The sequence below is a fragment of the Tumebacillus lacus genome (assembly GCF_026410385.1).
GTDB lineage: Bacteria > Bacillota > Bacilli > Tumebacillales > Tumebacillaceae > Tumebacillus > Tumebacillus lacus.
Window position 1 is genome coordinate 1 of record NZ_JAPMLT010000017.1, and the last position, 55,265, is coordinate 55,265.

Annotated in this window: 62 protein-coding genes, 12 tRNA genes and 2 rRNA genes (1 of these 76 running past the window's edge); 61 read left to right on the forward strand and 15 right to left on the reverse strand. The window is 55.8% G+C overall.

All coding sequences use genetic code 11. The annotated features are described in order from the left end of the window. The 4 genes from OS242_RS19855 to rrf all read left to right on the forward strand — a co-directional run. Positions 1-166, forward strand: a 23S ribosomal RNA gene (locus OS242_RS19855); the annotation flags it as partial. 213 nt (positions 167-379) lie between these two features. Continuing rightward, positions 380-454, forward strand: a tRNA-Gly gene (locus tag OS242_RS19860). Between the two features lie 9 nt (positions 455-463). Continuing rightward, positions 464-550, forward strand: a tRNA-Leu gene (locus OS242_RS19865). A 16-nt stretch (positions 551-566) separates the two neighbouring features. Then, positions 567-683 (forward strand): 5S ribosomal RNA (gene rrf, locus OS242_RS19870). 207 nt (positions 684-890) lie between these two features. Here rrf and OS242_RS19875 read toward each other — a convergent pair. Further along, positions 891-1,079, reverse strand: coding sequence for a hypothetical protein (locus OS242_RS19875; protein ID WP_267153430.1), 189 nt, complete (start codon positions 1,077-1,079; stop codon positions 891-893). Between the two features lie 34 nt (positions 1,080-1,113). Here OS242_RS19875 and OS242_RS19880 point away from each other — a divergent pair, with 34 nt between their 5' ends. Next, the gene (locus tag OS242_RS19880) at positions 1,114-1,254 is read left to right on the forward strand and encodes a hypothetical protein (protein WP_267153431.1); all 141 of its coding nucleotides are present in this window, start codon (positions 1,114-1,116) and stop codon (positions 1,252-1,254) included. Positions 1,255-1,442: 188 nt separating this feature from the next. Here the strand turns inward: OS242_RS19880 and OS242_RS19885 are convergent, their stop codons facing one another. Beyond that, positions 1,443-1,769: a hypothetical protein gene (locus tag OS242_RS19885; protein ID WP_267153432.1), complete on the reverse strand. Its 327-nt coding sequence runs from the start codon at positions 1,767-1,769 to the stop codon at positions 1,443-1,445. A gap of 713 nt (positions 1,770-2,482) precedes the next feature. On the opposite strand from OS242_RS19885, the gene OS242_RS19890 reads away from it, so the two are divergent. The 12 genes from OS242_RS19890 to OS242_RS19945 all read left to right on the forward strand — a co-directional run bounded on the left by OS242_RS19890 (position 2,483) and on the right by OS242_RS19945 (position 5,837). Continuing rightward, positions 2,483-2,566 (forward strand) — tRNA-Tyr (locus tag OS242_RS19890). A 5-nt stretch (positions 2,567-2,571) separates the two neighbouring features. Beyond that, a tRNA-Lys gene (locus tag OS242_RS19895) sits at positions 2,572-2,647 on the forward strand. A 74-nt stretch (positions 2,648-2,721) separates the two neighbouring features. Then, a tRNA-Arg gene (locus OS242_RS19900) sits at positions 2,722-2,798 on the forward strand. Positions 2,799-2,820: 22 nt separating this feature from the next. Then, positions 2,821-2,897, forward strand: a tRNA-Pro gene (locus OS242_RS19905). 8 nt (positions 2,898-2,905) lie between these two features. Next, a tRNA-Cys gene (locus OS242_RS19910) sits at positions 2,906-2,979 on the forward strand. Between the two features lie 3 nt (positions 2,980-2,982). Next, a tRNA-Val gene (locus tag OS242_RS19915) sits at positions 2,983-3,058 on the forward strand. A 57-nt stretch (positions 3,059-3,115) separates the two neighbouring features. After that, positions 3,116-3,190: transfer RNA gene (locus OS242_RS19920), tRNA-Gly, on the forward strand. A 24-nt stretch (positions 3,191-3,214) separates the two neighbouring features. Further along, positions 3,215-3,291, forward strand: a tRNA-Ile gene (locus tag OS242_RS19925). Between the two features lie 23 nt (positions 3,292-3,314). Continuing rightward, positions 3,315-3,391, forward strand: a tRNA-Arg gene (locus OS242_RS19930). Between the two features lie 15 nt (positions 3,392-3,406). Continuing rightward, positions 3,407-3,483 (forward strand) — tRNA-Pro (locus OS242_RS19935). Positions 3,484-3,552: 69 nt separating this feature from the next. Continuing rightward, positions 3,553-4,740, forward strand: a complete 1,188-nt coding sequence (locus OS242_RS19940; protein WP_267153433.1) for an MFS transporter — start codon at positions 3,553-3,555, stop codon at positions 4,738-4,740. A gap of 167 nt (positions 4,741-4,907) precedes the next feature. Next, a complete protein-coding gene (locus OS242_RS19945) occupies positions 4,908-5,837 on the forward strand; it encodes a foldase protein PrsA (protein WP_267153434.1) in 930 nt (309 codons plus the stop codon). A gap of 141 nt (positions 5,838-5,978) precedes the next feature. Here OS242_RS19945 and OS242_RS19950 read toward each other — a convergent pair whose 3' ends face one another. Next, positions 5,979-6,431, reverse strand: coding sequence for a helix-turn-helix domain-containing protein (locus tag OS242_RS19950; protein ID WP_267153435.1), 453 nt, complete (start codon positions 6,429-6,431; stop codon positions 5,979-5,981). A gap of 435 nt (positions 6,432-6,866) precedes the next feature. Continuing rightward, positions 6,867-8,162: a helix-turn-helix domain-containing protein gene (locus tag OS242_RS19955; protein ID WP_267153436.1), complete on the reverse strand. Its 1,296-nt coding sequence runs from the start codon at positions 8,160-8,162 to the stop codon at positions 6,867-6,869. A gap of 267 nt (positions 8,163-8,429) precedes the next feature. On the opposite strand from OS242_RS19955, the gene OS242_RS19960 reads away from it, so the two are divergent. Next, on the forward strand, positions 8,430-9,722 hold the full coding sequence (locus OS242_RS19960) for a helix-turn-helix domain-containing protein (RefSeq protein ID WP_267153437.1): 1,293 nt from the start codon (positions 8,430-8,432) through the stop codon (positions 9,720-9,722). 121 nt (positions 9,723-9,843) lie between these two features. Here OS242_RS19960 and OS242_RS19965 read toward each other — a convergent pair whose 3' ends face one another. Beyond that, positions 9,844-10,299: a hypothetical protein gene (locus OS242_RS19965; RefSeq protein ID WP_267153438.1), complete on the reverse strand. Its 456-nt coding sequence runs from the start codon at positions 10,297-10,299 to the stop codon at positions 9,844-9,846. A 155-nt stretch (positions 10,300-10,454) separates the two neighbouring features. On the opposite strand from OS242_RS19965, the gene paaX reads away from it, so the two are divergent. The 14 genes from paaX to lpdA all read left to right on the forward strand — a co-directional run bounded on the left by paaX (position 10,455) and on the right by lpdA (position 22,922). Then, positions 10,455-11,333, forward strand: a complete 879-nt coding sequence (gene paaX / locus OS242_RS19970) for a phenylacetic acid degradation operon negative regulatory protein PaaX (protein ID WP_267153439.1) — start codon at positions 10,455-10,457, stop codon at positions 11,331-11,333. Next, a complete protein-coding gene (locus OS242_RS19975) occupies positions 11,330-11,722 on the forward strand; it encodes a thioesterase family protein (protein WP_267153440.1) in 393 nt (130 codons plus the stop codon). Before paaX ends, OS242_RS19975 begins: the two co-directional genes overlap by 4 nt. Before the next feature lie 39 nt (positions 11,723-11,761). Then, entirely contained in the window at positions 11,762-12,067 is a 306-nt protein-coding gene (locus tag OS242_RS19980) for an EthD family reductase (protein WP_267153441.1), read from the forward strand. Between the two features lie 15 nt (positions 12,068-12,082). Further along, positions 12,083-12,865, forward strand: a complete 783-nt coding sequence (locus OS242_RS19985) for an enoyl-CoA hydratase-related protein (RefSeq protein ID WP_267153442.1) — start codon at positions 12,083-12,085, stop codon at positions 12,863-12,865. Between the two features lie 62 nt (positions 12,866-12,927). Further along, positions 12,928-13,755, forward strand: coding sequence for a 1,2-phenylacetyl-CoA epoxidase subunit PaaC (locus tag OS242_RS19990; protein WP_267153443.1), 828 nt, complete (start codon positions 12,928-12,930; stop codon positions 13,753-13,755). Positions 13,756-13,830: 75 nt separating this feature from the next. Then, complete coding sequence (locus OS242_RS19995; RefSeq protein ID WP_267153444.1) at positions 13,831-14,055, forward strand: hypothetical protein; 225 nt, start codon at positions 13,831-13,833, stop codon at positions 14,053-14,055. Beyond that, positions 14,052-14,933 (forward strand): 3-hydroxyacyl-CoA dehydrogenase NAD-binding domain-containing protein, encoded by an 882-nt coding sequence (locus tag OS242_RS20000; protein ID WP_267153445.1) that lies wholly within the window; start codon positions 14,052-14,054, stop codon positions 14,931-14,933. The genes OS242_RS19995 and OS242_RS20000 overlap by 4 nt, the downstream gene beginning before the upstream one ends. Beyond that, positions 14,920-15,735 carry a 3-hydroxyacyl-CoA dehydrogenase family protein gene (locus OS242_RS20005; protein WP_267153446.1) on the forward strand — a complete coding sequence of 272 codons (816 nt, stop codon included), beginning with the start codon at positions 14,920-14,922 and terminating at the stop codon, positions 15,733-15,735. Before OS242_RS20000 ends, OS242_RS20005 begins: the two co-directional genes overlap by 14 nt. Then, positions 15,728-16,930: a thiolase family protein gene (locus OS242_RS20010; RefSeq protein ID WP_267153447.1), complete on the forward strand. Its 1,203-nt coding sequence runs from the start codon at positions 15,728-15,730 to the stop codon at positions 16,928-16,930. Before OS242_RS20005 ends, OS242_RS20010 begins: the two co-directional genes overlap by 8 nt. A 45-nt stretch (positions 16,931-16,975) precedes the next feature. Next, complete coding sequence (locus tag OS242_RS20015) at positions 16,976-18,046, forward strand: Leu/Phe/Val dehydrogenase (RefSeq protein WP_407702139.1); 1,071 nt, start codon at positions 16,976-16,978, stop codon at positions 18,044-18,046. A 77-nt stretch (positions 18,047-18,123) separates the two neighbouring features. Then, positions 18,124-19,164 (forward strand): pyruvate dehydrogenase (acetyl-transferring) E1 component subunit alpha, encoded by a 1,041-nt coding sequence (gene pdhA, locus OS242_RS20020; RefSeq protein ID WP_267153449.1) that lies wholly within the window; start codon positions 18,124-18,126, stop codon positions 19,162-19,164. Between the two features lies 1 nt (position 19,165). Beyond that, entirely contained in the window at positions 19,166-20,146 is a 981-nt protein-coding gene (locus tag OS242_RS20025; RefSeq protein WP_267153450.1) for an alpha-ketoacid dehydrogenase subunit beta, read from the forward strand. 15 nt (positions 20,147-20,161) lie between these two features. Then, positions 20,162-21,499, forward strand: a complete 1,338-nt coding sequence (locus tag OS242_RS20030; RefSeq protein WP_267153451.1) for a dihydrolipoamide acetyltransferase family protein — start codon at positions 20,162-20,164, stop codon at positions 21,497-21,499. Position 21,500: 1 nt separating this feature from the next. Continuing rightward, positions 21,501-22,922 (forward strand): dihydrolipoyl dehydrogenase, encoded by a 1,422-nt coding sequence (gene lpdA / locus OS242_RS20035; RefSeq protein WP_267153452.1) that lies wholly within the window; start codon positions 21,501-21,503, stop codon positions 22,920-22,922. A gap of 177 nt (positions 22,923-23,099) precedes the next feature. On the opposite strand, the gene OS242_RS20040 is transcribed toward lpdA, so the two are convergent. The 4 genes from OS242_RS20040 to OS242_RS20055 all read right to left on the reverse strand — a co-directional run bounded on the left by OS242_RS20040 (position 23,100) and on the right by OS242_RS20055 (position 25,516). Continuing rightward, positions 23,100-23,774: a coiled-coil domain-containing protein gene (locus OS242_RS20040; protein WP_267153453.1), complete on the reverse strand. Its 675-nt coding sequence runs from the start codon at positions 23,772-23,774 to the stop codon at positions 23,100-23,102. Between the two features lie 89 nt (positions 23,775-23,863). After that, positions 23,864-24,607 carry a class I SAM-dependent methyltransferase gene (locus tag OS242_RS20045; RefSeq protein ID WP_267153454.1) on the reverse strand — a complete coding sequence of 248 codons (744 nt, stop codon included), beginning with the start codon at positions 24,605-24,607 and terminating at the stop codon, positions 23,864-23,866. A 146-nt stretch (positions 24,608-24,753) separates the two neighbouring features. Continuing rightward, a complete protein-coding gene (locus OS242_RS20050) occupies positions 24,754-25,305 on the reverse strand; it encodes a GNAT family N-acetyltransferase (protein ID WP_267153455.1) in 552 nt (183 codons plus the stop codon). An 82-nt stretch (positions 25,306-25,387) separates the two neighbouring features. Further along, positions 25,388-25,516, reverse strand: a complete 129-nt coding sequence (locus OS242_RS20055) for a GNAT family protein (RefSeq protein WP_267153456.1) — start codon at positions 25,514-25,516, stop codon at positions 25,388-25,390. Between the two features lie 227 nt (positions 25,517-25,743). On the opposite strand from OS242_RS20055, the gene OS242_RS20060 reads away from it, so the two are divergent. The 8 genes from OS242_RS20060 (at position 25,744) to OS242_RS20095 (ending at position 31,397) form a co-directional block, all read left to right on the forward strand. After that, positions 25,744-26,610 (forward strand): cation diffusion facilitator family transporter, encoded by an 867-nt coding sequence (locus OS242_RS20060; RefSeq protein WP_267153457.1) that lies wholly within the window; start codon positions 25,744-25,746, stop codon positions 26,608-26,610. Between the two features lie 120 nt (positions 26,611-26,730). Continuing rightward, positions 26,731-28,401, forward strand: a complete 1,671-nt coding sequence (locus OS242_RS20065) for a WXG100 family type VII secretion target (RefSeq protein WP_267153458.1) — start codon at positions 26,731-26,733, stop codon at positions 28,399-28,401. A gap of 13 nt (positions 28,402-28,414) precedes the next feature. Continuing rightward, positions 28,415-28,840, forward strand: coding sequence for a hypothetical protein (locus OS242_RS20070; RefSeq protein WP_267153459.1), 426 nt, complete (start codon positions 28,415-28,417; stop codon positions 28,838-28,840). Beyond that, positions 28,840-29,586, forward strand: a complete 747-nt coding sequence (locus OS242_RS20075; RefSeq protein WP_267153460.1) for an enhanced serine sensitivity protein SseB C-terminal domain-containing protein — start codon at positions 28,840-28,842, stop codon at positions 29,584-29,586. The genes OS242_RS20070 and OS242_RS20075 overlap by 1 nt, the downstream gene beginning before the upstream one ends. Positions 29,587-29,695: 109 nt before the next feature. Further along, a complete protein-coding gene (locus OS242_RS20080) occupies positions 29,696-30,115 on the forward strand; it encodes a hypothetical protein (protein ID WP_267153461.1) in 420 nt (139 codons plus the stop codon). A 16-nt stretch (positions 30,116-30,131) separates the two neighbouring features. Continuing rightward, a complete protein-coding gene (locus OS242_RS20085) occupies positions 30,132-30,629 on the forward strand; it encodes a hypothetical protein (RefSeq protein WP_267153462.1) in 498 nt (165 codons plus the stop codon). A gap of 92 nt (positions 30,630-30,721) precedes the next feature. After that, entirely contained in the window at positions 30,722-31,171 is a 450-nt protein-coding gene (locus OS242_RS20090) for a hypothetical protein (protein WP_267153463.1), read from the forward strand. 28 nt (positions 31,172-31,199) lie between these two features. Then, on the forward strand, positions 31,200-31,397 hold the full coding sequence (locus OS242_RS20095; protein WP_267153464.1) for a hypothetical protein: 198 nt from the start codon (positions 31,200-31,202) through the stop codon (positions 31,395-31,397). A gap of 11 nt (positions 31,398-31,408) precedes the next feature. On the opposite strand, the gene OS242_RS20100 is transcribed toward OS242_RS20095, so the two are convergent. Beyond that, the gene (locus tag OS242_RS20100) at positions 31,409-31,975 is read right to left on the reverse strand and encodes a manganese efflux pump MntP (protein WP_267153465.1); all 567 of its coding nucleotides are present in this window, start codon (positions 31,973-31,975) and stop codon (positions 31,409-31,411) included. A gap of 335 nt (positions 31,976-32,310) precedes the next feature. On the opposite strand from OS242_RS20100, the gene OS242_RS20105 reads away from it, so the two are divergent. The 3 genes from OS242_RS20105 (at position 32,311) to OS242_RS20115 (ending at position 33,504) form a co-directional block, all read left to right on the forward strand. Beyond that, on the forward strand, positions 32,311-32,988 hold the full coding sequence (locus OS242_RS20105) for a TerC family protein (RefSeq protein ID WP_267153466.1): 678 nt from the start codon (positions 32,311-32,313) through the stop codon (positions 32,986-32,988). 139 nt (positions 32,989-33,127) lie between these two features. Beyond that, positions 33,128-33,376: a hypothetical protein gene (locus OS242_RS20110; protein ID WP_267153467.1), complete on the forward strand. Its 249-nt coding sequence runs from the start codon at positions 33,128-33,130 to the stop codon at positions 33,374-33,376. A gap of 5 nt (positions 33,377-33,381) precedes the next feature. Then, the gene (locus OS242_RS20115) at positions 33,382-33,504 is read left to right on the forward strand and encodes a hypothetical protein (RefSeq protein WP_267153468.1); all 123 of its coding nucleotides are present in this window, start codon (positions 33,382-33,384) and stop codon (positions 33,502-33,504) included. Between the two features lie 48 nt (positions 33,505-33,552). On the opposite strand, the gene OS242_RS20120 is transcribed toward OS242_RS20115, so the two are convergent. The 3 genes from OS242_RS20120 to OS242_RS20130 all read right to left on the reverse strand — a co-directional run bounded on the left by OS242_RS20120 (position 33,553) and on the right by OS242_RS20130 (position 35,618). Beyond that, a complete protein-coding gene (locus OS242_RS20120) occupies positions 33,553-34,383 on the reverse strand; it encodes an alpha/beta fold hydrolase (RefSeq protein ID WP_267153469.1) in 831 nt (276 codons plus the stop codon). 82 nt (positions 34,384-34,465) lie between these two features. Further along, positions 34,466-34,771: a HesB/IscA family protein gene (locus OS242_RS20125; RefSeq protein WP_323372983.1), complete on the reverse strand. Its 306-nt coding sequence runs from the start codon at positions 34,769-34,771 to the stop codon at positions 34,466-34,468. Positions 34,772-34,850: 79 nt separating this feature from the next. Further along, positions 34,851-35,618 (reverse strand): hypothetical protein, encoded by a 768-nt coding sequence (locus OS242_RS20130; protein ID WP_267153471.1) that lies wholly within the window; start codon positions 35,616-35,618, stop codon positions 34,851-34,853. Positions 35,619-35,962: 344 nt separating this feature from the next. On the opposite strand from OS242_RS20130, the gene OS242_RS20135 reads away from it, so the two are divergent. The 4 genes from OS242_RS20135 (at position 35,963) to OS242_RS20150 (ending at position 39,653) form a co-directional block, all read left to right on the forward strand. Beyond that, on the forward strand, positions 35,963-36,973 hold the full coding sequence (locus OS242_RS20135) for an ABC transporter ATP-binding protein (RefSeq protein WP_267153472.1): 1,011 nt from the start codon (positions 35,963-35,965) through the stop codon (positions 36,971-36,973). Then, a complete protein-coding gene (locus OS242_RS20140) occupies positions 36,957-37,907 on the forward strand; it encodes an ABC transporter permease (protein WP_267153473.1) in 951 nt (316 codons plus the stop codon). The genes OS242_RS20135 and OS242_RS20140 overlap by 17 nt, the downstream gene beginning before the upstream one ends. Beyond that, a complete protein-coding gene (locus tag OS242_RS20145; protein ID WP_267153474.1) occupies positions 37,891-38,685 on the forward strand; it encodes an ABC transporter permease in 795 nt (264 codons plus the stop codon). The genes OS242_RS20140 and OS242_RS20145 overlap by 17 nt, the downstream gene beginning before the upstream one ends. A 146-nt stretch (positions 38,686-38,831) precedes the next feature. After that, complete coding sequence (locus OS242_RS20150) at positions 38,832-39,653, forward strand: hypothetical protein (RefSeq protein WP_267153475.1); 822 nt, start codon at positions 38,832-38,834, stop codon at positions 39,651-39,653. Between the two features lie 64 nt (positions 39,654-39,717). On the opposite strand, the gene OS242_RS20155 is transcribed toward OS242_RS20150, so the two are convergent. Then, positions 39,718-39,906, reverse strand: coding sequence for a hypothetical protein (locus OS242_RS20155; protein WP_267153476.1), 189 nt, complete (start codon positions 39,904-39,906; stop codon positions 39,718-39,720). 86 nt (positions 39,907-39,992) lie between these two features. On the opposite strand from OS242_RS20155, the gene OS242_RS20160 reads away from it, so the two are divergent. After that, positions 39,993-41,780, forward strand: a complete 1,788-nt coding sequence (locus OS242_RS20160; protein ID WP_267153477.1) for a DUF2339 domain-containing protein — start codon at positions 39,993-39,995, stop codon at positions 41,778-41,780. A 6-nt stretch (positions 41,781-41,786) separates the two neighbouring features. Beyond that, the gene (locus OS242_RS20165; protein ID WP_267153478.1) at positions 41,787-42,071 is read left to right on the forward strand and encodes a hypothetical protein; all 285 of its coding nucleotides are present in this window, start codon (positions 41,787-41,789) and stop codon (positions 42,069-42,071) included. Positions 42,072-42,129: 58 nt separating this feature from the next. On the opposite strand, the gene OS242_RS20170 is transcribed toward OS242_RS20165, so the two are convergent. Continuing rightward, on the reverse strand, positions 42,130-42,678 hold the full coding sequence (locus OS242_RS20170; RefSeq protein WP_267153479.1) for a GNAT family N-acetyltransferase: 549 nt from the start codon (positions 42,676-42,678) through the stop codon (positions 42,130-42,132). 114 nt (positions 42,679-42,792) lie between these two features. On the opposite strand from OS242_RS20170, the gene acpS reads away from it, so the two are divergent. The 12 genes from acpS to OS242_RS20230 form a co-directional block, all read left to right on the forward strand. After that, positions 42,793-43,167 carry a holo-ACP synthase gene (acpS, locus tag OS242_RS20175; protein ID WP_267153480.1) on the forward strand — a complete coding sequence of 125 codons (375 nt, stop codon included), beginning with the start codon at positions 42,793-42,795 and terminating at the stop codon, positions 43,165-43,167. Between the two features lie 176 nt (positions 43,168-43,343). Next, complete coding sequence (locus tag OS242_RS20180; protein ID WP_267153481.1) at positions 43,344-44,360, forward strand: outer membrane lipoprotein-sorting protein; 1,017 nt, start codon at positions 43,344-43,346, stop codon at positions 44,358-44,360. A gap of 108 nt (positions 44,361-44,468) precedes the next feature. After that, the gene (alr, locus tag OS242_RS20185; protein WP_267153482.1) at positions 44,469-45,635 is read left to right on the forward strand and encodes an alanine racemase; all 1,167 of its coding nucleotides are present in this window, start codon (positions 44,469-44,471) and stop codon (positions 45,633-45,635) included. A gap of 246 nt (positions 45,636-45,881) precedes the next feature. Next, positions 45,882-46,133 carry a CopG family ribbon-helix-helix protein gene (locus OS242_RS20190; protein ID WP_267153511.1) on the forward strand — a complete coding sequence of 84 codons (252 nt, stop codon included), beginning with the start codon at positions 45,882-45,884 and terminating at the stop codon, positions 46,131-46,133. 3 nt (positions 46,134-46,136) lie between these two features. After that, positions 46,137-46,487, forward strand: coding sequence for a type II toxin-antitoxin system PemK/MazF family toxin (locus tag OS242_RS20195; protein WP_267153483.1), 351 nt, complete (start codon positions 46,137-46,139; stop codon positions 46,485-46,487). A gap of 125 nt (positions 46,488-46,612) precedes the next feature. Beyond that, positions 46,613-46,867 (forward strand): hypothetical protein, encoded by a 255-nt coding sequence (locus OS242_RS20200; protein ID WP_267153484.1) that lies wholly within the window; start codon positions 46,613-46,615, stop codon positions 46,865-46,867. Between the two features lie 810 nt (positions 46,868-47,677). Next, positions 47,678-50,311, forward strand: a complete 2,634-nt coding sequence (alaS, locus tag OS242_RS20205) for an alanine--tRNA ligase (protein WP_267153485.1) — start codon at positions 47,678-47,680, stop codon at positions 50,309-50,311. 162 nt (positions 50,312-50,473) lie between these two features. Further along, the gene (locus tag OS242_RS20210; RefSeq protein ID WP_267153486.1) at positions 50,474-50,890 is read left to right on the forward strand and encodes a hypothetical protein; all 417 of its coding nucleotides are present in this window, start codon (positions 50,474-50,476) and stop codon (positions 50,888-50,890) included. Beyond that, positions 50,891-53,575, forward strand: a complete 2,685-nt coding sequence (locus tag OS242_RS20215; protein ID WP_267153487.1) for a ParA family protein — start codon at positions 50,891-50,893, stop codon at positions 53,573-53,575. It abuts the gene before it with no gap. A gap of 139 nt (positions 53,576-53,714) precedes the next feature. Then, complete coding sequence (locus tag OS242_RS20220; protein WP_267153488.1) at positions 53,715-54,176, forward strand: GNAT family N-acetyltransferase; 462 nt, start codon at positions 53,715-53,717, stop codon at positions 54,174-54,176. A gap of 55 nt (positions 54,177-54,231) precedes the next feature. Next, entirely contained in the window at positions 54,232-55,002 is a 771-nt protein-coding gene (locus OS242_RS20225; RefSeq protein ID WP_407702138.1) for an alpha/beta hydrolase, read from the forward strand. A gap of 155 nt (positions 55,003-55,157) precedes the next feature. Next, positions 55,158-55,265, forward strand: partial view of a hypothetical protein gene (locus OS242_RS20230; RefSeq protein WP_267153490.1) — the start only. 1,041 nt of this gene lie beyond the right edge of the window; only the first 108 of its 1,149 coding nucleotides appear in the window; it begins with the start codon at positions 55,158-55,160; its stop codon lies beyond the right edge, outside the window.

A 55,265-nucleotide genomic window follows, 5' to 3' on the forward strand; every position in this document is an offset into this window, starting at 1 on the left:
GGGATAAGCGCTGAAAGCATCTAAGCGCGAAGCCCACCTCAAGATAAGACTTCCCACACGGTCAACGTGGTAAGACCCCTTGTAGACGACAAGGTTGATAGGCTGGAGGTGTACGTGCCGCGAGGCACTCAGCTGACCAGTACTAATAGGTCGAGGGCTTATCCTAAAAATAGGCGTCAGCCTAACTCATATAACATTCGCATCCAGTTTTCAGGGAACACCGAACTCCCAAATCAACCCGTCCAGCACCTGACACCCGCCCGAGCGGTTGGGGTGTCCCTTGGAGGAGCGAGTTGTTTTGGCTGGTTTTGCCAAAACGTGTTTGAGCGGGGCAAGGGATACCCCAGCCGCTCGGACCACCATCACTACACCCAAACATGCGGAAGTGGCTCAGGGGTAGAGCATCGCCTTGCCAAGGCGAGGGTCGCGGGTTCGAATCCCGTCTTCCGCTCCATTTACAAATGCGGTCATGGCGGAATTGGCAGACGCGCAAGATTCAGGTTCTTGTAGGGGCAACCCTGTGGAGGTTCAAGTCCTCTTGACCGCACCATGATTTCTAGAAAACGTCTCGTGACAATGGCGGAGAGGTCACACCCGTTCCCATCCCGAACACGGAAGTTAAGCTCTCCAGCGCCGATGGTACTTGGACCGCAGGGTCCTGGGAGAGTAGGTCGTCGCGGGGCGTATTTCTTATCGAAAAAAGGCCAGATCCATTAGGATCTGGCCTTTTTTGTCAATCTAACGACAACCGTAAGGCAATCCCCCAGTTGTCTGTCTCTCCAGCCGCATAACACTCGAATCACCCAACCCAAAACGACGACTCAAGTAAATCTCCGTGACACCGCGTACGGCGCAGTCGGCGACGGCGTGACAGACGACACCCAAGCAATTCAAAATTCCATAAACGATTCTCCAAAGCGAGCAGCCTGCCCATCCAACTGACCATCAACGGTACCGGCACATTTAAAAAATCGGATGACTTCACCCAAGGCACCGTCAACCCTGCCGGAATGATGCTCGACAGCCGTTGCAGCAAGACCACCAAGCTCCACATCAGCGGCACCACGATCGACGGGCAACAAAGTCAGCCAGCCGTCGTATGCCGAATCCGGGATGTATTCGACAGGGAGTGTCGTCGATCACGCCAGCAATCTGCACGTTGAACGTGTCAAATTCACCAACACCGGCTATCGTGCGGTGGACGTTCGTTGGTCGAACAACATCACCTTCCACAACAACGTCTTCGAAGACTGAGGTGTCAACATCGCCGGCATAGGGTTGCAACAGGAGGGACCAACGCCAACGACACGAACGGCGGCAATGCACTGAGCTACGACCCCAGCACCAACATCCTCTTTGACCGTTGGGGGGGATGCGGCGACAGTCGGAGAGGAAGCGACGGATGTCTTGATTGACAGGAATACATGTAAAGGCATGCCGTACTACGGCTGGACCTCCCAACCGGAAAAATCGGCGATCTCCATGTCGGGTGAGTCGCGAGTCACCGTCACCAACAACACCGTGTACTCTCTGCGCGGCATCACCGGATTTATCCCGACCAACGCATCAACAGCACAGAAAAAATCGCACTTCGTGACATCACGATCAAAAACAACCAGATCACAGGTGCAGCACTGGTAGGCATCGATCTGTGGGGCCTTCATGCGGATTTGCCATCGGCCAACATCCTCACTGCGAGCAACACCACCGACCGCTACACAGGCGTCCAAAGCACGCTGAAACAAGCGACGGGAGCGATTACGTTCCATCAATACATGGACAACATCGACTTGATCGACAACACCATTGATGCGAAGGGCCGCGAATTTCGGCCGGCGATTTGCAGGGCGTCATGTTCCATGGGGCGCGCAATGACACAATCATTCGGATGAACGACTTCTACAAGTACAACATCACGATTAAAAACGCCCGAAGTGCTGGAGTGTACGTGCGAAATGCAGAAATGATGCGCTTGACTGAAAACAATACCTACGACAAGGGATTGGCTTACACGGGCCAGACGTATCGCGGTGCTCAAATCTCCTGCGAGTGAACAACGCAACAGTCACCAACAAAGTGTTGCGTCCGGACAAGGCATACCTGACGGTCGGGATCTGTTACAACCTGTCGCCGGGGGGACGCAATCGGGCGATGCAGCCTGCCACTTGGACACAGCAGAACTCTTGCACCGTCAGGATCTGGAGAACACCGTCAAACCGACAAACTGAAGAGCAGCATGGAGATCCAAACCTGGGAGGCTGACACGTTCAGCTTCCCCTTTTCCCGCGCGGAGTGAAGTACTGTGAAATCGAATGAAAGAGCAAGAAAAAAGCACTGTGAATTCGTTATGTTACCTATGTCCGCAATTTTGTTCCGTTTTGCCACGGAAGAGAGTTGTGTTGGTGCCCTGAACATGATACTATTACTCATGTCGCCGCGAGACACTGGCTGACACGAAAGAAAACACCACGCATCACAACACGGAGAGATACCAAAGTGGCCAACTGGGGCGGACTGTAAATCCGTTGCGAAAGCTTCGAAGGTTCGAATCCTTCTCTCTCCACCATGCACGAGTCATTAGCTCAGTTGGTAGAGCAGCTGACTTTTAATCAGCGGGTCGAAGGTTCGAGTCCTTCATGACTCACCATTTTTTAAAGGAACGTCGGCTAAAACCGCGGCATCCTTGCCGCAACACCGACACTCCGTCATCCATTACGTCGCGTGCCCATAGCTCAGCTGGATAGAGCGTTTGACTACGAATCAAAAGGCCGGGAGTTCGAATCTCTCTGGGCACGCCATTTTTTCTTCATTAAATAATATCGGAATGTAGCGCAGCTTGGTAGCGCGCACGCTTCGGGAGCGTGAGGTCCAGGGTTCGAATCCCTGCATTCCGACCATTTTTTTCGGAGGTATAGCCAAGTGGTAAGGCATGGGACTGCAAATCCTTGACCCCCGGTTCAAATCCGGGTACCTCCTCCAGATGCGGTCATAGCTCAGTTGGTAGAGCACCACCTTGACATGGTGGGGGTCACAGGTTCGAGTCCTGTTGATCGCACCAAGTATAACCTTGCGCAATATTGGCTAGTATGATATACTAGATTCTGTTGCTCTTCATGCGGAAGTGGCTCAGGGGTAGAGCATCGCCTTGCCAAGGCGAGGGTCGCGGGTTCGAATCCCGTCTTCCGCTCCATTTCAAAACTCGCACGTTTGCTGCGGGCCTATAGCTCAGTTGGTTAGAGCGGCCGGCTCATAACCGGTTGGTCCCAGGTTCGAGTCCTGGTGGGCCCACCAAACCCCACACTGTATCACATCATGTGCCCATAGCTCAGCTGGATAGAGCGTTTGACTACGAATCAAAAGGCCGGGAGTTCGAATCTCTCTGGGCACGCCATTTTTACACAAACATCGGAATGTAGCGCAGCTTGGTAGCGCGCTCGCCTTGGGAGCGAGAGGTCCAGAGTTCGAATCTCTGCATTCCGACCATAAAAGAAGAAATGCGGTCAGGTTCTGTGAGCCTGATCGCATTTTTGTATGAAGGGGGCTGTTTCTTGCATGAGGATGCGATTGCTGGCGATCCTCGTCTCGATCGGGATCGTCGGGATGAGTCAAGGGTTGATCATTCCGCTGCTCGCCTTGTTGCTGGAGCGTGAAGGGGTCAGTGCCTTGTTCAACGGCGTATCCACGACGATGCTGTTTCTCGGTGTGATCGTGGCGTCTCCGTTTATCGAGCGGGTGGTGCGCAGGTATGGGGCCAGACGGACGATTCTTTATTCCACGATCCTGTGTATCCTGATGACAGTAGCGTTCCCTCTTTGGCAGAACCTCTATGCGTGGGTCGCGTTTCGGCTGGTGCTGGGCATCGGGCTGGCCGGGTTGTTTGTGGCCACTGAGATCTGGCTCAACCGCATCTTGACGGCCGACAATCGTGGGCGTGTCTTTGCTTTTTACGGACTGGCCATCGCCATCGGGATGATGGTCGGGCCGCAGGGGATCAACCTGGCGGAATATGCGCTGGCAGCGCCTTTTGCCGTCAGTGCGGTGTCGTATCTGATCCCGTTGGTGTTGACGTGGCGCGCCTCGGATGAAGGCAGTCAGCTCGAACCGGTGCAGCCGGGGCAAGGTTCGGAAGTGCGGCGGTGGTGGCGGATCTTTTGGGTGGCTCCGTTCGCGATGCTGGCATCGTTTGTCTACGGGTATCTGGACGGCGCGCTGGTCGGCGACTTTCCGATCTATGGGTCGAGGCTTGGGATGAGCGATGCGTCGATCTCGTTGACGTTGTCTGTGTTTGTGGCAGGCTCGATCGTGTTTCAGTTTCCGCTCGGCTGGCTCTCGGATCGCAGGGGCCGTCGGCCGGCGTTGATGTTGGCAGCGTCTGTCGGGCTTGCCGGCTTTTTGTTGGTGCCGCTGGCTGCTGACAGCGAGTGGATGCTGATGAGTGTGTTTTTTGGCATCGGCGGAGCGTTGGGATCGTTTTATTCGCTGGGGCTGGCCTACCTCGGAGATCTGATCGAAAGCGGAGACCTCGCCACCGGCAATGTGCTCTACACGATGATCTACGGCATCGGCTCGCTACTCGGCCCGTCGGTGACCGGGCTGTTGATCTACAAGGTGAATGCTCATGCGTTCGCTTGGTCGATCGCCGGCATGTTGTTGCTTTATGTCGCGTTTGGCATCTGGCAGGGCAAGGCGGAACGGCGGTCGGGGCAGGGGGCGGATATGATATCCAGTGTTGGTAGCTGAATATCATCTGAATTTTTCCTCAAAGTGAGGACAAACCACGGGGTCATGTGGTAAGATACGTGTTAGGATGAAGGTAATGAATCATCTTGTTAGTTAAATAAAAAATAATCGGTGCCGATCTTTCTTTATATCGGCCCGGCTGGGATAACAGAAAGGGGCACTGAATCATGAAAAAAGCGATTGCAGGCGCAGTTGTTGGCGCAGTAGTAGTCGGCGGTATTTGGTTCTTCGCAAACACGGACAAGACGGTCGTTTCCGTAGGCGGCGAAAAGATCACGGAAAGCCAACTGCACTCCAAACTGGAGCAGATGCAAGGCAAAGAAGTTCTCAAGCGCATGATCGATGACCAAGTCATCCGCAACCAAGCGAAAGAACTGAAGATCGAAGTGACCGATGCCGAGATCCAAGGTGAGATTGACAAGCTGGTCAAAGAGCGCTTCAACAACGACAAGAAACAATTTGAAGATGCACTGAAGCAATACAACACCACCATCGAAGATCTGAAAAACGACATCACCACCACCTTGCTCGCACAAAAGATCGCGACCAAGGACGTGACGATCACCGATCAAGAGATCCAAGAGTACTACGACAAAAACAAAGAGTCCCTCGGCCAGCGTGAAGAAGTGCATGCGCGTCACATCCTGATCAAGGATGAAGCGAAGGCGAAAGAAACCTACGAGAAGCTGAAAGCGGACGCGAACCAATTCGAAACCCTCGCGAAAGAGCTGTCTGAAGATCCGGGCTCCAAAGAGAAAGGCGGCGACCTGGGCTTCTTCGGCAAAGGTCAAATGGTGCCGGAGTTTGAAAAAGTCGCGTTTGAAGGCAAGATCAACGAAGTCAACGCGCCGGTCAAGTCGGAGTTTGGTTTCCACATTATTCAGGTGCTCGAGAAGAAAGAAGCTAAGATCCCGACCCTCGATGAGTCGAAGGAGCAGATCACCAAGACCCTGAAAGAGCAAAAAGCGAAGCCGTACGAAGATCTGATCAACGAACTGCGCACCAAAGAGAAGATCAACATCAGCGATCAGCAATACAAAGACGTTCTGACTCCGGAAGCACCGCCTGCAGGTGCAGAAGGTCAACCGGCTCAGTAATCGTCCATCGCACAACAATCAAAAGCCCGGGTTATGATCCGGGCTTTTTTTGCATTACGTGTATGCACTCCTTTCGTGCAAGCCATCAAAGAAAGCAAAAACCCACCGCGCCCTGTTGGATGCGGTGGGTTTTTGTGTGTATTAGTCATCTGCCTGCGTGACTTCGGCCAGCGGGTGCAGATCAGGCGTGGCGCGAATCATGTCGAGGAATTCGTCCAGCGCTTTGATGATGCCGCGCTCATCTCGTCTCAACTCATAGATACGCTTCGCAAACAAGATGTAGGGTACCGATTCTTCTTTCAGCAGAAACGCTTGCGTATCAGGGGCGAAACGGGACAAGATGCGGTCAGCCTCCGTGTACAGATCGCGCTCGCCCACCCCGTCATCGTGCAGGTGATGCACCGGAATCTGCAGCGCATTCGCCAGTTTGCGCACGACCTCCATCGAGGGTTTGGTGCGAGTGCCGCGCTCAAGCGACGAGATGTGGCTGATCGAGAGCCCGGACCGCTGGGACAGTTCATTCAGCGTCCATTTCCGAGCCTGACGCAGCTCACGCAACTTCTCCCCTAGTGTATAGGCCGAGGATTGTTCCACTCTTGATCCCTCCTGTCCATTCATAGAATCTCCAATATATTGCAGGATAACATAGGTGATGGATTTTTGTAAACAAAATTAAATCGAGCGCAGACTATCGAATAAATTCGGTTGCGCTTGAAATGTTAGCGGTTTTGGATGCTGCGCCTTGTAAATGAAAGATGCGAGTGGCAAGGAAATCATAAAGCCATATTGAAAACTAATTATCTCCAAAATTAACGCAAGGCGATGATAATAGTCCCTTAGTGTGAAAGTTTACTATTATTTTGCTAGGTCTTTTTCACCATTTTTTACTAAGGTGGTTGTACTACAAAGCAATTTTGTAGTATGGTGTTAATAGCATTATATCAACTAACTCGGACGATCGAAACGAACGCGGTTTACAAACGGGTGTTCGCACAAAAAAATCACTCTATGTAAGAGTGATTTTCCAAACTAGTGATCATGGCGGTGCCTGTCTTCGTACAATTGGCGCAAGGTGCGTGTGGCCGACCGCATCAGGTTGAGGTCGTTCGTTTCGTCGGCGATTTCGCATTGGATCAAGGCGGCTGCCTGCCCATCGCCTGCGGCGAGCATCGCTTCGTGGGCGTGGGTCATGTGGTCGATATAGCCCTCGATGTCGCGGGACTGATAGTCGCACTGGGCGAGCAGTTTATACACGCGCGCGCGTCGATGCGGTTCCCGGAGCCTTCCGAGAGCGGAGCGGGCATAGCGGCGGGCCAGCGCGGTGTGGCCGAGCTTGAGTTCGAGATGCGAGATCCGCGTCTCGACGAGAAAGACCAACTCGGGATCGACACCGCGTTGCAGTTCCAACGCTTGCAGGTACGTTTCTCGGGAGGCGGCATGCTCCTCGCGATGGCAGAGGATGTCACCGAGGACGCGCAGAGCCTCCGCGAGACGGGCGTTGTCCTGCCGGGCGGCAAAGTAGTCGTGCGCCTGCGTGGAAAGCTCGTACGCCTCGTCTGCGCGCTCCAGAGCGACCAGCACGACCGCTTGGCGAATGCGATTGCGGTTGAGGTTGTCCGCATCGTTCAACTGGCGAAAGAGCAGATCGGCGCGCTGGTGGAAGTACAGCGCTTCGTCAAGGTCTCCGTGCACAAAGTAGGCGTTTGCGAGGTTTATCAGGGTCTCGCCGGCTTGCTCGTCGGTGAGTTGATAGCGGTGCGCCAGTTCCACCGCTTGGCGGAAGGTCGAGATCGAGATGTTGATGTGCCGCTCGGCGAGGGAATAGTTGCCCAATTGGTTTAGGCAGCGGATCTGGCCTGCGATGTCGCGGTGGATCAGGTAGTGCTTGTACGCTTCGTTCATGACGTTGCGGGCGCTCTCGAAGCGTCCGAGCCGGGCGAAGGCGATGCCGAGTTTGTACTGTACTTTGGCGATCAGCTCATCGGGTGCGGATTGTTCGGTGGCGACCCAGTAGATGTCATACAGGAGCGCAATCGATTCGTCGATTTGGCCGACTTCCATCTTTTTCTCGACGATTTGCAGAAGAGCGGCCGCAGACTTGGTGATATCCGGGTAAAAGACCAGCCCTTGTTCGGGGGCGAGCTGTAAGGCTTCGCACAGGTAAAGCAAGGTGTCGACAGTCGGGTTGATCTTGCCTTTTTCAATATTGTTGACGGCGGTGGGCGAGAGAGTGGTCCCTGCCAACTCGCGCATGGTCATGCCGAGCGTCGTCCGGCGCTCGCGAATCATGTCGCCCAGTGTGGCGTCGCGGTAGAGTTCGTTCATGTCAGTACCTCCAAAGGTAGACGAATAGCTTTAGAATTAGTATAACAAGCCGTGGAGAGCCCTACAACCGCGATTGGCTGAGCGCTCACTAAGAGTGCAAGGTGATTCGGATCGACTTTAAAATGTAAAGTCGGTGGCGCAAAAGGTTGACAGTTCTATGACAAACATTATAATAAAACTAAGATTGAATAGACGCTTAAAACCAGTTGACTCAAAAATAAATGAAAATCACGCTATAAGTGCTTAGATAAGGGAGGAACTCACATCATGAAAGCCACCTTGGGACAGAAGATCCGCGAATTGAGAATTCGAAAAGGTTTGACGCAGAGCGACCTGAGCGCCGGTCTCGTCACGCCGTCGATGATTTCGCAGATCGAATCGGACAAGGCAAACCCGTCGCACAGCCTGCTGTCTTCCATTGCGGAAAAATTGGACACGCCGATTGAATATTTCCTGACCGACACCGAGACGCAAATGGAAAAAGTGAGCGTGTACAGAATCGCGCGCGCGTTGATGGCGAACAAAGACTATGAAAAAGCGGTGCCGATGTTGCTCGACCTGGAGGAAAATCCGTCGCCGCACGTGTCGTCGATCGACGTCGCGTACGACATCGCGGAGTGCCACATGAACGTCGGTGAGTTTGCGAAGGCGACCGAGCGGTTTGAAAGCGTGCTCGACTCGGCGATGGCGCGCAATGATGTGGGCATCTCGCTGTTGGTGCTCAATCAACTCGGGGAGATCTCGTTCCAAGAGAAGAACTATCCGATTGCGATCCACTACTGGAAGAAAGCGCATGAGATGATCAAAAAGGGGCAGACAGCCGAACTGTATCTGCACGCGAAGATCGTCAAGAACCTCGGCTCGGTGTATTACAAGCTGGGCGAATACGGGGAGGCGTTGACTTACTACAGAGAGGCGGACGGTCTGCTGGACGGTTCCAACCAGTTCAAGCAGATCGGGGACATCTACCTCCAACTCGGCTTTACCTACCGGGAGATGGGCGAGTTTGAGAAGGCGGCGGAGTACTCGCAGTATGCGCTGTCGATCTTTGAATCGCTGAACCATATGAAGTTGACCATCGATGTGAAGGCCAAGTACGGCATCGTGTCCGGCGAGACGGGCAACCTCGAAGAGGCGAGCCGCGTGCTGGCGACCTGCATGGAGGACTACCGCGAGATCGGTTGTCTGTATGAGATCGGCCAATTGCACAGCGATCTGGCGCGCCTGCTGATCCAAGACAAGCAGTATGAGCAAGCGTTGAAGCATTGCGAAGACGCGCTGACTTATTTTGCAGAGGAAAACTCCGACCGCGCGCATGTGTACCGCATGAACGGTCAGATCGAACAGGCTCGCGGCAATTTGGAACAGGCGATCGACTCGCTGAAGCGTGCCGTCGTGGTGTACCAAGATCAGCAGTCGTTTGGCGAATTGGTCAAGTCGTACTCGATCCTCGGCGATATCTACAAGGAAAAAGGCGACTTCAAAGAAGCGATGGAATGCCTGGAAAACATGAACGCGGCGATGGAAGAAAACCTTCGCGAGCGCAAGATCGTGATCTAAAGATCGCGAAGAGCGATATAAACGCAGGACGAGCGCGAAATCAGGGTGAACGTGAGATCAGGGTGAGCACGTACGATATTCGCGTTTGGCTCGTGCAGGTACGGCAAAAAGACCGATTCCTTTACAGGGACTCGGTCTTTTTTTTCATTTCCAGTTTGGCAGCGCGGGCGTTGAAGGCGTTTTGCAGGCCGCGCAGGATGCTGTGGCCCAAACGCCCCGTCGCGTAGCCGGCGGAGACGGCGAGGACGCCGCCGGTGGCGAACATGGCGGAGGAGACGGTGCGGTAGCGGAACGACTCCACGTCGCCGACGTAGAGGTACATCGCCCAGAACAGGGCGGTAAACGCCCCGAGCGAGATCTCATGCCACCGCCAGCGCAGGGCAAAACAGATGCCAAAGCAGGCCAGCCACGTCGGCATCAACGCCAAAAAGAAGACGCCGAGCCAAAAGTTATAGACAAACTGGAACGCGATCAATCCGGCCAGCACGTTCAGCACCAGCACGATGGTGCACAAAAGTGCAGCCTGCGCAGACTCCAGCCAGACTCGCGCGGTCAAAAACCGGCGTACTCGGAGCATGTCGAATCACCTCGTATTTTTAACACCTCGAACAGTCTATGAACGAGTTTTGATTCCGATACCAGTTTTCTCCAAACTCTTATTTTTTAGACATGACGAAAAAATCTTGAATGTACGCAAATTCGTAATATATAATGGAGACAGAGGTGTAGGAAATGCGACCTTGGTCTTTGCTTTTTACGCTATACGGGGACCCGATCCGCTACTATGGCGGTGAGGTGCCGATCTCCGGGCTGATTCGGTTGATGGCCGAGTTTGGCTTTACCGAAGGCGCTGTCCGGGCCGCTGTGCACCGGATGAGCCAGCAGGGCTGGTTGACGTCCCGCCGTGAAGCGCGAGCGAGTTACTACTCGCTGTCCCCGAGAGGACAGGAGCGCATTGAGGAGGCGGCCGACCGCATCTATGCGGTGGAAGGCTCCGATTGGGACGGCAAGTGGCGGTTGTTTCACTACAGCATCCCGGAGTCGCACCGCAAGATCCGCGAGAAACTGCGCAAAGAGATGGCGTGGCTCGGCTACGGCACGTTGAACGGCAACGCGTGGATCGCGCCGTTTGATCGGTTGCGGCAGGTGCGCCGCTTGCTCCAACAGTATGAGTTGGAGGAGCATGTGCAGATGTTTGTCGCCGACAACGTCGGTCCGTACAGCGACCGCGAACTGGTGCGCAAGTGCTGGCCTGTGGACGAGATGAAAGCGCTTTATGAAGAATTTATCGATGATTTTGAAATACGTATGGCAGACGCGCGGAAGGGCACGCTCAGCGACGCGCAGGCGTTTGTGCTGAAGACGCTGCTCGTTCACGAATACCGCAAATTTTTATTTGTCGATCCAGGTCTCCCGGATGAACTCCTCGAAACGGAGTGGGCCGGGCGACGGGCATCGAAAATGTTTCGCGATTGGTACCGCGAGCTGAACGCGCCGGCGCAACGCTTTTTCGAAGCGGTGTGCGGCGAGTCGCTGCCGAAGGTCGAAACGCCGCCTTTTTTGAGGGACTTTTTCGACCGACCAGTCGACAGGGAGGGAGCGGGACGATGAAAGCCGGACTCGATGTCGGTTTGCAACAAGAGGTGACCGTTACGGTGACCTCGGAGATGCGACCGCAGTTTGACGGAGTCGTCGTGCACGATGTGTACTCGACAGCGGCGATGGTCCACCAGATGGAGCATGCCGCGCGGAAGATCCTCCTCCCGTACTTAGAAGAGCACGAAGAGGGCATGGGGGTCTCGGTGACGGTCCATCACCTCGCGCCGGCTCCGGTCGGAGCGGTGGTGCGGGCGGTGGCGACCGTCGAGGAGTTTTCCCCGCGCAAGATCGTGACCGCTGTGGAAGTCTATTCGGGAGATGTCAAAATCGGCAAAGGACTCGTCGTGCAGGCGGTGCTCCCGAAAGAGAAGATTCGCGAGCGGATTGCAGATTCAAACTGAGGTACCCCACAGATTTTCATTCCCAGGAGGTTTTTACACATGGTGAAAATGATCGCGCTGTACAAAAAGCCGGAAGATATCGAAGCGTTCAACGCTCACTACTTTGGCACGCACCTCGCGCTGAACGCGAAGACCCCGGGCCTCGTCAAGACGGAGGTTTCCAAGTTCTTCGATCTGCGCGGCGGCGAGACGGAGTACTACCTGATGGCCGAGATGTATTTTGAGAGCATGGACACGCTGAAAGCTTCCTTCAAAACGCCGGAAAGCAAAGCGGCGGGTGAAGATCTGCAATCGTTCGCAGGCGGTCTGGTCAAGTTCTGGTTTGCAGAAGTAACGGAAGCATAAGAGGAGGTTCGACCGATGTACGAAACGATTCTCTATCAACTGGAAGACGGTGTGCTGACGATCACGCTGAACCGTCCGGACGTGATGAACGCGTACAACCAACAGATGGGCGACGAACTGTATGACGCTTTGAAAAAAGCGGAACTGGACGACAACGTCCGCGCCGTCGTGCTGACCGGCACGGGCCGCGCGTTCTGCTCCGGGCAAGACTTGAACGACCGCGGCGACGTGAACCTGACGACCAACCTGACCAACTCGGTTCGCGAGCGCTACAACCCGCTGATCATCCGCATGCAGACGATGCGCAAGCCGATCATCGCATCGGTCAACGGTGCGGCTGCAGGCGCGGGCTGCTCGTTCGCTCTGGCGGCCGACCTGCGCATCGTGTCCGACAAGTCCAAATTCACCCTCGCGTTCTGCAAGATCGGCCTCGTGCCGGACTCCGGTGCGAGCTACTTCCTGACCCGTCTGGTCGGCACCGGCAAGGCGATGGAACTGGCGCTGACCGGCGATGTGATCGACGCGAACGAAGCGCTGCGCATCGGCATGGTCAACAAAGTCGTTCCGGCAGACGAGCTGGAAGCTGCGACGAAAGAATTTGCCAAGCGTCTGGCGAACGGCCCGACCTACTCGCTGGGTCTGACCAAGCGCGCGATCTATCAAGGGGCGGAGAGCGACCTGCTCACCGCGCTGGAACTGGAAGCGCAGTACCAAGGCATGGCGGGCCGCTCCCACGATTTCCTCGAGGGTGTCACCGCGTTTAAAGAAAAGCGCGCGCCGGAGTTCAAAGGCCGCTAAGCATAATCTCTGCATCGGCAGGGGAACGTTTTGAAAGTGATTTCCAAGGAGGCGTGTTGACAATGGCAATGACCGAACAAGAAAAAGAACAACGCATGCTGGAGAAGATCGCAAACGGTGAGACGATTGAAACCGTTGAGGAAATGACCGAAGAATACCGCGAGAACCTGATCAACCTGATGTTGATGCAAGCTGACTCCGAAGTGGCAGGCGCGTTTGGCTATGTGCCGTGGATCATGAAAGCTCCGACCACTGCGGAGATGCTGTCCGTTTCCACCATCGCAAAAGACGAAGTGCGTCACGGCCGCGTCATGTACAAACTGCTTCAAGACCTCGGCATTGACGTCGACGCTCGCGTGAAAGACTTTGACTTCAACCTGCGCGTCGGCGACGAAGTGGAACTCGGCATCACCCGTGCGGCGGAAGACAACCGCGTCAACATCTTCTACTACCCGATCAACACTTGGTACGACTTCATCATGTTCAACGTGCTGATGGACCGCGGTGCGGGTCACCAGCTCGAAGACTCCGAGATGTCGTCCTACGGGCCGTGGAGACGCGTCATGGAAGGCATCATGAAGGAAGAGATGATGCACGTCGCGCACGGCGACTCTTGGCTCGTCAAGCTGGCGAAAGATCCGGAGCACAAAGAGAACGTGCAAGAGGCGCTCGACCGTTGGTTCCCGCGCGTCATGAACATCTTTGGCAAGCCGAACTCCCGCCGCAACGCGATCTACATCAAGCTCGGCCTGAAAAAGCGCGACAACCACGAAGTGCGCCTCGCGTTTGAAGCGGACGTGCGCAAGGTCGTCGAGCGTGCAGGCCTGGAAATGCCGACTTGGGTACCGGACTGGGAGCGCATTCAGGAAGACGCGACGATCACCGGCTAATCGAAAAAGAAATGGCGGAGGAGATACTGTTTTGGGTATCTCCTTGTCCGCTATTTACGGAGAGGGGATTTTTTCATGAGCGAGATCACGAAAAACATGACCGTCGGCGAAGTGGTGCATCGCTTCCCGGAGACGATTGAAGTGTTTGAAAACCACGAGTTGACGTTCTGCTCCGGTTGCTACGTCACCTTGTTCTCGGAGATCGAGAAAGCGGCGGGCTATGCGGCGATCAAGGACGTGGATCAACTGATCGACGATCTGAAGTCGCTGGTTGCCAAGCTGGAGACGGTTCGGGGATGAGCGGGCTCGGCACAAAAGCGTTTGAAGGGGCGGTCGGCGTGATCGGCGCCGGCACGATGGGCATCGGGATCGCGCAGGTGTCCGCGCAGGCGGGCTATGACGTGATCGTGTATGACATCGCGGAGGACGTGCTGGCGAAGGCGATGGCGGGCCTCAGCAAGAGCCTGCACAAGCTGGAGGAGAAAGGCAAGATCGCAGCCGGTGCGGCTCAGCAGATCTTGTCTCGCATCCGGACGTCGACCGAGTTGGAGGCGTTTGCCGGGGCGGCGATTGTTGTCGAGGCGGCTCCGGAAAAATTGGAATTGAAAAAGTCGATTTTTCAGAAGCTGGAGAGCATCGTGGCTCCGGAGGCGGTGCTCGCGTCGAATACGTCGTCGATTCCGATCACGGCGGTCGCGGGCGGCATGAAGTCGCCGGAGCGCGTGGTGGGGATGCATTTCTTCAACCCGGTTCCGCTGATGAAGCTCGTCGAGGTGATCGCAGGCCAGCGGACGGAGGAAAAGGCGGTGGAGGTCACGAACGCCTTTGCCAAAAGCCTTGGCAAGACGGCGGTGACCTGCATCGACACGCCCGGATTTATCGTCAATCGGGTGGCTCGCGGGTTTTACGGCGAGGGTCTGCGTCTCGTGCAGGAAGGCGTGGCCGATCTGGAGACGATCGACAAGCTGGCGCGGCTGGAGGGGAACTTCCGGATGGGGCCGTTTGAGCTGATGGATCTGATCGGCATCGATGTCAATCTGGCGGTGTCGCAGTCGGTCTACCGGGCGACCTATGAGGAGCAGCGCTACCGTCCGAATCCGATCCAGGAGCGGATGGTGCAGTCGGGCGACTTTGGCCGCAAGACGGGAAGGGGGTTCTACCGCTATGACGACAAATAAAGTGCTGGTGCTTGGAGACGGCGTCGTGGCGGCAGAGCTGGCCGACGCGTGGCGAAGCAAAGGCTTGACGGTGGACGGCTATCTGTTTGACGGTCCGATTCCCGAGTGGAAGCAGGAGCCGTTTGAGCTGTTGAACGCGCAGTTGGCGGCTCTCGACTTGACCTCTTATGAGGCGGTGGTGTTGGCGTTCTCTTCGGAGAAAGCGGTGGTGCGCCACATCGCGCGCGATCTGGAACATCAGGTCGGGGCCGATACGCTGTTTCTCGTGTCGGCGATGTCCTGCGCGGCGACGGAGACGGCGTCGTGGCTGGAACATCCGGAGCGGGTGATCGGATTTGGCTATGTGCCGCCGTTTGCCGGGGTGAAGTGCGCCGAACTGAGCAAGCCGCTGCAGGGATTGTCTCAGCACGCGGATCAGGCGGCCGGGCTGTTTGCGAGCCTTGGCGTCGAGACGGCGTTTGTCGGCGACAGTGCGGGCCTTGTGATGCCGCGTCTGGTGTCGGCGATCATCAACGAGGCTGTGACTGCGCTGATGGAGGGCGTGGCGTCGGCAGCCGACCTCGACACGGCGATGAAACTCGGCGTGAACTACCCGCACGGGCCGCTGGAATGGGCGGACAGAATCGGCCTGGACCAAGTCTATGCGACGCTGCGCGGCGTCTATGAGGAGCAGGGCGAGGATCGCTACCGTCCGGCTCCGCTGCTGCGCCGGATGGTGCTGGCCGGGCTGTACGGACGCCGAAGCGGGTATGGCGGATTTTACGAGTATGAGACGGAGAACGAGGTGACAGAGCATGCGTGAAGTGTGGATCATTGATGCGGTGCGCACGCCGATCGGGCGATACGGCGGCGCGTTTAAAGATGTGCGTCCGGACGACCTCGGGGCGCATGTGATCAAGTCGCTCGTCGAGCGCACGGGCATCGACCCGGTGTTGGTCGACGACGTGATCATGGGCTGCGCGAACCAAGCGGGCGAAGACAATCGCAACGTGGCGCGGATGTCACTGCTGCTGGCCGGTCTGCCGACTTCGGTGCCGGGCGTGACGGTCAACCGGCTGTGCGCGTCGGGTCTGGAAGCGGTGATTCAAGGGGCGCGTGCCGTGATGTGCGGCGAGGCGGACGTGATCATCGCGGGCGGCGTCGAGTCGATGACGCGCGCGCCGTTTGTCATGGCGAAACCGGAGCAGGCGTATCCGCGCGGCGACATGCGGATGTTTGACACGACGATCGGCTGGCGTTTCACCAACAAAAAACTGGCTGATATGTACCACCCGTACTCGATGGGCGAGACGGCTGAAAACGTGGCGGAACAGTACAACATCTCCCGCGAAGATCAGGATGCGTACGCGCTCTCGTCGCAGGAGAAGGCGATTGCGGCGATTGAGGCGGGGAAATTTAAAAACGAGATCGTTCCGGTGACCGTTCCGATGAAAAAGGGCGATCCGGTCGTCGTCGAGACGGATGAGCATCCGCGCTCCGACACGTCGAAGGAAAAGCTGGCCAAACTGCGCGCTGCGTTCCGCGAAGGCGGTTCGGTGACGGCGGGCAACGCGTCCGGCATCAACGACGGGGCGGCGGCGATCCTTGTCATGTCCCGCGAAAAGGCGGAGTCGCTCGGTCTCAAGCCGATTGCCCGCTATCTCGCAGGGGCAGCGGCTGGCGTCGACCCGAGCATCATGGGCGTCGGCCCGATCCCGGCTGTCAAAAAGGCGCTGCACCTCGCCAAGCTGTCGGTCGACGACATCGATCTGTTTGAGATCAACGAAGCGTTTGCGTCGCAGGTGTTGGCATCTGTCCGGGAACTGGGTGTGCCGCTGGAGAAGGTAAATCCGAACGGCGGCGGCATCGCGCTCGGTCATCCGCTGGGAGCGACCGGTGCTCGGATGGTGGCAACGCTTGTTCACGAGATGAAGCGTGAAGGCCACCGCTACGGGGTGACGACGATGTGCATCGGCGTCGGTCAAGGCCTGGCCGGTGTCTTTGAACGAGTAGAATAGAACGATATAGACCTAGGGGTGAATGGTTTGGGTATCTTTGATGAAATGGCGAAATACGGCCATGAGCAATTGCACTTTTTCCAACATCGCGGCACGAAACTGAAAGCGATTGTCGCGATCCATGACACGACGCTCGGACCGGCGCTCGGCGGTTGCCGGATGCGCCCGTACGAGACGGAGGAGGACGCTCTCTTTGACGTGCTCCGCCTCTCGCGCGGCATGACGTATAAATGCGGCGTGGCCGACGTCGACAACGGCGGCGGCAAGTCGGTCATCATCGGCGACCCGAACACCGACAAATCGCCGGAGATGTTCCGTGCGTTCGGCCGTTTCGTCGGCTCGCTCGGCGGACGTTTCTACACGGGTACCGACATGGGCACGACGCCGATGGACTTTGTACATGCGTCCCGCGAGGCGCAACACGGCGGCTTTGTCGGCCTGCCGGAAGAGTACGGCGGCTCCGGCAACACGGCGATCCCGACTGCGCTCGGCGTCTACCAAGGCATCCGCGCCACGGCGAAGGTGCTGTGGGGCCATGAAGATCTGACCGGCAAGCGCTTTGCTGTGCAGGGCGTGGGCAAGGTCGGCGCACTGACGGTCGAGCGTCTGGTGGCGGCGGGTGCGCAGGTATACATCACCGACGTCTACCAACCGTTCGTCGACGCGCTGGTCGCCAAAGTGCCGCCGGTGCAGATGCTCGGCGTAGTCGCACCGGACGAGATCTACGGTTTGGACGTGGATATGTTTGTCCCGTGCGCGCTCGGTGCGATCGTGAACGACGAGACGATTCCGCAGTTCAAGTGCAAAGCGATTGTCGGCTCGGCGAACAACCAACTGCTCGACATGGAGAAGCACGGCAAGATGCTCCATGAAAAAGGCATCCTCTACGCGCCGGACTATCTCGTCAACGCAGGCGGCCTGATTCAAGTCGCCGACGAGCTGAAAGGCTACGTCGAAGCGCGCGTGATGGCCAAAACCAACTCGATCTACGAGATGCTGCTGCAGGTGTATGCGCTGTCCACCGAGCAAAACATCCCGACTTGGCTGGCGGCTGACCGTCTGGTCGAAGAGCGGATCGCTCGCGTCGAGGATCTGAAGAGCATGTTTTCTCTGTGATTGAACCCCCGCACGAACGCTCTATTTCGTGCGGGTTCCTCATATCCTGCGGGCCTTTTTGAAGGGGGAGACAAGAGATGAATCACACGGATCAACAAGAGCGGGCGGAAGGCACGATGCTGACCGGCGAGCAAATGATCGAGATGTACAAATGGATGGTCACGGTGCGTCACTTCGACCGCCGGGCTGTCAATTTGCAACGCTCCGGGCGGATCGGCACGTACGCGGCGCTGGAAGGGCAAGAAGCGGCGCAGGTCGGCTGCGGCTATGCGCTGGAAAAGCAAGACTGGCTGTTCCCGACCTATCGTGAGCATGGCGTTTCGATGGTGCACGGGGTGCCGATGACGACCGTATTTCTCTACTGGAACGGGCGTCCGGAGGGCTGCATGGCACCGGAGGGCGTGAACGTATTTCCCATCTCGGTGCCGATTGCCACCCAGTTGCCGCATGCGGTGGGTGCGGCGTGGGCTTCGAAGCTCAAAGGCGAGAACTCGATTGCGGTGGGTTTCGTCGGCGACGGGGGAACGTCGGAGGGCGATTTCCACGAGGCGATGAACTTTGCCGGCGTGATGAAACTGCCGGTGATCATCTTCTGCCAAAACAACGGCTATGCGATCTCCGTGCCGCTGTCCAAGCAGACGGCGACCGAGACGCTGGCGGAGAAAGCGGCCGCCTATGGGGTCGAAGGCATACGCGTCGACGGGCAAGACGCCGTCGCGGTGCATGATGCGGTCAAATACGCGGCCGACAAAGCCCGTCGCGGCGAAGGTCCGACCTTTATCGAAGCGGTCACCTACCGCTACGGGTCGCACACGACGGCCGATGATCACACCCGCTACCGGGATGTGAACGAGGCGGAGATGTGGCGCACCGAGCGCGACCCGATCGATCGTCTGAAGGCGCGGATCCTCGAACTGGGCATCTGGAGCGAAGAGCAAGATCAGGCGCTGTGGGAAGAGGCGGACAAAGTCGTGCAGAAGTCGATTGAGGAGATGCAGGCGATGCCGCCGGTCGATCACAACCGCATTTTCGACTATTCGTATGCAGAACTGCCGTGGCATCTGAAGGAGCAGCGCGAGGAGATGCGCTCGCTGTACGGAAACGGAGGGGCGAAGTAAGATGGCGAAAATGAACATCATCCAAGCGATCACCGACGGTCTGCGCGTCGCCCTCCGCGACGATCCGCGCGTCATCGTGCTCGGCGAAGACGTCGGCGTCAACGGCGGCGTGTTCCGGGCGACGGAAGGGCTGCAGGCGGAGTTCGGTTCGGATCGCGTGGTCGACACGCCGCTGGCGGAGGCCGGGATCATCGGCGCGTCGGTCGGCATGGCGGTCAATGGCATGCGTCCGGTGCCGGAATTGCAATTTTTCGGATTTATCTATCCGGCGGTCGAGCAGATCGTCGCGCACGTCGCACGCGTGCGGATGCGCTCTCAGGGCCGGTTCACCTGCCCGATGGTGATCCGCGCACCGTACGGCGGCGGCATCCGCGCCCCCGAACTGCACGGCGACTCCCCGGAGGCGATGTTTGTGCACCAGCCGGGGATCAAAGTGGTCTGCCCGTCCAATCCGTATGATGCAAAGGGGCTGCTCTTGGCGGCGATTGACTCGCCCGACCCGGTGCTGTTCCTGGAGCCGATGCGCATCTACCGCGCCTTCCGCGACGAAGTGCCGGAGGAGCGCTACACGGTGGAGATTGGCAAGGCGAACGTGGTGAAGGAAGGCACCGATATCTCCCTGTATGCGTGGGGCACGATGCTGCGCGTCTCGCTCGAAGCGGCGAAGATGGCGAAAGAGCAACATGGCTGGGATGTGGAAGTCGTCGACCTGCGCACCCTGTCACCGCTCGACCGTGAGACGATCATCGGTTCGGTGCAAAAGACCGGCCGGGCTGTCGTCGTCCACGAAGCGCCGAAGACGGCGGGCCTTGGGGCGGAGATCGTGGCGTTGATCAATGACGAAGCGCTTCTCTCGCTGGAAGCGCCGGTCGGTCGCGTCGGCGGATATGATGCGCCGCAGCCGCTGTTCTCGCTGGAGGACATCTATGCGCCGGATGCGAAGCGCATTTTGCACGGCATTGAGAAAGTGATGAATTTCTAAGGGGTGACCGATCCGATGACGGTAGCTTTTAAACTGCCCGATGTGGGCGAAGGCATCCACGAGGCGGAGATCGTCCGCTGGCTGGTGAACGTCGGGGATGCGGTGCGCGAGTTTGACCCGATCGTCGAAGTCCAGACGGACAAGGCGCTGGTTGAACTGCCCGCCCCGGCGAGTGGTCAAGTGTTGGAAATCAAGGCAAATGCGGGTGATCTCGCGCACGTGGGCGATGTGATCATCGTGATTGGCGAAGCGGGGACGGCGACGGCTGGCGATGGCGTTGCTGTTGCGGCGCCGGTCGCGGCTTCCCCGGCGGCAGGCTCGGCTGCGACCGAGATTCCGCAAGGCAACGCGGCTCTGGCCGTGCAACGTTTCGGTCGTGCGCTGGCGACCCCGGCGACGCGTAAACGGGCGCGGGAACTGGGCATCGACATCAATCTGGTGCCAGGCTCCGGCAAGGCGGGCCGCGTGGAGAAGCACGACGTGGAGCGGTTCGCAGCGGGTGCTGTGCATCCGCACTCCACGGAAGAGCAAGCGCTGGCAAGTGCGGCGGTCGCGACCGATGGGGACGCCGGCACCGATCTGCCGGCCGCTCCGGCCGCTCCTGCAAAACCGTTGACTCCGGCTCCGACTCTGTCGATCAGCGCGTCGGCCGCCGACGAGCGGGTGCCGCTGCGCGGTCTGCGCCGCACCATCGCGCAACGCATGGTGCATTCCGCTTTCACGGCGCCGCATGTGACGGCGTTTGACGATGTGGACATGACCGAACTGATCCAATATCGCAAAAACGCCAACGAGTTGCTCAAAGACCGCGGCGTCAAGCTGACCTATTTGCCGTTCATTTTGAAGGCGTTGGTCTCCGCTTTGAAACAGCATCCGTTCCTCAACGCGCACATGGATGATGAGCGCGGCGAGATCGTGCTGAAAAAGGAATACAACGTCGGCATCGCGGTCGACACCCCGGACGGCCTGATGGTGCCGGTGGTGAAAAACGTGGACAAAAAGTCGATCCTCGACATCGCCGCGGACATCAACGCGCTGATCGAAAAAACGAAATCGCGCACCCTGACCGTGGAAGAGATGAAAGGCGGCACCTTCACGATCTCGAACATGGGGCCGCTGGGCGGACTGTTTGCCACGCCGATTCTCAACTACCCGGAGGTCGGCATCCTCGGTGTGCACAAGATCGAGGAAAAGCCGGTCGTACGTCGTGGCGAGATCGTCATCCGCTCGATGATGAATCTGTCGCTGTCGTTTGACCACCGCGTCATCGACGGGGCGGAGTCGGTCCGCTTTACGAATCACATGAAGAAACTGCTGGAAAACCCGAACTTGCTGTTTTTGGAGATGAGCTAACATGGTAGTCGGAGATATCGCACAAGAAGTCGAAGTCGTCGTCATCGGCGGCGGTCCCGGCGGCTATGTGGCTGCCATCCGTGCCGCGCAGCTCGGCAAGGAAGTCGTCCTGATCGACAAGGATGAACTGGGCGGCGTCTGCCTCAACCGGGGCTGCATCCCGTCGAAAGCGTTGATCCATGCGGCGAAGATGGCGGAGCATGCCCGTCACGCGGGCGAGATCGGCATCAAGGTCGGCAGCGTCGAAGTCGACATGGGCGAGGTGCAGGGCTGGAAAGAAGGCGTCGTCAGAAAGCTGACCGGCGGCGTGTCGTCGCTGCTCAAGGCAAACGGCGTCACGGTCGTCAACGGCAATGCGGTGCTGATGGCCGACAACCGCGTGGCGGTGGAGAAGGAAAACGGGATGGAGTATTTCAAATTTGAACACTGCATCCTCGCGACCGGCTCCCGTCCGGTGCAGATCCCGAGCTTCCCGTTTGACGGGGAGTATATCCTGTCCTCGACGGAGGCGTTGGCACTGACCGACGTGCCGCCGACGATGTTGGTGATCGGCGGCGGGTATATCGGCCTTGAGCTCGGCACGGCGTTTGCCAAGCTGGGCAGTCAGGTGACCGTCGTGGAGATGGCGGATTATCTGTTGCCAGGATTTGAGCCGTCGTTGACGCAGACCGTCAAGAAAAATCTGCGCAAGCTCGGCGTCGAGACTTTGACGCAGACGGGCGCGAAAAGCTACGAGATCCGCGACGGCAAGATCCACGTCACCGTCGACGTGAAAGGCGAGGCGCGAACGATCACCGCCGATAAAGTGTTGGTGACGGTCGGACGCCGTCCGAACACGGAGGAATTGGGTCTGGAGCAGGCGGGTCTCTCGGTGAACGAGCGCGGCTACATTGAGACCGACTCGAAGTGCCGGACGAAGAACGCAAAGATCTTTGCGATCGGCGATATCGCGACCGGCCCGATGTTGGCGCACAAAGCCAGCAAGGAGGGCGTCGTGGCGGCGGAAGTGATCGCAGGCCATGCGGCGGAGATGGACGTGGTGGCGATCCCGTCTGTCGTGTTCACCGACCCGGAGATCGCGTCGGTCGGGCTGTCGGAGTCCGAAGCGAAGGAAAAGGGCTACGAGGTCACCGTCGGCAAATTCCCGTTTGCGGCGAACGGTCGGGCTTTGACGACCAATGAAGGCGATGGATTCTGCCAAGTGATCGCGGATGCCGAGACGGGCGTGCTGCTCGGCGTGCATATCGTCGGACCGGAGGCGTCCGCGTTGATCGGTGAGGCGGCGCTGGCGCTGGAGATGGGCGCGACGGCTGACGACGTGCATCTGACGGTGCATCCGCATCCCACGTTGACGGAGTCGTTTATGGAAGCGGCTGCGGACGTGATGGGTGTGGCGGTGCACATGGCGAAACGGAAGCGGTAATCGAAAACAGCAAACACCCTGCCACGGCACCCGAAGTGTTGTGGCAGGGTGTTTTTTTTAGAATGGGAAATAGAAAATTAGGCAATTGGGGAATTGGTAGGAATGGACGACGGGGAGAGCCCGTGTCATTCAGGAATGAAATTGGGTCAGGCGATGGTGATGCGTGATTTCGGTGCGTTATTTCTTGGGTTTCTTTGGTTGACCGGGATGACGGAACGGGATGACGACACTTCGAAAGGTTTTTGGGATGGACAGTCTGGTTTTGATCACGGTCACGTCCTCGTGCAGGAGCGCGATCTGTTCTTGGTGCGAGTCCAACTTTTTGTCATGCCGCTTCAGGATCTCCGTGTGTTCCGCCAGCGTGTTCGACATCTCTTTCAACACAATGCGTTGCTCACGTTGTTCCTCCAACACCTCGTTTAACACGATGCGTTGCTCACGTTGTTCCTCCAACACTTCGTTTAACACGATGCGTTGCTCGCGTTGCTCTTCCAACACGCCGTCCAACACAGCACGTTGCGCGCGTTGTTCCTCCCACAGGTTGTGCATGGATGCACGTTGCGCGCGTTGTTCTTCCCACAGGTTGTGCATGGATGCACGTTGCGCGTGTTGTTCTTCCCACAGATTGTGCATGGATGCGCGTTGCTCGCGTTGCTCCTCAAAAAGACTGCCTAACAAGGTGCGATGTTCTCTTTGTTCGTTCAGCAACTCGTGGATCAGTGAACCGTGTTCGGTCGTTGTCTGTCGTTGCAGACGTTGCTCTTTCAACAACTCGTGGATCAGAGTTCCATGTTCGGTCGTGATCTGTCGTTGCAGACGTTGTTCCTCCAATATTTCTTGCAGGATGCTCACCATCACTCACCTCCTCACCCCTCATGCTAGCAGGGGGCGGCGGAGGCAAGCAACGATTAATTCATTGTATCCGGCAGGCCGCCAAACGCTTAACAGACCTTGCACCCGGAGAGGAAGAGGAACAGCGGGATGCGCATCCGGCGCTGATATTCTTCCTCCGTTTCAAACCGCTCCCGCTCCGGCCGGGACTCGCGCAGCATTTCAACCGCAAATCCCGCCTCCTGCAACAGCCGGAAATAGTCGGCCACCGTCCGATGGTGCTTTCTCACCGTGCCGCCCATCCAGCGCACCTCCCGCTCCCCGGTGACAAAGTAGCCGTCGACGATCCAACTCCCGCGCCGCCCCGACTGCTCCAAACTCGCGTTGCACGACGTCAGCACCGGGTGCTCCACCGACACCACCAACCGCCCGCCGGGCGTCAACCCTGCGTGCACCCGCCGCAACAGAGTCAACAGGTCGTCCTCCGCCAGATAGTGCAGCACCAGCCTGGATACGACGAGCTCGTAACTCTCAGCCGCCGCCTCCCACTCCTCGAGAATTCCAAGCGACGCCGTGCCGACCGTTCCTGCCAGTGACTCCCGCGCCTTTGCCACCATCCGCTCCGACCCGTCGACTCCCGCATACTCGGCCGCCCCGGATGCGAGCAGTTCCACCCCGAATCCTCCGTCACCGCAGCCGAGGTCGGCGATGCGCAGCCCGTCGACCGCGCCGATCATCTCCTTAATCACAGGCTCCTCCAACAGTCGGTTTGCATTCGTACGATGTTGCCGTCTCGCGTGATACTCCTCAAAGATCGCTTCGTCATCGTAAAACGCCGGACCTGTGTATGCCATGATTCTGTCTCCTCTCGCGACGCGCAAATTACCGATACTATACCAGTACTAACAAAAAATTGAAACCCCCGATTTTGCGTTGTGACCAAGGTTCATTCCTACACGAAAAAAGAGACAGACCGCATCGGACGGCCTGTCTCTTTTGGTTATCTCCAGTCTTCCCGCAACAAACTCAGAACCAACGCATCGGTCGGCTTGCCGTGGATGACATAGTTTTGGCGCAAGATGCCTTCTTCCTGAAAACCGGCTTTCTCCAAAATGCGCTTCGACGGGATATTTTCCGGCACGGTCAGCCCGGCGATTCGATTCAACCCCATCTCTTCAAATCCGTACCGCACCACCGACGGCAGTACTTCGCCGATCACGCCGTGCCCCCACAGATCGCGCTCCACATCGTAGCCGACCTCGGCGCGCAGGTGCTCCTTTTCCCAGCGGTGAAAGCCGATCGTGCCGATCAACCGGTCTTCGCCGCGTCGCGTGATCGCCCAACGGATCAAGAAATTGTCCTCGAAAAACTGTTGCTTTTTCGCGATCTCTTCCCGTGCCTGATCGAGGGAGGTGAGCGGTGTCAAATTGTAATAGCGCAGCACCTCCGGATCGGAAAAGATCGCCAGGTACGACTCCGCATCCTGGGCGAGCAACGAGCGCAACACAAAACGTTCCGTTTCTAAAACAGGGAAACCTTTCAAAGCAAGCATCTGGCACGCCTCCGTTTTCTATGTTATGACGATTTAAATTATAACAAGAAAACTGATCTTCTTACCAGACATTTGCTTCCATTTATAAATGTCGAATTGGCTCCCACTCCCGCTTCAACAACCCGAGAATCAGGGCGTCAGACGGCCGCCCGTGGATCACATACTTCTCGCGCAACAGCCCTTCCAGTTGAAATCCCGCCTTTTCCATCACGCGCCGCGACCCGTGATTCTGCGGATCGCACAGTCCGGCAATACTTTGCTGTGCATTCCGAAAAGTTTGAGAGTTAGCTGCATCTAATAATTTTGCATGTGCAACAAACTCTTTCCTTAAGGAATTAATTGTGGTTATAGACAACAATGTTTCCGTAGACCCACTCAAAATGCGGTTGCTATAATAGGAATACTTTTCACTTGGATGATAAGTAGGGAGGGTTTCCTGTGGAAGTCTACCAAGACATAAAACGAGGGGAAAAAGGGGCATGGGTCAGCATCGGGGCCTACGTATTCCTCTCTTTGCTTAAAATCAGCGTCGGCTACGAAGCGAGTTCTGAAGCATTGATCGCCGATGGATTCAACAATGGGACAGACATTTTGGTGTCGATCGCTGTGCTCGTCGGCTTGTTTATCTCGAGAAAACCGCCGGACAGCGATCATCGCTACGGTCATTTTCGGGCACAAACAATCGCTCAATTGATCGCGTCTTTTATCATGATCTTTGTCGGGGTCGAGGTATTGATTCAGGCCGTTCAGTCGATGATCACCCCAAAAACCTCCAGTCCGGATCTGATGGCCGGTTGGACGGCTCTCTTCTGCGCCGCTTTTATGTACGGGATCTACAGGTATAATCTCTCCTTGGCCAAACGAATCAACAACCAAGCTCTCATGGCGGCGGCCAAGGACAATCGTTCTGACGCTTTTGTCTCTCTGGGGGCTTTTGTCGGCATTCTCGGTGCGCAGTTGCAACTGCCCTGGCTGGATACGGTCGCAGCGTTTGGCGTCGGGGTGATCATCTGCAAAACGGGGTGGGAGATATCGTACGAGGCCACGCATCATCTAACAGACGGGTTCGATGAGAAAGAGCTGACGGAATACGAACGGACGATCTCGCGGGTGGGCGGCGTACACGAAGTCAAAGAGGTACGGGCGAGAAAACACGGCAACGTGGTCTTGCTCGATGTCACCATCGCTGTCGATTCGAAGTTGAATGTGGTGGAGAGTCATACGATCACAGAAGAAATTGAATCGGTCATGAATGATCACTACGGCATTCCGCATGTGTTCGTGCATATCGAGCCTCATCATTGACCCTCGCGGAGATCGAGGGTCATTTTATTTTTGCATTTCCTTTAAAAGTATGGTCATGAATATACACGCAGTCTATAATATGGGAAAAAGAGATAGAAACGAGGAAGGGTGCATATCGCGATGGGTGCAAAGGCGGAACCGCAAGTTCTGCAACAGGGCGCAAACCGTTTCCGGGCGGGGGCGTCCGAACTTCAGGTCAAGGCGAGCAAGTTGCGATCTGTCTCGGACGGCCTGTCCGGTGCATGGACGGGCAAAGGGGGAGCGGCGTTTCGCGTCGTGGCGCATTATCTCTCGGACGATCTGCGCAAAGCGAGCGACGCGATGCAGCAGGCGGCGGGTGAACTGACGACGCTCGCTCGACGGATGGAGCGGGTGAAACAGCTCGAAGCGGATGCGGATCGGATCTCTCATCAGATCTGGCATCTGGGCAACAGCGACGAAGACAGAGACCGGGAGCGCCATCTGCGGTACCGGATGAATGAACTGAATATGCTGGCCGATCAAGAAGCGCGTGCGGCAGACCGAGCGGCTGCGGCGGCGTTTGACCGGATCGCGGCTTTGGATCACAGCCTGCACACGTACATGATGATCGCCAAAGCGGAGCCGGGATTTTGGGACAAGATCGGCAAAGGGCTCCAGTCGGCGGGCGAGGCGGTCGGCTCCTTTTTCAAAGGCGTGTACGACGCCGGCAAAGACGCGGTCGTCGGGATCTGGGATGCGATCGTCAATTTTGAAGAGACGTTCGAAAACATCATGTTCGCGATCCAGCATCCGATCCAAACGTTCGAAGCGACGTGGAAAGCGGTCTCCGAATCCTGGGAGCGCGACGTGATCAACGGCGACGCCAACTCCCGCGCCCACTGGTTCGGCTACGCAGTCGGCACCATCGCCACCTCGATCATCGGCACCAAAGGGGCGGACAAAGCGGTCAAGCTCGTGAAAGCCGCCTCGAAGGCGGACGGGGTGAAGACGCCGATCAAGCGAAACCCGGACGGTGCGGGGGAGAATGGGAATCTGGAGCATGATATTTATGCGGCTCCTAAATGGGAGAACGACTATTCGAAGTCCGCTCTTAGAGAGACAATAGGATCATCGTTTGATTCTGACCTTGATAACATGTTGGCGAGGATGGATATGGGTATGACGAGAGAAGAGTTTCAGGCGAAGCGATTGGAGAGGCTCACTGAACCGGATGGTCCGTATCTTCCGGTGGATTCGCGTATATCAGCAGTTCGGGGAGCAGTACAACTGAGCCCTGACACGATCATGCAGCGGGTGATCCCTTATTCGCAGGTCAAACAGTACCTTGATGGGAAGAAAACGGATGTCAGCGGGTTTGTGGCTCGCGCACAGGATGTGATCGATATTCCCAACACAATGGAAATGAAGCAACAGCTTCGCCTCGACTACAACTCGATCAAAAATCCGCATCTGGACAAGATCAAAGAATTGGACCCTGACTTTAAACTTGGGACCAATGATTATCTCAATCCGGATGGTACGTTTAAAAAAGAGCCGATGTATTTGATCCGATTCTCTGCAAGGAATCCGGAGAAATACGGGGTTCCATTGCAAGATGACCCATTAACTTTGATGAAGTCGTGGCCGATGACCGGGAATGGGTTTTTAGGCGGCGAAAAGGCGATTCCTGAGTTTGTAATCGGTTGGAGAGAATCGGTGCAATTGTCACGCGGTGCGGAAATCTATATACAGCATCCTGACGGTACAGAAGTCTTGGTTGGAAAATATCGCGGTGGGAACAGTTGGGAAACCCACACGCCCATCAGATAAGTGAGGGACACACATGACAGAATATAAAAAAGGTGTTTTTGCGCTTTATAAAGGGAAGGAATATGTGGCTGCTACAGAAGAGGGGACAGATCGGGTGTTTTTGTTTAGCAAAGACGCGTCAGATGTCGCGAATGGTTTTGTTCGCACTTCCTTTGGAGATTTTGAGAAAGCGGTTGGGCCAACGGAGATCAACTCAATCTATCAATGCGCTCCGTTTGCTATCTATCAGGGAGTGCGCGTACACGTAGAGAGTATTGAGAATGGAAAAGCGGAACTTAGCTACCACGGGACTGATCAGGCTGACCAACTGGTGAAGGCCGGATTCGAGCAATTTGACAGATACTCCTACATGAAAGTCGTGCCAGTCGGGGAGATCCAAGGGTTCGTAGTTGAAAAGATTCCGCTGTTGGGCACAAAACTCCCGGAGGACCTCGCATAATGCTCGACGCACTCGCTGAAAAATGCGCCTCTGCTCGCCGTGATCCGGCACTGCGGCCGGAGTTTTATCGGGCGTTGTGGGAGGCGGAGTTGTATGCGGTCGGGACGACGGAAGGGAGTGGCGAGACGGGGGAGTACCATTTCTCATTCTTTGAAGTCGAGGGGCGGGAAGTGCTTCCGTTTTTCTCGTCGTTGGAGTTGTTCAAGGAAGTGATCCCCGAGGGGCAGCGGCATTTGCTCGTTCCGGCACAACAACTTCTGACCGGGATGCCGGAGGACGTTGTGTTGATGCTCAATCCTTGCACGGAGGCCGGGAAGGAGCTCACCTCGACGGAACTGAAAGCGTTGGCCGCAGGGCTGTTGTTTGAGGCGTATGAACCGTTGGAGGCAGAGGACGTAGAAGAGGAGCAGATCGTCCTCGGGGAGCCGAAAGAGGTTCCGGCCTTGCTGCTCGCCGGTTTAAAGCGGCACCTGCCCTCCCTGCCGTTTGTGAAAAAAGCGTCCGTCATCCTCACGTTCATCCCGTCACGCGGACGCATGCCGTTCCTGGTGGTTGGTCTAGAATTGGATGAAAATGCGGAGGTACACTTCCTCAACCTCATGCTCGACCTTCATGTCTACGTGCGCGACAAAATCGACAAAGAAATCTACGTCGAATTCCACGAGATCCGCCACGACCACGACGGCGAGATCGACCTCTATTTCCGCAAAGAGACGAAGCCGTTTTATGAGCGGGCAGAGGTGTAGAGCGTCGATCAGTACGTGACTTGCAATGGCGGCTATGACAATGACCCTCGATGGAGAACGGGGGTCATTTTATTTCACTGGGCTTCGAATTAAGAAGGGGTTCGAGATCATGACATTGAAAAGTGGTGTCTATGCCTTATATAAAGGCAAAGAGTACAGTGCAACGATTGATGGATTCACCAAAAACGTAGTTCTGTTTTCGGAAGATCAGTCATCGGTCGCGGTGGGGTTTGAGCAGCGACATGATCGATATGAAAAAGAGGTGGCTCCGGCCGAAGTCGAGTCTCTTTGCGACTACACGCCTTATGCGATGGTTGGAGAAGCGCGTGTCGAGGTGCTTTCGATCAAAGAGAACGGGATCGAATTGATCTACAACGGCACCCAATATGCCAGTACGCTTCGGAAGTTGGGCTTTGAAAAGATTGATCGTTACTCCTATCTCAAGTTCTTTCCAGAGTCCGAACTGCCTGAAATCCTCATGGAAGTGATCCCGATGCCGGGATATAAACTCCCGGTGGAGCCTGCCTGATTCGACGCACTCGTTCGTGATCTACGGCGAAAAGGAATGGGAAGTCTATATCCCGCGGACTAAAGAGCAAGAGGTGACAGATATGCAGGAAAATCGAATCAAATCTGGCGTGCATGCTTTGTACCAAGGAAAAGAATATTCAGCATCGTATGACCCCATCCATAAAGAGGTGGAACTGTTAACCTGTGATCAAAATGAGGCAGCCAATGGATTTCTTCCTGCATGGAAAGGCAGGTTGGAAAAAACAGTCGGCTTGGACCAGATCGAGTCTCTGTATCATTATGTTGTTTATGCCGTATACGGCGGAGTGGGCGTTCTCGCTCATATAGCTGATAACGGTAAAGTGATCTTGCGGGATACGGGTATGGGGAATTCCGATGACCTTCTAATGCTTGGGTTTGTTCAGGTAGACCGTGATGAGTTTCGAAAAGAAGTGGCGATGGAGGAGTTAGACCAAATCGGATCGACGAAACTGCCCATGCTCCATTTCAAACTCCCGGAAGACCTCGCCTGATGCTCGTCGCAATCGATGGAAAATGCGCGTTCGCACGCCGTGACCCGGCTGTGCGGCAGGAATTTTATCGGGTGTTGTGGGAGGCGTAGAGCGTGGAGTTGAAAAAGGGCGTTTTTGCGATCTATAGAGGAAAAGAGTATAGAGCCTCTCAAGTTGTCGGGAGTCGCCGGGTTTACCTGTATACAGACGATGCTTCCGAAGTTGCAAACGGTTTTGTCCGCGGGCCCAGAGAACGATATGAGAAAGTGGTAGGACCGAATGGGGTGACAACCGTATATAAATGCTCGCTGTATACGATTTATCAGGGGATACGCGTTCAGGTACTGCCTGTTAGAAATGGAAAGGCGGATCTGATCTACAATGGCACCGATCAAGCGGATCAGGTGAGGAAAGCGGGCTTTGAACAAATCGATAAGTACTCCTATATGAAAGTAGTGCCTTTGGAGGAACTGGAGGAGGTTCTGATCGAGACCAGTCCTGTGCCAAGCTATCAATTGCCCGAAAATACATCAGGTAGAACCCCTCCCTCCCGCGTATACTAACGGAAATGCGAGGAGGGAGGCTTTACACATGGCGAAAAAGCTGACGGATCAGCAGCAGCAAGAAGAGCAGCTCTACCACCGCAAAAAACCGGCGACGGTCGCACCGGGGCTGGAAGACGATGAGTTGCAGGCTCCGGCGACGAAGGCGGAGGTCGAGAGCGGGGACAGCACGGAGGTGACGGTGCTGTCTTGGGATGAGAATGACAATGGGACAGGGAGGGACTGAGGCGGGGGCAATCACGATCCCTGCCAAAGTTCCCAGCCGAGGTACAGGCCGAGCAGGGTCAGGATGATCCCGCCGGCCTTTTCTGCTGCTTCGCCGAGAAAGGGCTTGAGGCGGCGGGCGAAGGTGAGGCCGAGCCAGGTGAAGAGAAAGGCTTGCACAGCCATCGCGAGCATCGTCCAGCCGACCGGCACGGCCAGCAGGCGGCCAAGGCCGATGGAGAAGCCGACGGCGAGCTCGTCTAGCGAGATGGTAAGGGCGGTCAGAAATAACACCCAGCCTGCCGCTCCCTTGTGGAAGAGGCCATCCTCGTCGTCATTTTCGAAGAGCAGCCACACGCCGACGCCGAGCACCGCAACCACACCGATCCATGGTCCATACGTGCCGAGCCAAAGGCTGACCGTATGGCCGAGGAGGTAGCCGACGGTGGGCATCAACGCTTCGGCGAGGGCAAAGGTCAACGCAATCCGCCAGCGCTGCGGTACGTTGGCAAGGCCGAGGGCGATGGAGAGTGCAAGGGTATCGAGGCCTAGTGTGAAGAGCAGAGCCAGCCATTTCATAAAGGTCATGTCAGAAGGCAACTCCTTTTTTAAAAAAATTCATGTCTTGACTTCCACCTGCTTCTGGTTCATTTCCTCCTCTTCCTATCATCTGGGCGTTCGCCTTGACGGTCAAGCGGCGAAGGGGTAAAATGGAGGGAACAAAGGGGAGTAGCTGGCAGGGTTGTCCTTTTTTGACATCCCTGTGGCAAAGTCGTCATCGCGAGGGTGTTTCCGCATTCCTCCGGCTTTGCTCAACCGCGCGTTTAGCGAGACCTTTGCCGTAACAGGCAGAGGTCTCTTTTATTTTGCCTGTTATCGGGACATTCCTAAACGGATAGCAAGTGAATCGAAAACACGGAAGGGGAGAAGTATGGGTGTGGGATTATCTGCTTGCACTGCTTAGTATCATCATTATCGACCTCGTCGTCAGCGGCGACAACGCGATGGTCATCGCGTTGGCATCCCGACGTCTGCCGCCGGAGCAGAAGAAAAAGGCGATCCTCTGGGGCACGGTCGGCGCAGTCGGCCTGCGTGTCGCGCTGACGGTCGTCGCCGTCTATCTGTTGAAAGTGCCGCTGCTCCAAGCGATCGGCGGTCTGTTCCTGATCTGGGTCGCAGTCAAACTGCTCGTCGACAACGCCGAAGAGGAAGCGAACATCAAGGAAGGCGCCTCGTTTGGCGAAGCGATCCGCACGATCATCCTCGCCGACCTCGTGCTGTCGATGGATAACATCTTTGCGGTCGCCGCAGCGGGCAAGGAACACGTCTCGCTGGTGCTGATCGGCCTCGCGATCTCGATTCCGATCATCGTCTGGGGCTCGCAAGTGATCCTCAAGCTGATCAACCGCTTCCCGATCCTCGTCTACATCGGGGCGGGTGTCCTCGGCTGGACGGCCGGTTCGATGTTGATCGAAGACCGCCTGATCGTCGAACTGATCCACAACGAAGTGCTCAACTGGCTCGTGCCGGCACTCACCACCATCGGCGTCATCGCCGTCGGCAAATGGCTGGCCGACCGCCGTGGCAAGCAAGACGTGCAAACGCAAGAGTAGTCAACGCCGTGTAAAAAGACCCGGACTCCCGCAGAGTGCCGGGTCTTTTTGCTGTGTCTTTGGGCGTGGGCGAGGCTCACGGGCGATGACACGTCCGCATAAGATACAGCAACAGAACGAGAGCAGAGGGGGTCACGCGGTGGCACCGGACGGTCGCAAACAGGAAAACGCTCTCTCCCGCGTCCCCGCCGGACACAAGCGGGACCGGGAACGCCAACTCATTCTCATGTGGATCGACCTGCGCACGACCCGTCGGGAGAGCAGCCAGTTATTGCGCGAATCGTACGCGGCGTATTTTTCGCATCGATTGCAGGCGGCGCCGCATGGAATCGCCGGAAACGGCGCACACTGTTCAATACCCCAAGGGACGGCACGAAGGTGGAGGTGAGTGGTGTGAACAAATCCGATTTTCAACTTTCGCAGGAAGAGATCGATTCGATTTTGGCTCAGGCCGGGTTGGAATCACTGCGCGACGGGCAGGTGGAGCCGCTTGATGATCTTGTTTCGGAGCGGTAAAGCCCCCTTGCGTACGTATCAACGCAAAAATCACCGTCGAACTCCATTCTAGGAGTCGGCGGTGCTTTTGTCTGTGCGGGCGTCTGCGGCGAAAAAGTTCAGGATCTCGCCGTTCAGCCACTCCGGGTGTTCTTCCATCGGCATGTGGCCGCACTGCGCACGCGTCCGGTAGCGGGCGTTTGGCAACACGTCTTTGTAGCGGTCGCCGATGCGCCTTGGCACGATAAAATCGCGTTCGCCCCACAGGAGCAGGGTCGGCAGCGCGATCGCCCGGCACTCGTCCGGCGACAGGCCGCCTTCGCGGTCATGGGCAAGCCGGCGCATCGCCTCCGGGAACTCGGGTCGTTTGTACGGTTCGCAGTAGGCGGCGACCATCTCCGGCGTGTAGATACGGTGGTCGTGGACGACGGTGCGGATCGAGTGGCGGAAATGCTTTTCGTCGAAGGTGCGGCGCACGAACCAGCCCATATACGGGTGGCTGAGCAGATGCCGCGTCCACGGACGAAACGGCCGTCGAAACCCGTCCGCCGCCACGAGCACGAGCTGCCGGAACGGGCGCGGGTCTTGCAGCACCGCTCGCACGGCGATCTCGCCGCCCATCGAGTGCCCGACCAGCCGAACGCCCTCAAGACCCAACCCCGAAACGGCCTGCAGGACGCGGCGTGCCTGCGCGGACTGCGAATAGTCGGCGTCGGGCGGCATGTCGCTCCGGCCAAATCCGAGCAGGTCGAGGTTGTACACGCGATAGGACTCGGCCAGCCGGGCCGCCGTGTGCCGCCAGCAATAGCCGGATGCAAAGAGGCCGTGCACCAGCAGGACCGGCTCACCTGCGCCCTGCACCTCGACGTGGAGGTTTCCGCCTTCGACAGCTAGGTTCATGTTCGTGTTCCTCCGTGAATGGGTGAAAAGAGAAAAAGACCGGCCGCAGCCTGTCTTATTCTTCTCCTCGCATGACCGGCGCTTAGTGGTCGCCGTGGTTGTTTTTCGCCGGGTTGGTGATCTTGAAACCTTCTTGCGGGTAGAGCAGGAATTTGATCGACAGGCCGTCGAGCATCTCTTTGTGCTCCGGACCGACGAGCACCTCCAGCCCTTGGACGGTGACGACTTCGTCTTCCGGCTTTTGGGTGTCGAGGTTCATGCCGTAGTGAGCATGGTCACCGTGCATATGGTCGACCGATACGCGCAGTTTGAGCTCTTTGTTTTCTTGTTGTTCCATCGCCTCGCGGATCTTCTTCGCAGCGAGGGAGTTCATTTCGATCTTCGTCAAAGGAAAGCACCTCATTTTTACATGATCAGGAATCTAAATCTAAAAACCAGTATAATCCATCGGGCGGTGCAATGCCAGTTTAAACGGGCCAGACCTTGTCACAGGCATCGAAAAAGTCGCGCATCAGGCGATGCTGGAGCCAGGTGATCACCGGGATGTAGAGCAACTGCATGACGAAGACACCGGGGAGGGAGAACAGCGCGTTTGCGAAATAGGCGAGCACGGCGTTGACCAGCAGCGAGAGGATGAAATAGGTCATCGCGCCGCCGTCCGTTGCGCGGCGCAGACGGGCCGACATCTCCCACGCCTCGCCAAAGCCTAGGCGCAGCACGACGCAGGCATACTCGAAGAACAGAAAATAATAGCGGAACCACAGCAAAGCGACGACCGCAAAGATCCCGCCGAGCATAGGGAGACCGATGGCGGCAAAAAGGAAGAACAGCACAGCCGTCATCGCGAACTGGAACAGAAGCCACAAAAACATCGTGACAAACGCCCGCCGGGCATCTTCGCCGACCGTCGTGTCGCGCGATTCGACGCTTCGGGCGAGCAGGCCGATGAAGGAGGAGGTCGCGAGGGTCGTCACGAGAAAGAGCACCAGGGCGAACAGGATGCCGGGAATGATCGCCACCGAGCCGGAGGTCAGGCTGCCCGTCTGGTGTTTGGCGTCGAGCAGTTGGTTGATCGCGGGCAATCCGATGGTGACGGTCGTTTTAAAGGAATGAAACGGCTCCATCGACCGCGGCGGTCCGGTCAGCAACCAGCCGCCCCAAAAGGCGACCAAGTCAAAGACGAGCGCAAATCCAGCGGCGGCGATCCAAGAGCGGCGGTGTTCCGAGGCTGTCATGTCAGATCTCCTTTCGATGCCGGAAGTTTCCTGAAATCAGGCTTTCCCCCATTATAACGGATGAATGGCACACATCTTTGAAAAAATGTATATTTTTATAAAAATGTCTCTTGTCATTGGACAACGGGGCGTGCTACTATAAATCTCAATAAGCAGCTGGAAGGGCGTCTAGGGAGCCGAAGAAAGTCCTGTGCACACAGGGTTTCCGTCGAACCGAGCGATGCCGGGCGCATGGGAAATGCGCTACACCGTAGGGATAAAAGCCCTCCGAGAAGTTCCAGACCCAAAGGGTCTGAAACGGTCTCGGAGGGCTTTCTTTATTTCGCTGAAGGGGGAGCAGACAAATGTCCGCTATACGTGTACAAGGACTGACCAAGTCGTTCACGATGAAACACAAACAGCCGGGGCTTTCGGGCAGCATCAAGGGGTTGTTCAAGCCGGTCGTGTCGGAAAAGGTGGCCGTGCAGCCGATCGACTTTACGGTGGAACAGGGCGAGGTGCTGGCGTTTCTCGGGCCGAACGGGGCGGGCAAGTCGACGACGATCAAGATGCTGACCGGCATTTTGCACCCGAGCGGCGGGGAGGCGGATGTGCTGGGATATACGCCGTGGCGGGACCGGCAACGATTGGCGTTTCACGTCGGGTCGGTGTTTGGGCAAAAGTCGCAGCTGTGGTATCACTTGCCGCCGGTCGACACGTTTGAGTTGATGGGGCGCATCTATGAGGTGCCGATGAACGATTTTCGCAAGCGGCGGGATGATCTGGTCGAGCGATTTGAATTGGGAAACTATCTGCATACGCCGGTGCGCAAACTGTCGCTCGGGGAGCGGATGCGTTGCGAGATCGCAGCGGCGCTCTTGCATCGGCCGCAGATCGTGTTTTTGGATGAGCCGACGATCGGGCTCGATGTGGTGGTGAAGGCGATGATCCGCGACCTGATCCGGGAGATGAACCGGGAAGAGGGGACGACGCTGTTTCTCACGTCGCACGATGCGGGGGATGTCGAGCAACTGTGCAAGCGGGTGATCGTGATCAACCACGGGCAGGTGATCCTCGACGACTCGGTCACCAACATGAAGCGGGAGTATCTGACGCACAAGACGATCCACTTGAAACTGGCGGTCATCCCGGAGCAACCGTTGCTCCTGCCGGGCGTCGAGGTGGTCAAACAGAAAGGAGCCGGGCTGAAGCTGTCGGTGAACACGGTGGAGACTTCGATTGAGACGGTACTGGCGTATATCGTCCAAAACTACCGGCTGGAGGACGTGACCATCGAAGACCCCTCGATGGAGGAGGTCATTACGCATATCTACGCAAAGGCGGGAAAGGAGCAGGGGCATGAGAGCTCGGGATGAAGAACACAAACGACGGCAAGACGGAAGCAACGGACCCATCATGGCGGGGCTTGAGGCTGCGTCTGTCAACGAACGCACCGGGAGATCGGCCAGTCATACTCCGTGGCAAGACGGTGAAAGGCGCGGAGTCTCGTCGTTGGCGGTGAAGTTGGCGAAATACACGGCGGTCGGCGGGATCACGGTGCGAAATCATGTGGCATACATCTACGATTTTCTGCTGAGATCGCTGTTTTTGTTGGTCATCCTCTATGTGTTTTTGCAACTGTGGACGGTGACGTTCGAAGGGGAAGGGACGTCGCGGATCGCAGGGTATCGGTTTGACCAGATCATCTGGTATCTGATCTTTGCCGAGGCGATCATCATGGCGTCGCCGAGGCTCTCTTTGAAGGTGGAGGAAGAGGTCAAAAAAGGCGACATCGGCTACCAACTCACCCGCCCGATGAGCTATCTCCTTTTCCACTACTCCGCCTACATGGGCGAAGCGGCCGTTCGCCTCGTCGTCAATCTGGCTGTCGGCGGTGCGCTCGGGCTGTTCGTGTTCGGGGTGCCGGACTGGGGCTTTGGCTGGGTCGGCTATCTGGTGATGGCGGCCGGGGCATTTACGGTGAATTTCTTGATCACGATGATGATCGCGCTCTGCTCGTTCTGGATCGAGGAGACGTGGGGCATCGAGTTTGTCTACAACAAACTGCTGTTCACCGTCGGCGGGATGATGCTGCCGCTCGAAACGTTTCCCGAGACGCTGCAAAAGGTCTGCGCGTGGTTGCCGTTTCAGACGGTGGTCTATTTTCCCTCGAAGATGGCGGTGCAGTTTGACGCCCTGCTGATCGGAAAATTTTTCGTCATTCAGTGGATCTGGATCGCGCTGCTGAGTCTCCTGCTCGCGCTCCTCTATCGGAAAGGAGTGAAAAAACTCAATGTCAACGGCGGCTAAACACCTGAGTTTTGTTTTCGCCTGCTGGAAGATGAACCTCGCCGGGGCGATGGAGTTTCGGATGAGCTTTTGGCTGCAGGTCGTCACGATGATGGTGAACAACGCGGTCTGGATCTTCTTTTGGGGCGTGTATTTCAACCGCTTCCCGCTGGTCAACGGCTGGCAGATGCAAGACGTGATGATGATGTGGGCCGTCTCGGCGGCAGGCTTTGGGTTTTCGGCGGTGCTGTTTGGCAACGCCTACTCCCTCGCCAACATCGTCGCCACCGGCCAACTCGATACGTATCTCGCGCAGCCGAAGCCCGTTTTGCTCCACGTGCTCGTCTCGCGGATGTCGGTGTCGGCGATCGGTGATATTTTGTTCGGGTTGATCCTGTTCGTGCTGTTCGGGGATCTCTCATGGCTTGGAATCGTTAAGTTTGCAGTGGCGCTGTGCTTGGCGACGATGATCTTTACGTACTTTACGGTGCTGACCCAGTCGCTGGCGTTTTACATCGGCAACGCGGAAGGACTCGGGCATCAGTTTTTCATCACGTTTCTCACGTTTGCCACCTATCCGACCGATATTTTTCGGGGAATCGGGCGGATGGTGTTGTTCACGGTGATCCCGGCGGGGTTTATCTCGTATCTGCCGCTCGGACTGCTGCGTGAGATGCAGACGCCGTTCCTGCTGGCGACGGTGGTGGCGGTCACGGTGCTGGCCGTATGCGCGACGTGGAGTTTTTCTCGAGGGCTCAAACGATACGGTTCGGGCAATATGATGACGGTCAGGATGTAACAGGGGAAGGATGCGGCATTTGTCGAGAAATATAATGATCGGACCGTATACTAAGCGTTCATTATCTATGTTATTATGGGCGTATACTAATTCTAAGATTGTATTCGATTTAGAATAGAGTGGAGACGGACACCGGGGTGAGACAGATGTTGCAACGGATTGTAAAAGATCAAATGGTTCATATGGTGCGACTGCGCGCGACGGGGTTTGTCCTGATGTTGCTGGCCGGAACGCTGCTCTATGCGTTCTTTTGCCGTCTGACCGGCTCCAATGTCGGGAACGGCTGGCATTTTTTTGAGGGGATCACGGCAGCGATGCCGGCAGTGGCGGCGTTTGCGGTGCTGATCGCCGATTTGAATCTCCCGGAGCAGCGGGCGGGCAACGTGGTGTGGCTGCGGCCGCGGGCAAAGACCGGGACGATGTTGGTAAAATACATCACCGCGCTGATCGGCGGACTGCTGCTGTATCTGGCGTTTGGCGGCGGCTCGCTTTTGATCGGCGGGCTGATGTTTGGCTTTGGCGGGTACGGGGAGATGTTCACGTATTTTGACGGAGCGGGCGTCCGGCACGAGATGGGGATGGCACAGCACGCGTTGCTCGGATACGGACTCCAGGCGGTGACGTTGTTGATGATGGTCACGATGGCGTTTATGCTGGCGACGTGGATGCGCTCTTGGCTGGCGAAAGGATTGGCGATCACGGTGATGTTGGCCGGGCATGTGGCGGTGTGGTCGCTGCCGTCGGCGTGGGTGCGCTATACGCTGTTCGCCAACGACCTGACGCAGTATTTCGAAGGTCCGCCCCCGGCGGCGGGGATGACGATCACATTTTCGCTCGGGGTGATGGCGGTGTATTTTCTCGCCTTCCAGTTGATCGCCTGGCTGGTGCTGGAGCGCAAGCGGGTGAAGCGGATCTTGCTGACTCCTTGGCCCTATGGGGTTGATGAGGAGGAGCGAGTGTCTTCTTGAATGAACAGACGAAAAAAACCTCCGACGGGTGTCGGGGGTTTTTTGTTCGTTTTTTGTATGGGGATCAATCTCCGCCACCACCGCCGCCTCCGCCTCCGCCTCCATCGCCGCCGGAGTCGCCCGAGTCGGAAGAAAAGTCGAAGTCGAAAAAGCCGCCGTCGCCGTCTTTTCGTTTTTTGCCGGAGTGGCGTTTGGGAGAGAGCAGGCCGACGATGCTGGTGATGATGACGAGCAGGATCAAGAAGAATTCCACGGGAGTATCCCCCTTCTGAAATGTCTCTGTTCTTTATTTCCAGTATACAATATAATGAAGTTACATTTCCTAAATTTTTGCAATTGATGATAGAGGGTGTCGAATGGAAGGGGGCGGGGGACATCGAGAAGGAGCAAGAACTTCGCATCAAGCGGCTGGAAGAGCGTGTCGAACAGCAAGATGCGGAACTGGCGCGCTTGCGGGCTGCCGTGCAGGAACTGAGCGGCCGGTTGCAGGGGGCGACCGGGCCGGAGGTGACCCCGGACGGGGTCGAGCAGTCGGGGGCGGCACATGCGAGCTCAGCGGCTGGCACAACTGGTGCGGGGCATGGTCCGCTGAAGGAAGAGGGAAAAAAGCCGCCCAAAGAGCCGGTCGATTGGGAGCATCTGATCGGGCGGGTCTGGCTGCCGCGGGTATTTTTGCTCGTGCTGCTGCTCGGGGTCTTGTGGGGCTTCAAGGCGGCGGTGGAGAGCGGGATTTTAACCGAGCCGGTGCGCTGTTTGATCGGGGTGCTGACGACGGCTGCGTTTGTCTGGCTCGGCGAGCGTCAGGTCCGCCACGATCGTCACGCGCTCGGGCAGGTGTTGCTCGGCGGCGCGGTGGCGGTGGCGATCCTGACGACGTTTGCCGCGCATATGTGGTACGGACTGATCGGGTCGGCCGAGGCGTTTGCCCTGCATCTCGGCATCTTGTCAGGCGGCGTGTACTTGTCTTTGCGGCATCGGTCGCAGGCGTTGGCGGTGCTCACGCTCATCGGCGGGTGCATGGTGCCGTTCCTGATCAAGAGCGATGAGCCGAACACGCTCTTTTTCATGGGCTATCAAACGGCGCTCACCACCGTGTTTCTGCTGATCGCGCTGCGCAAAGGGCACCATATCCTATTCGTAACGGCCCAGGTGCTGTTCCATCTGGCCGTGGGGATTTTCGCGATCATGGTGCAAGAGGAGAGCGCGTATGTCGTCTACGGCGTGTTCTTGCAACATCTCTTGCAAATCGCGCTGCTGCTCCTGACTCGGGAAGGAAATACGGTGCGGCTGCTCTCGATTTTCAGTTCGGCGATGCTTGTCCTTTTCTGGATGACGGCGTTGATCGAGGACGACGGGGGCGCGCTGTACGACCGCTTCCTGCTGGCCTTGGTCGCGGTGCACGCGTTGCTCGCGGCGGTGTCGTGGAAACAGCGGCTGCTGTCGTCGGTGTTCTTGTCGGCGGGGTCGGTCGCGCTCGCCGTGTGGTTGTTCCGCACGCTGGACAGCGACGTGCTGCCGTTCACGATGTTGCTGGAAGGCGCGGTGTTGATCTGGCTGTCCTTGCGGGTGCGGGTCGGGCTCACGTCGCTGGTCGGCAGTGCGGTGTACGTGCTGGGGCTGATGTTGACGGTGAGCGAGCCGATCCGGGAGTTTGCGTCTGCACAGACGTTGCAATGGGGCGTGATGCTCGCGTCGATGATCGCGCTGGTGTTCCTGATCCAGCGGGAAAATGAGCAAGCGGCTGCGGCGGACGATGATGAATTCAACGTGCCGTCTGGGGGCCTGACATTGCTTGCGATCCTTTGGGCCGCGCTCCTGCTGGTGTTCCTCACGCAGGTCGCGATGGTGTTGGCTGAGCCGCTCAGCAGCAGCGTGGAGCACATGGTCGTCTCGTTCGTCTGGGCGCTGTACGCCATCGCAGCCATTGTGTTCGGCACGGTGCGGCAGTCGCGGCTGGCGAGGATCGTCGGGGTCGTGCTGCTGTTTATCACGCTGTTTAAGCTCGTGTTGTTTGACCTGCCCATCGTGTCTGTCGCGGTGCGCGCGATTCTCTTTATCGTCGTCGGCGGCATCGGCGTCGCAGTATCGCGGCTGTTTTACGGGCAGGGTAAGAAGAAAGGAGAATGACGGAAAATGGCATCGTGGATGCTCTATGGCGGGCTGGTCGTGGCCTTGATCGGCGCAGTGGCGGCGTATAAGCAAGGGTCTTGGAAATGGATGCTGATCAGTCTGATCGGCTCGCTGCCGTCGGTGCTCTATCTGAGTGCGACGCCGAGATTTACCGGCTATTTTCTCATGCTGGCCTTCCCGTTGCTGGCGATCTGGGGCATCAGGCAAAAGCGCGGCCGCGTGGTGTCTGTCGCCGTAGCGGCGTCGGTGATCGGTTGGGTGGTACCGTATGTGGTGATGTTTGTGTAAGGCAGGTAAAACGGGAAACAGCCTCTCCATCACGGAGAGGCTGTTTCTGTATGCGCGATCACCGCGCTTCCCATTCCCGTCTCAACATCCCGTACAAATACAGATCGTGCCGCTTCCCGTCGCGGTGCAGGTACTCGCGGCGAACGCCTTCTTTGGTAAATCCGAGCTTTTCATACAGCCGGATCGCCGGTTCATTATAGGAAAACACCGTCAGCGACACCGCGTGCAGGTTGAGCTCTTGAAAGGCGAAGTCGAGAACGAGTTCCATCGCCTCGCGACCGTAGCCTCGGCTGCGGTGGGACGGCTCGCCGATCTCGATAGAGACGTGGCAGGTCCCGTTGTTCCAGAGGATGCCGTCGAGGATCGTCAGCCCGACGAGCTCGTCGGTGTCTTTTTTGCGAATCGCAAATCCATAGTCGCGGGTCGGCCGCTTCATCAGCCCTTCGATCATCTCGCGGACGCTGCTTTCCGAGCGCAGACCGACGGGGATGGCATCGAGGTTGCGCAGGAAGTTTTGGTCTTGGTACCAGGCGGTGATGAGCGGGATGTCGGCGTCGCGCAGGGCGTTGAGTCTGAGGCGGTCGCCGATGAGGAGAGATTGCAACATCTGAAGAAAACCTCCGATTCGATCTGTGATATCCCTATTTTCTCGGTCGGCGAGCATTTCCCTTTTTTGGTATGCTGTAGCTAAAGAAAAGAGGACGAGAGGAGCCACCCGTTCATGATTATCGGCATCGGCACGGACATCATCGAAATCAAACGCATCGCTGCCTCGCTCGAACGGCAAGGCGATGCGTTCTGGGAGCGCATCCTCGCCCCGGAGGAGCGGCGCGAAATCAAATCGGCGAAGCGCAGGCTGGAATACCTGGCCGGCCGTTTCGCCGCCAAGGAAGCGGCCTCCAAAGCGCTCGGCACCGGCATCGGCGAGGTCGGACTGCACGACCTCGTGATCTGGAACAACGAGCGGGGCGCACCGCAGATGTACCTGCAAGGCGGGGCTGCGAAGGTCGCGGAACAGCTCGGCGTGCGCAAAATCCACGTCTCGATCTCCCACAGCGAGCACTACGCGACGGCGACTGTTGTCGCAGAGGGATAAGCAGGTTCTTGTACATAATCCCGCTGAGACAAGAATAGACATGTACCAAGCAGGATCGAGAGACAAGGAAAAACATGCCCTTCGCATGAATTTTCAAAAATCTCTCGACATATTTCCTGGGAAATCCGCGACAGGTCTACAAACCCTGTCGAATAAGAAGAGGGAGGGGTCCCGCTATGTTCAAGAAGAGCATGCTGCGACAAAAGCTGTACCTCGTCTTCGTCTGCTGCTTGGTACTGTCTCTGACGCTCGTCGGTTGCGGATCGCGCGATCAAGAAACGGTGCTGAAAGACTTGGGCGAGATGAAGCAAGACCTGAAGACGTACGAATCGAAAGCGATGATGACGGTCTCCGCCAACAATCAAGTGCAAAAATACTCCATCGAGACGTGGTATCAGTCCCCGCACTACTACCGCATCGCGCTGGGCAACGAGAACAAAGAGGTCACCCAGGTGATCATCCGCAACGATGACGGCGTGTTTGTCGTGTCGCCGCAGTTGAAGAAAAGCTTCCGTTTCCGCGGCGATTGGGCGGAAAATCAAGGCTATGTCTACCTCTACCATGCGGTGATCGACCGCGTGTTGAACGCCAAAGAGCGCGGCTTTGACGCAAAGGACGGCCAACTGTCCTTCACGATGAAGATGGAGCCGGAAAACCCGCTCGTCACCGAGCAAAAAGTCACGCTCAAAGACAGCAATCTGCATCCGATCCAAGTGGCGCTGCTCGACAAGGACAAAAAATCGGTCGTATCGGTCGATTATGAGAGCTTCAAGACCGGCGTCGAGTTCAAAAAAGAGCAGTTCTCGCCGGAAGCGGCGATGGCGATGGCGCCGACGGACGCAAAACCGGTGATGGCCGGCGCGAAAGATTTCGGCATCATCGAACCGCGCTATCTGCCGAACGGCGCGAAGATGGTCGACCAGCAGGAGACCAAATCGACGGTCATGCTGCGCTTCGACGGCCAAAACGCGTTTACGATCACCGAGCACCGTCCGGCGGCGAAAGACACGTCGCTCTATGCAGGCGAGATCGTCGACCTGTGGGGCGTGCCGGCTGTCGTCGCAGGTGCAGAGTCGGGCAACCGCTCGATGTACTGGTTCCACAACGGCGTCGAGTTCTCGCTGACCGGCAACATGGCGGTCGATGAGATGATCCGTGTGGCGCAGTCCATGACCAATCACGCGGGCAAGTAACAAATTTATCAGGAAAAAGGGACGGTCGAGACCCTTTTTCCTTTTTTGTTTTCATGTTACATTTACTTGGTAAGCAACTTTAATGGAACGGAAAGCGAGGCGAGCGGGATGTTTGGCAGACCGACATGGGCGGAGATCGATCTGGACGCGATCGAACACAATGTGCGCGAGATGAAACGACTGCTGCCGGAGGGGACGGAACTGATGGCGGTGGTCAAGGCGAACGGCTACGGCCACGGCGCAGGCCCGGTGGCCAAAGCGGCCCTTGCGTCCGGTGCGACGCGGCTGGCGGTGGCATCCGTCGAGGAGGGCATCGAGCTGCGGGAGGAAGGCATCGACGCGCCGATCCTCGTGATGGGTTACACCGACCCGGCCTGTGCGGGAGACGTCGTGGCGTGGAACCTGACGCAGACCGTCTACGAGCCGCAATTCCTCGCCGCCCTGCAGACGGCCGCTGCCGCTGCGCACGCGGTCGTCAAGGTGCACATCAAGGTCGACACCGGAATGGGACGCATCGGGGTCAGCTCCGCAGAGGAACTGCTCGCTCTCGTAAAACAGGTGCAGGATTCTCAGGCTCTTTTATTGGAAGGAATATTCACTCATTTCGCCACGTCAGATGAAGCGGACACGTCGTACGCGGACGAACAGACGGCCAAATGGCAAGAAATTTGTGCGATGTTAGATCGGGCGGACATAAATGTGTCCTTGCGGCATATATCAAATAGTGCGGCGATCTTGCATCATCCGCGCTGTTCTGACAAACCGCTTGGCAACATGGTGCGGCTCGGGATCTCGATGTACGGATACTACCCGTCCGACGAGGTGCAAAAAGCGGCGCCGCTGCGGCCGGCATTGCGGCTCGTCTCTCGGATCGTGCACGTGAAGGCGGTGCCTGCGGGGACTTCCATCTCCTACGGGGCTACGCATACGACGGAGCAGGACGGCACCTTGATCGCGACGGTGCCGGTGGGCTATGCGGACGGATACAGCCGGTCGCTTTCCGGAAAAGGACACGCTCTGGTGCGCGGGGTGCGCGTGCCGGTGATCGGACGTGTCTGCATGGATCAGCTGATGCTCGATGTGTCGGCCGTGCCGGATGCGCAAATGGGCGATGAGGTCGTGCTGTACGGCGCGCAAGGGGAGGCTGTGATCGACCTCGAAGAAGTGGCCGCTCAGATCGGCACGATCTCCTATGAAGTCTGCTGCGATCTGGGACGACGGGTGCCGCGGGTCTATAAGCAACAGGGTGAGACGGTGCTGGTTCGGAAATTGTAATCGTGGTGCAATCAAACGATTGTGGTAGAACGAGGCGCATATGGTACAATAGAAGATGTGATCTTTGGAGGCAAGCCTATCAGACCTGTCCTTTTTTCCGAAAGTCGGCATTCCCGGCAGGAAACGGTATGAAAGCGATCCTGCTTTGACATACTGATGCAAGGATGGGTATAATAACGTTTGAATGTCCGGAGATTAGGTATTGTTGCTTGGAGGTGCCGCGTGTTGTCCAAAACCAAACGCATAATGGTCAGTGTACCGAATCATCTGTTGCAGGAAGTCGATGGCATTGTGGAAAAGGAAAACCTGAATCGCAGTGAATTGATCCGGGATGCGATGAATCTGTACCTGCTGGAAAGAAAGAAGCGATACATCAGGGAGTCGTTGCAACAGGGCTACCTGGAGATGGCGAAGATCAACCTGAACATCGCATCAGAAGCGTTTTTGGCGGAGGAAGAGGCGGAGACAACTCTAGACCGTTTAGTTAGCGGGGTGTAGTCGGTGAATGTGAAGCGCGGCGACATCTATTTTGCAGATTTATCGCCCGTGGTAGGTTCGGAGCAGGGCGGTTTTCGCCCCGTGCTGGTGATCCAGAACGACATCGGCAATCGATTTAGCCCGACCGTGATAGTCGCGGCGATTACCGCGCAGATCCAGAAAGCAAAATTGCCCACCCACGTGGAAATAGACGCAAAAACTTACGGTTTGGACCGCGACTCCGTGATTCTGCTCGAACAGATTCGTACGATCGATAAGCAGCGGTTGACCGATAAAATCACACATCTGGACGATGAATTGATGTCCAAGGTGAATGAGTCGTTACAGATCAGCATCGGGCTGATTGAGTTTTAGAAAAAAGAGCTGGACCTGTTTGCTTGGGCTAGAAGTAAAACAGATTCGGCTCTTTTTGTATGCTCTTTTGGGACCGTTTGGGGCAGACTAACTTCCGAGAACGTGAGAAGGAGGGGTCTTCTGTCATGACGTATATGAAACCGCACCTGCAACGCCGTTCCGACTTTATCGGCACGAACCCGATCGCCGAACACAACGAAGCCGGCATCCTCGTCACCCGCGTCGGCAACGAGTATCGCTTTGCCGTGGAACTCGACGTCGACACGGTGGTCGAGGTGGAGAAGACGACCGACAAGATGGCCGTCGACAGCATCATCAACCGGATGCTCCCGGAGTTGGACAGCATCCGCGAGCGCTTTGACGGGTGCTTCCCCGACTAAAAACGAAAAACCACCTGAAGCGATCTTCAGGTGGTTTTTGTGTTGATGGTGAGTCCGACTAGCCGCGGATGATCACGTCACCGCGAATGATAACACCGCGGATGATGACATCTCGGTCAGGAGCTTTTTTGAATTCCATGAGAGAAACGCCTCCTTGTATGCCAATGGCTAGATTCAGAAAGGCTTAAGTTGATTAGCATCGAATACTAACCAAACCTCACCTCGGGTTCAATATATCATAAACATCAGGGACCAGCAAGGGTGTTATTCGCGAATTATTTAGAAGTTACAGATAATTTCAAGTATAAGTTGACGAAGTCGTAGTAAAATCGGACTAAAACTACAGGTTTCGACATAGTTTGACTGAAGTGAATTGTGACGATCCGCTTATTTACTTGTTGGTTTGTCTTTGTATAACCTGTGCGGGGGTGGGGGAAGATAGACCTGAAGTCCTGAAAAATGAACGCTTTACGAAATTCAGGAAGTTCTACTATAATAGAGTACAACGCGATGAGAAAGACGAGTACGGGATGATCCGCCGTCAGAGAGAGAGCCTCGTGGCTGAGAAGGCTCTTCGGTATTGGGATCTCGGAACGCTCCTTTCGAGCGCAGGTGACTAAAGCCTGCCGGGTGGCCCGTTACAGCCGCAACTGAGGTGACCTGAGTCGATCTTTTTAAGGAAGAGACTTGGGTAATCAGGGTGGTACCGCGAGAGTGTGAGCAACGCCTTTCGTCCCTGTTTTGACGGGGATGGAGGGCTTTTTTTATTGCTTTTTTGCTGTTTTTAACGAGACCCAGGAGGGATTCCAGATGAAATCCAATGAGATTCGCAATCGCTGGCTGAAGTTTTTCGAAGGGAAAGGCCATGACATCGTGCCGTCCGCATCGCTGGTGCCGCACAACGACCCGTCGCTGCTGTGGATCAACGCCGGGATGGCGCCGCTGAAAAAGTATTTCGACGGCTCGGAACTGCCGCGCAACCCGCGCATGACCAACTCGCAAAAGTGCATCCGCACCAACGACATCGAGAACGTCGGCAAAACGGCGCGCCACCATACGATGTTTGAGATGCTCGGCAACTTCTCCATCGGCGATTACTTCAAAAAAGAAGCGATCACGTGGGCGTGGGAGTTTCTGACCGAAGAGCTGAAGTTTGACAAGGACCGTCTGTACGTGACGATCCACACCGAGGACGACGAAGCGTTCGGCTACTGGACGGAGTTGATCGGCCTCGACCCGGAGCGCATCTGCCGCACTGAAAAAGACAACTTCTGGGACATCGGTGAAGGTCCGTGCGGCCCGTGCTCGGAGATCTTCTATGACCGCAAACCGGAGCTTGGCAAAGATGAGACGTTCCACCCGGACAACCACAACGAGACCCGCTATCTGGAAGTGTGGAACCTCGTCTTCACCCAGTTCAACCACAACGCGGACGGCTCCTACAACGAGCTGCCGAAGAAAAACATCGATACCGGCGCGGGTCTGGAGCGTCTGTGCTCGCTGCTGCAGGACGTCGAGACCAACTTTGACACCGACCTGTTCCAACCGATCATCCAAGAGACCGCACGTCTGGCAGGCAAAAAGTACCACGAGACACCGGAGATGGACATTGCGTTCAAAGTCATCGCCGACCACATCCGCACGGTCGCCTTCTCCGTCGGTGACGGCGCGCTGCCTTCCAACGAAGGTCGCGGCTACGTCATCCGCCGTCTGCTCCGTCGTGCCGTCCGCTACGGAAAAGTGCTCGGCATCGAGAAGCCGTTCATGTACACGCTGGTCTCTGTCGTCGGTGACATCATGGGCGAGCACTACCCGGAGATCGTGGAAAAGCGCGAGTTCATCGAGAAAGTCGTCAAGGCGGAGGAAGAGCGCTTCCACGTCACGCTGGCGGCCGGTGAGCAACTGCTCGGCGACGTGATCGCGCAAACGAAAGCGGCCGGTGCCGACACGCTGCCGGGCGACAAGGCGTTCACGCTGTATGACACCTATGGCTTCCCGATCGACCTCACCGAGGACATCGCGGCGGAGCAAGGTCTTGGCATCGACCGCGAAGGCTTTGAAAAAGCGCTGAATGAGCAGCGTCAACGTGCGCGTGCCGCTCGCAAAGACGTGGCGTCGATGAACGTGCAGACCGAAGTGTTCGACCAGCTCAAGATCGAGTCTTCTGATTTTGTCGGCTACAGCGAAACCGCTTCGGCAGCGCAGATCCTCGCGATGATCTCGGGCGGCATGATCGTGGAAGAGGCGGAGGAAGGCGACGATGTGGAGTTGTTCCTCGACCGCACCCCGTTCTACGCGGAGTCGGGCGGTCAGGTGGCAGACATCGGCCTGATCTCCGTTGGCGAGTCGGCGATCCTGCAAGTGCTGGACGTGCAAAAAGCTCCGAACGGCTATCACCTGCACCGTGCGAAGGTGCTCTCCGGCACGGTGAAAGTGTTTGACACCGTCGAGGCGTCCATCGACCATGAGCGCCGCGTCAACATCACGCGCAACCACACCGCGACCCACTTGCTGCACAAAGCTCTGCGCGAAGTGCTCGGCACGCACGTCGCACAGGCGGGCTCGCTCGTGTCGTCGGATCGTCTGCGCTTTGACTTCTCGCATCTGTCCGGTCTGACCGCAGAAGAGCTGGACGTGATCGAGCGCAAAGTCAACGAAGTGATCTGGGCAAACGAAGGCGTCGAGATCCAGGAGATGGGCATCGAAGACGCAAAGAAAGTCGGCGCGATGGCGCTGTTTGGCGAGAAATACGGCGATGTCGTGCGCGTCGTCAAAGCGGGCGACTACTCCACCGAGCTGTGCGGCGGTTGTCATGTGCGCACCACCGGTGAGATCGGCCTGTTCAAGATCGTGTCGGAAGCGTCGATCGCATCCGGCGTGCGCCGCATCGAGGCGGTCACCGGCAAAGGCGCGTATGAGTACGTCGTCGCTCGCGAACGCCTGCTGGCGGAGTCGGCCGGCAAGCTGAAAGCAAACGTCAACGACCTGCCGATGCGTCTGGACATCCTGCAAGGCAACATCAAGGATCTCAACAAAGAGATCGAAGCGTTGAAAGGCAAGCTGGCAGCGGGCGAAGTGAAAAACCTCCTCGACCAACTGGCAGAAGTCGGCGGCGTGCCGTTCCTCGCGAAGCAGATCGACGGCGTGGACATGGACGGTCTGCGCACCATCGCGGAAGACCTGAAGAACCGTCTCGAATCCGGCGTGATCGTGCTCGGTTCGGCGGGGGATGACAAAGTCAACTTTGTCGTCGCCGTCACCAAAGACCTCGTCGGCCGCGGCCTGCAAGCGGGCAAGATCGTCAAAGAAGTCGCAGCGATCACCGGCGGTGGCGGCGGCGGTCGCCCGGAACTCGCCCAAGCAGGCGGCAAAGACGTCAGCAAGCTCGGCGAAGCGATTGAAAAATCGCAAGAGATCCTTCTCGGCATGCTGGCAAAGGCGTAAATTGTAAACACCACCCATTGGGTGGTGTTTTTTGAGTAATTGCAAGTTCATTTGCCCTAAAGAATACAACTATATATAAAATCCTCCCTTTGGTGATTTCTAAAGTCGAATTCTCTGATAGAATATGTAATAGAAGTCGATCTACCCGGAGGAGGTCCCCTAGTGGCTTTGCATGTAACTAGGAAACAACTAATAGATTCATTCCATAGGCACTTGGCGGTTTATAAGTCGGCGTCTATAGGTAAAAGTATGTCTCATAGTTTGATTTTGTTTTATGCAGTTGAATGTGGTTTGAAAGCACTAATACTTGGGAAGATTGGGAAGAATTCTACCGAAGTATTATCTAACCACTCTGATGCTGAGTTGCAATATATATCAAGTGGTAAAAATGGGCATGACTTAAATAGAATGATAAAATACCTCAATGTTTCTAGGCTTAGGATACCTGAAATCCAGGGAATTGCAGTCGTCGATCTTCATACTGCTTGGAGGTATGGTTTCCCAGTCGGATTCGAGGAACAGGCACAAGCAGTTGCGAAATTATATAATATTGCTAACTGGATAGAGGAGGAAATTTAAATGAATAGATTTTATACATGGCACGACGTTGACTTAGCCTTGAAAATCAAGAGAAAATCTGAAGAATGGCCTAATGATTGGATAAAGTATTATGTGTTTGATGATGAATTGGAACTGCATATCTCAAATGAGAAAAGTTCCGATGTGGACGCACAGGTTCTTAATGTATTGGGAGGGTGGTTTGGTAATCGATTTGACCCGGTTCGAAAGGAAATTCTATTAGAGTCTTATTCGGAAAAGAGCCTAAAAGTAAATACTGTATACAGTGCATTTGGCTCAACGTCTTATCGAATTAGGCCGCTTTTTGAATCTGAATACTCAAAAAATAACAGCGGGACGCCACCCATCTTCAGTGATGGTCCACAAATATTTGCCTTCCATTCTTATAAAGGCGGAGTCGGTAGAACTTTATCTGCGTTGTCTTTCTGTCGTTCTCTTAGCAAACGGAAAAACATGGGTGAACCTTTTAAAGTGTTGATAGTTGATGCGGACTTTGAGGCCCCTGGTTTGACTTGGCTAGCTAGACAACAAGGAGGATTTAGGGATTTTAGTTTGCTTGATGCAATGACACTTATCCATGAGGAAGAACATTGGGAAACCGAAGCGCTTGATTTTATTACTGAACGTATACGCGAAGAAAGACTGAGACTTCCGGTAAACAAACAATATACGGAGCATTACTTTTTACCGGCTTACCGAGAAGAGGAGCAATTATTATCCATGCCGGTTACACCTAGGGATTTAATTAAGTTTTCTGGCAGGGAGTGGCTTTTGGTTGATTTCTTGCATAAACTTGGTAAAAAGTTATTGGTAGATGCCGTAATTATTGATTTGAGAGCTGGGATAAGTGAGTTTTCTGCCCCCTTCTTATTTGATCCGAGGGTGCAGCGAGTAATTTTATCTACAACTTCACTCCAATCAGTTGAAGGGAATAAACTTATTTTAAAACAAGTTTTGGATCGTATGCCTCAGGAGCAAGAAGGGTATCAATACCCGCTATTTTTCTTCTCAATGGTAACGGAAGAAGCAGAGGAATCCGTCAGAGAAAGTGCAGAAGAAATTTTAGCTCTTTATCCATTTGAAAATGAAACTGAGTGGCTTTCTACTCCAGACTTTGTTAAGACGTTACCTTTCGCTGAAGAGTTGGTACATTTAGGTAAACTCGAGAGTATTGACAGGAAGCTTTCTGGAAAGGAATTCGAAAAAATTATTGATGAAGCACTATCTAAGATCATTGATAAGTCTTTAGATAGCCATCATCAGGATGGATATATCTACAAGGAACATTTCTTAAGGGACTTGATGATAGTTTGTAAGAATATGGAGTATGCAGAGTCGGATAAAAATGATAATTTTTTAAAGACGGTTCCTATTAGAAACCTCACTCAAAAATTCTCTTCCTCAATGCCTACTGCAGTCGTAATGGGAGCAAAAGGTGCTGGGAAAACCTTCATTTACCTGCAAATAGTCAAGAAAAAACTCTGGAAGAGTTTTGTTGATGAGATTTTAGGTAAAAATGAATCCGACTCAAATTCCTTTATTTTACCATTGCTATCTTCGCGAAACTTAGAGATGCATAACTCACAGTTGATCAATGAATGTTTAAATGCGAACAGAGGTATATTAGGAGCGAAAAACACATTTAATATACGGGATGTTTTTAAGAAGATAGATAACCTTGTAATTACCGGGGAAATGTCAGAGGAGAGTTGGGAGAGATTCTGGTTAACGACAGTTGCTGAGTGTATTGGATTTAACGGAGAACAAATTTCCGTGCGAAGCATAAATGATTTCTTGAAAGATAGAGGTAAAAGAGTCACTCTAGTTCTTGATGGTTTAGAGGATGTATTTAATAAAATCACGGAAGTTGAAGCTCAACAAGTAGCAGTTCGCGCGTTATGTCAGGGGATAGTGCCTCAAATTAGAGAGCTCCCTAACGCTCATGTTGGCATTATCGTGTTTGCTAGGAAAGATATACTACAACATTCTATTTTACAGAATTTTGGTCAGTTCTCTAGATTATATGACCAATTTGAAATGAGATGGAATCAGGAGGAGGCACTTCGACTAGTTCTTTGGATGTGTAAAACAGTAGATCCTGTATGGAATATTGAGGGGGATATCGGCGCGATTGAGTTCTTGCAACGTGAATTAATTGAGAAGAGTTTGCCGCCTTTGTGGGGAGTAAAATTAGGAAAGGATGATTCAAGAGAGGCGTACTCTGCAAATTGGGTAGTATCAGCATTATCGGATTTTCGTGGACAGTTACAGGCACGTGATATAGTTCGCTTTTTAGGAGAGTCTGCAAGACTGACCACACAATCTACAGTTAGATATTACGAAAATAGATATTTGCAGCCGGCTGCAATGAGGGATGCAATAGACTATTGTTCTACTGAGAAGGTTAAAGAGATTGAGCAAGAAATTCCTACCTTGGTGAATATATTTAACAAAATTCGAAGTACGCCCGAGGAAAATCGTGAACTACCGTTTGATAGAGAGTCATTGGGATTAACTGTGGATGAGATCAGGTTGTTAGAATCCTTAGGAGTTGCATTTAAACAGGCAGAAGGTTACTACATGCCGGAGATTTTCCGTCGTGATCTAAACATGAAGTTCAAGAAGGGAGCTCGACCAAAGGTAATAAACCTATTAAAAAGTGCTCTCGAAAAAGGAGGGAAATGACTCCTGAGTTACTTTGTTCAACTAGTTGGTATAAATCTTAAGAAAGAGGCTGTCGGATCTCCGGCAGTCTCTTTTTCTTTTCACGTCTGTGAAAGCGGGGTATACTCATTTCATAAAAATGGAACGGAGGCTGACCCTGATGCAACTGACCATTCGAATCGCAGACGACCGAGATCGTCAGGTGTTGATCCGAGAGTACATCCAGCACTACAGTCCCGATTTGGAGGAAGCACAGAAGTACGCGGCTCTGCATCTCATGGTCGACCGGGCACTGATCGCAGAAAGGAACGGCTCTTTTGCCGGCATCCTGACGTGGGGTGTGCGCGAGGGAGTTCGGCACGGTCTGGCACAGGTGACGGGGGTCCGCACGGAGCTGCTTTTTCGACAGAAGGGCATAGGGAGCCGACTGTTTGAGGCAGCCAAGCGGGATATGGAGGCGTATTTTGCGGGCAGAGGCTCGGCTTTGCGAAACGTGTACGGGATCGCGCCAGAGTCGGTGGCCACGGCAGCTTTTTGGGAGAGACAAGGGTTGCGAAAAGTCGCAGAGGTGCCGGACTATCGGGAGGACGGGGCAGTCGGCTTGGTGTACGTGGGGGAATAGCAGGGAAGAGTGTCGGAGCCGTTTTTGAGGCTCATCTAAAAGGAGGAAGATGGGCGTGGTTGAGAAGTTTCTGATGGAGATGAAAGAGTTTCAGCAAGAGCGAATGATTCGCGTGTATGTGCCGAAAGGATATGAGCAGTCGGGTGAGAGGTACCCGGTTTTGTATATGCACGACGGGCAGAACGTTTTTGATGACGGAGAGGCTTTTGGTGGTGTTTCGTTGGGTTTGGAAGCGCATCTGGACGAAACAGACAGGAACGTGATCGTGGTTGCGATTGACCGCCATGCTGATGAGGAAGAACGAAAACACGAGTACTGCCCGTGGGTGACGGGGGAGTATGGGGTCAAGATATTGGGCCAGCCGAGTACGGTAGGCGGTAAAGGGGAGGCGTATGCGGACTTTGTTGTGAAGGAGCTCAAGCCTTTTATTGACAGCAAGTATCGGACTTTGGAGCAAGAAACTTATATGGCCGGAGCTTCGCTGGGTGGATTGATGGCGGTCTATGCGGCTGCTCGTTATCCGGGTGTGTTCAAACGGATCGCGGGTATCTCTTCCGGTTTCTATCGCAATCAGGAGGAGATCGAGCGCCTGCTCAAGGTGAGCGATCTCTCTCATGTGGAGAGATGCTATCTGGACTGCGGAACGAATGAAGCAGGCGAGGAAGAAGAGGTCAATGAGGAGGTACTGGCGTCGATCCGATCTGTGTATGACATTGTGCAAAGTAAAGTCGGGGATTCAAAGTTTGTCGTGATGGTGAACGGGCGCCACCGGTATGTTGATTTCCGAGAGAGAGTGCCGGGGATGGTTGGTTATTTGCTTGGGTAGTGGAGAGGTGATATAGGATCGGGAAAGGATCCGTATGTCCGGTATTAACTGGAGGTGGGGGGCTTTTTCTTTCAGTTCTTTAATGTTGTTACACGTTGCTTTGGTTGTTTATTCTAGTGCTAGACAGGATCACTACGAAACAGGGGTTCTAGCACATGACGTTAAAACTGAGGGCAGAGCGATACTGGGATGAGAAAATTGAGGAAGTCGAGCTCGACACAAACAGTCTTGTAGATCTGGAATTTGAACGGGAGAAGTTCAGT

Excerpts from the sequence above, each read along its gene's own strand:
- OS242_RS19880 (WP_267153431.1), top strand. The coding sequence starts at position 1,114 with ATGTATTCGACAGGGAGTGTCGTCGATCACGCCAGCAATCTGCACGTT.
- OS242_RS19885 (WP_267153432.1), bottom strand. The coding sequence starts at position 1,769 with ATGGAACGTAATCGCTCCCGTCGCTTGTTTCAGCGTGCTTTGGACGCC.
- OS242_RS19940 (WP_267153433.1), top strand. The coding sequence starts at position 3,553 with ATGAGGATGCGATTGCTGGCGATCCTCGTCTCGATCGGGATCGTCGGG.
- OS242_RS19945 (WP_267153434.1), top strand. The coding sequence starts at position 4,908 with ATGAAAAAAGCGATTGCAGGCGCAGTTGTTGGCGCAGTAGTAGTCGGC.
- OS242_RS19955 (WP_267153436.1), bottom strand. The coding sequence starts at position 8,162 with ATGAACGAACTCTACCGCGACGCCACACTGGGCGACATGATTCGCGAG.
- OS242_RS19960 (WP_267153437.1), top strand. The coding sequence starts at position 8,430 with ATGAAAGCCACCTTGGGACAGAAGATCCGCGAATTGAGAATTCGAAAA.
- OS242_RS19965 (WP_267153438.1), bottom strand. The coding sequence starts at position 10,299 with ATGCTCCGAGTACGCCGGTTTTTGACCGCGCGAGTCTGGCTGGAGTCT.
- paaX (WP_267153439.1), top strand. The coding sequence starts at position 10,455 with ATGCGACCTTGGTCTTTGCTTTTTACGCTATACGGGGACCCGATCCGC.
- OS242_RS19975 (WP_267153440.1), top strand. The coding sequence starts at position 11,330 with ATGAAAGCCGGACTCGATGTCGGTTTGCAACAAGAGGTGACCGTTACG.
- OS242_RS19980 (WP_267153441.1), top strand. The coding sequence starts at position 11,762 with ATGGTGAAAATGATCGCGCTGTACAAAAAGCCGGAAGATATCGAAGCG.
- OS242_RS19985 (WP_267153442.1), top strand. The coding sequence starts at position 12,083 with ATGTACGAAACGATTCTCTATCAACTGGAAGACGGTGTGCTGACGATC.
- OS242_RS19990 (WP_267153443.1), top strand. The coding sequence starts at position 12,928 with ATGGCAATGACCGAACAAGAAAAAGAACAACGCATGCTGGAGAAGATC.
- OS242_RS19995 (WP_267153444.1), top strand. The coding sequence starts at position 13,831 with ATGAGCGAGATCACGAAAAACATGACCGTCGGCGAAGTGGTGCATCGC.
- OS242_RS20000 (WP_267153445.1), top strand. The coding sequence starts at position 14,052 with ATGAGCGGGCTCGGCACAAAAGCGTTTGAAGGGGCGGTCGGCGTGATC.
- OS242_RS20005 (WP_267153446.1), top strand. The coding sequence starts at position 14,920 with ATGACGACAAATAAAGTGCTGGTGCTTGGAGACGGCGTCGTGGCGGCA.
- OS242_RS20010 (WP_267153447.1), top strand. The coding sequence starts at position 15,728 with ATGCGTGAAGTGTGGATCATTGATGCGGTGCGCACGCCGATCGGGCGA.
- OS242_RS20015 (WP_407702139.1), top strand. The coding sequence starts at position 16,976 with ATGGCGAAATACGGCCATGAGCAATTGCACTTTTTCCAACATCGCGGC.
- pdhA (WP_267153449.1), top strand. The coding sequence starts at position 18,124 with ATGAATCACACGGATCAACAAGAGCGGGCGGAAGGCACGATGCTGACC.
- OS242_RS20025 (WP_267153450.1), top strand. The coding sequence starts at position 19,166 with ATGGCGAAAATGAACATCATCCAAGCGATCACCGACGGTCTGCGCGTC.
- OS242_RS20030 (WP_267153451.1), top strand. The coding sequence starts at position 20,162 with ATGACGGTAGCTTTTAAACTGCCCGATGTGGGCGAAGGCATCCACGAG.
- lpdA (WP_267153452.1), top strand. The coding sequence starts at position 21,501 with ATGGTAGTCGGAGATATCGCACAAGAAGTCGAAGTCGTCGTCATCGGC.
- OS242_RS20045 (WP_267153454.1), bottom strand. The coding sequence starts at position 24,607 with ATGGCATACACAGGTCCGGCGTTTTACGATGACGAAGCGATCTTTGAG.
- OS242_RS20050 (WP_267153455.1), bottom strand. The coding sequence starts at position 25,305 with ATGCTTGCTTTGAAAGGTTTCCCTGTTTTAGAAACGGAACGTTTTGTG.
- OS242_RS20065 (WP_267153458.1), top strand. The coding sequence starts at position 26,731 with ATGGGTGCAAAGGCGGAACCGCAAGTTCTGCAACAGGGCGCAAACCGT.
- OS242_RS20070 (WP_267153459.1), top strand. The coding sequence starts at position 28,415 with ATGACAGAATATAAAAAAGGTGTTTTTGCGCTTTATAAAGGGAAGGAA.
- OS242_RS20075 (WP_267153460.1), top strand. The coding sequence starts at position 28,840 with ATGCTCGACGCACTCGCTGAAAAATGCGCCTCTGCTCGCCGTGATCCG.
- OS242_RS20080 (WP_267153461.1), top strand. The coding sequence starts at position 29,696 with ATGACATTGAAAAGTGGTGTCTATGCCTTATATAAAGGCAAAGAGTAC.
- OS242_RS20095 (WP_267153464.1), top strand. The coding sequence starts at position 31,200 with ATGGCGAAAAAGCTGACGGATCAGCAGCAGCAAGAAGAGCAGCTCTAC.
- OS242_RS20120 (WP_267153469.1), bottom strand. The coding sequence starts at position 34,383 with ATGAACCTAGCTGTCGAAGGCGGAAACCTCCACGTCGAGGTGCAGGGC.
- OS242_RS20130 (WP_267153471.1), bottom strand. The coding sequence starts at position 35,618 with ATGACAGCCTCGGAACACCGCCGCTCTTGGATCGCCGCCGCTGGATTT.
- OS242_RS20135 (WP_267153472.1), top strand. The coding sequence starts at position 35,963 with ATGTCCGCTATACGTGTACAAGGACTGACCAAGTCGTTCACGATGAAA.
- OS242_RS20140 (WP_267153473.1), top strand. The coding sequence starts at position 36,957 with ATGAGAGCTCGGGATGAAGAACACAAACGACGGCAAGACGGAAGCAAC.
- OS242_RS20145 (WP_267153474.1), top strand. The coding sequence starts at position 37,891 with ATGTCAACGGCGGCTAAACACCTGAGTTTTGTTTTCGCCTGCTGGAAG.
- OS242_RS20150 (WP_267153475.1), top strand. The coding sequence starts at position 38,832 with ATGTTGCAACGGATTGTAAAAGATCAAATGGTTCATATGGTGCGACTG.
- OS242_RS20160 (WP_267153477.1), top strand. The coding sequence starts at position 39,993 with ATGATAGAGGGTGTCGAATGGAAGGGGGCGGGGGACATCGAGAAGGAG.
- OS242_RS20165 (WP_267153478.1), top strand. The coding sequence starts at position 41,787 with ATGGCATCGTGGATGCTCTATGGCGGGCTGGTCGTGGCCTTGATCGGC.
- OS242_RS20170 (WP_267153479.1), bottom strand. The coding sequence starts at position 42,678 with ATGTTGCAATCTCTCCTCATCGGCGACCGCCTCAGACTCAACGCCCTG.
- acpS (WP_267153480.1), top strand. The coding sequence starts at position 42,793 with ATGATTATCGGCATCGGCACGGACATCATCGAAATCAAACGCATCGCT.
- OS242_RS20180 (WP_267153481.1), top strand. The coding sequence starts at position 43,344 with ATGTTCAAGAAGAGCATGCTGCGACAAAAGCTGTACCTCGTCTTCGTC.
- alr (WP_267153482.1), top strand. The coding sequence starts at position 44,469 with ATGTTTGGCAGACCGACATGGGCGGAGATCGATCTGGACGCGATCGAA.
- OS242_RS20190 (WP_267153511.1), top strand. The coding sequence starts at position 45,882 with ATGGTCAGTGTACCGAATCATCTGTTGCAGGAAGTCGATGGCATTGTG.
- OS242_RS20200 (WP_267153484.1), top strand. The coding sequence starts at position 46,613 with ATGACGTATATGAAACCGCACCTGCAACGCCGTTCCGACTTTATCGGC.
- alaS (WP_267153485.1), top strand. The coding sequence starts at position 47,678 with ATGAAATCCAATGAGATTCGCAATCGCTGGCTGAAGTTTTTCGAAGGG.
- OS242_RS20215 (WP_267153487.1), top strand. The coding sequence starts at position 50,891 with ATGAATAGATTTTATACATGGCACGACGTTGACTTAGCCTTGAAAATC.
- OS242_RS20220 (WP_267153488.1), top strand. The coding sequence starts at position 53,715 with ATGCAACTGACCATTCGAATCGCAGACGACCGAGATCGTCAGGTGTTG.